The sequence below is a fragment of the Pseudomonas sp. UMAB-40 genome, assembly GCF_900095275.1.
Taxonomy (GTDB): domain Bacteria; phylum Pseudomonadota; class Gammaproteobacteria; order Pseudomonadales; family Pseudomonadaceae; genus Aquipseudomonas; species Aquipseudomonas mandelii_B.
Genome location: NZ_LT607554.1, coordinates 256,356 through 312,326, shown reverse-complemented (window position 1 = coordinate 312,326; position 55,971 = coordinate 256,356). Strand labels below are relative to the sequence as shown.

At 59.4% G+C, this 55,971-nt stretch carries 54 protein-coding genes and 1 pseudogene (2 of these 55 running past the window's edge); 25 read left to right on the top strand and 30 right to left on the bottom strand.

Annotated features, from left to right (window positions below; genetic code table 11):
• Positions 1–694 carry the 5' portion of a zinc ABC transporter ATP-binding protein ZnuC gene (gene znuC / locus K0F88_RS07875; protein ID WP_219094756.1) on the bottom strand. 92 nt of this gene lie to the left of the window's left edge, so the window shows 694 of its 786 coding nt (coding positions 1–694); it begins with the start codon at positions 692–694; its stop codon lies off the left edge, out of view.
• The gene (zur, locus tag K0F88_RS07870) at positions 694–1,176 is read right to left on the bottom strand and encodes a zinc uptake transcriptional repressor Zur (protein ID WP_010465632.1); all 483 of its coding nucleotides are present in this window, start codon (positions 1,174–1,176) and stop codon (positions 694–696) included. The genes znuC and zur overlap by 1 nt, the downstream gene beginning before the upstream one ends.
• A gap of 66 nt (positions 1,177–1,242) precedes the next feature.
• On the opposite strand from zur, the gene K0F88_RS07865 reads away from it, so the two are divergent.
• Complete coding sequence (locus K0F88_RS07865; RefSeq protein ID WP_219094755.1) at positions 1,243–2,163, top strand: zinc ABC transporter substrate-binding protein; 921 nt, start codon at positions 1,243–1,245, stop codon at positions 2,161–2,163.
• Between the two features lie 129 nt (positions 2,164–2,292).
• On the opposite strand, the gene K0F88_RS07860 is transcribed toward K0F88_RS07865, so the two are convergent.
• Positions 2,293–3,243 (bottom strand): homoserine kinase, encoded by a 951-nt coding sequence (locus K0F88_RS07860; protein ID WP_219094754.1) that lies wholly within the window; start codon positions 3,241–3,243, stop codon positions 2,293–2,295.
• A 58-nt stretch (positions 3,244–3,301) separates the two neighbouring features.
• The gene (locus K0F88_RS07855) at positions 3,302–3,592 is read right to left on the bottom strand and encodes a DUF2782 domain-containing protein (protein WP_074872303.1); all 291 of its coding nucleotides are present in this window, start codon (positions 3,590–3,592) and stop codon (positions 3,302–3,304) included.
• 74 nt (positions 3,593–3,666) lie between these two features.
• On the opposite strand from K0F88_RS07855, the gene polA reads away from it, so the two are divergent.
• On the top strand, positions 3,667–6,438 hold the full coding sequence (polA, locus tag K0F88_RS07850; RefSeq protein ID WP_219094753.1) for a DNA polymerase I: 2,772 nt from the start codon (positions 3,667–3,669) through the stop codon (positions 6,436–6,438).
• Positions 6,439–6,722: 284 nt separating this feature from the next.
• Here the strand turns inward: polA and yihA are convergent, their stop codons facing one another.
• Positions 6,723–7,367, bottom strand: a complete 645-nt coding sequence (gene yihA / locus K0F88_RS07845; protein WP_219094752.1) for a ribosome biogenesis GTP-binding protein YihA/YsxC — start codon at positions 7,365–7,367, stop codon at positions 6,723–6,725.
• Positions 7,368–7,558: 191 nt separating this feature from the next.
• Between yihA and K0F88_RS07840 the strand changes: the two genes are divergently transcribed.
• The 7 genes from K0F88_RS07840 (at position 7,559) to K0F88_RS07810 (ending at position 14,830) form a co-directional block, all read left to right on the top strand.
• Positions 7,559–7,849, top strand: coding sequence for a cytochrome c5 family protein (locus K0F88_RS07840; RefSeq protein WP_008156007.1), 291 nt, complete (start codon positions 7,559–7,561; stop codon positions 7,847–7,849).
• Positions 7,850–7,895: 46 nt separating this feature from the next.
• Positions 7,896–8,507, top strand: coding sequence for a cytochrome c4 (locus K0F88_RS07835; protein WP_219094751.1), 612 nt, complete (start codon positions 7,896–7,898; stop codon positions 8,505–8,507).
• Positions 8,508–8,707: 200 nt separating this feature from the next.
• Positions 8,708–9,349 carry a thiol:disulfide interchange protein DsbA/DsbL gene (locus K0F88_RS07830; RefSeq protein WP_219094750.1) on the top strand — a complete coding sequence of 214 codons (642 nt, stop codon included), beginning with the start codon at positions 8,708–8,710 and terminating at the stop codon, positions 9,347–9,349.
• A 14-nt stretch (positions 9,350–9,363) separates the two neighbouring features.
• Complete coding sequence (locus tag K0F88_RS07825; RefSeq protein ID WP_219094749.1) at positions 9,364–10,239, top strand: endonuclease/exonuclease/phosphatase family protein; 876 nt, start codon at positions 9,364–9,366, stop codon at positions 10,237–10,239.
• Positions 10,240–12,258, top strand: coding sequence for a GGDEF domain-containing protein (locus tag K0F88_RS07820; protein ID WP_219094748.1), 2,019 nt, complete (start codon positions 10,240–10,242; stop codon positions 12,256–12,258).
• A 103-nt stretch (positions 12,259–12,361) separates the two neighbouring features.
• A complete protein-coding gene (locus K0F88_RS07815; protein ID WP_094469813.1) occupies positions 12,362–13,141 on the top strand; it encodes an N-acetylmuramoyl-L-alanine amidase in 780 nt (259 codons plus the stop codon).
• A 75-nt stretch (positions 13,142–13,216) separates the two neighbouring features.
• A complete protein-coding gene (locus K0F88_RS07810; RefSeq protein WP_094469814.1) occupies positions 13,217–14,830 on the top strand; it encodes an EAL domain-containing protein in 1,614 nt (537 codons plus the stop codon).
• An 11-nt stretch (positions 14,831–14,841) separates the two neighbouring features.
• On the opposite strand, the gene K0F88_RS07805 is transcribed toward K0F88_RS07810, so the two are convergent.
• Complete coding sequence (locus tag K0F88_RS07805; RefSeq protein WP_219094747.1) at positions 14,842–16,629, bottom strand: KinB sensor domain-containing domain; 1,788 nt, start codon at positions 16,627–16,629, stop codon at positions 14,842–14,844.
• A 7-nt stretch (positions 16,630–16,636) separates the two neighbouring features.
• Complete coding sequence (gene algB / locus K0F88_RS07800; protein ID WP_010465602.1) at positions 16,637–17,983, bottom strand: sigma-54-dependent response regulator transcription factor AlgB; 1,347 nt, start codon at positions 17,981–17,983, stop codon at positions 16,637–16,639.
• Positions 17,984–18,423: 440 nt separating this feature from the next.
• On the opposite strand from algB, the gene K0F88_RS07795 reads away from it, so the two are divergent.
• The 5 genes from K0F88_RS07795 (at position 18,424) to K0F88_RS07775 (ending at position 22,854) form a co-directional block, all read left to right on the top strand.
• Positions 18,424–18,711, top strand: coding sequence for a hypothetical protein (locus K0F88_RS07795; RefSeq protein ID WP_094469816.1), 288 nt, complete (start codon positions 18,424–18,426; stop codon positions 18,709–18,711).
• Positions 18,712–18,793: 82 nt separating this feature from the next.
• On the top strand, positions 18,794–18,958 hold the full coding sequence (locus tag K0F88_RS07790; protein WP_003177151.1) for a DUF1328 domain-containing protein: 165 nt from the start codon (positions 18,794–18,796) through the stop codon (positions 18,956–18,958).
• A 2-nt stretch (positions 18,959–18,960) separates the two neighbouring features.
• Positions 18,961–19,425 (top strand): inhibitor of vertebrate lysozyme family protein, encoded by a 465-nt coding sequence (locus K0F88_RS07785; protein ID WP_219094746.1) that lies wholly within the window; start codon positions 18,961–18,963, stop codon positions 19,423–19,425.
• A gap of 699 nt (positions 19,426–20,124) precedes the next feature.
• Positions 20,125–21,456, top strand: coding sequence for a glutamate/aspartate:proton symporter GltP (gene gltP / locus K0F88_RS07780; protein ID WP_219094745.1), 1,332 nt, complete (start codon positions 20,125–20,127; stop codon positions 21,454–21,456).
• Positions 21,457–21,624: 168 nt separating this feature from the next.
• Positions 21,625–22,854, top strand: coding sequence for a nucleoside recognition domain-containing protein (locus K0F88_RS07775; protein ID WP_219094744.1), 1,230 nt, complete (start codon positions 21,625–21,627; stop codon positions 22,852–22,854).
• 119 nt (positions 22,855–22,973) lie between these two features.
• On the opposite strand, the gene K0F88_RS07770 is transcribed toward K0F88_RS07775, so the two are convergent.
• The 14 genes and pseudogenes from K0F88_RS07770 to K0F88_RS07705 all read right to left on the bottom strand — a co-directional run bounded on the left by K0F88_RS07770 (position 22,974) and on the right by K0F88_RS07705 (position 37,271).
• A complete protein-coding gene (locus tag K0F88_RS07770) occupies positions 22,974–23,600 on the bottom strand; it encodes an ABC-type transport auxiliary lipoprotein family protein (protein ID WP_094469820.1) in 627 nt (208 codons plus the stop codon).
• The gene (locus tag K0F88_RS07765) at positions 23,597–24,535 is read right to left on the bottom strand and encodes an MlaD family protein (RefSeq protein WP_219094743.1); all 939 of its coding nucleotides are present in this window, start codon (positions 24,533–24,535) and stop codon (positions 23,597–23,599) included. The genes K0F88_RS07770 and K0F88_RS07765 overlap by 4 nt, the downstream gene beginning before the upstream one ends.
• 1 nt (position 24,536) lies before the next feature.
• Positions 24,537–25,340, bottom strand: a complete 804-nt coding sequence (locus K0F88_RS07760; RefSeq protein ID WP_219094742.1) for an ABC transporter ATP-binding protein — start codon at positions 25,338–25,340, stop codon at positions 24,537–24,539.
• A complete protein-coding gene (locus K0F88_RS07755) occupies positions 25,337–26,485 on the bottom strand; it encodes an ABC transporter permease (RefSeq protein ID WP_219094741.1) in 1,149 nt (382 codons plus the stop codon). Before K0F88_RS07755 ends, K0F88_RS07760 begins: the two co-directional genes overlap by 4 nt.
• A gap of 55 nt (positions 26,486–26,540) precedes the next feature.
• On the bottom strand, positions 26,541–27,569 hold the full coding sequence (locus tag K0F88_RS07750) for a DUF5924 family protein (protein WP_219094740.1): 1,029 nt from the start codon (positions 27,567–27,569) through the stop codon (positions 26,541–26,543).
• Between the two features lie 164 nt (positions 27,570–27,733).
• The gene (locus K0F88_RS07745) at positions 27,734–29,110 is read right to left on the bottom strand and encodes a pitrilysin family protein (RefSeq protein ID WP_219094739.1); all 1,377 of its coding nucleotides are present in this window, start codon (positions 29,108–29,110) and stop codon (positions 27,734–27,736) included.
• A 194-nt stretch (positions 29,111–29,304) separates the two neighbouring features.
• Complete coding sequence (locus K0F88_RS07740) at positions 29,305–30,963, bottom strand: Na/Pi cotransporter family protein (protein WP_219094738.1); 1,659 nt, start codon at positions 30,961–30,963, stop codon at positions 29,305–29,307.
• A 284-nt stretch (positions 30,964–31,247) separates the two neighbouring features.
• Complete coding sequence (locus K0F88_RS07735; RefSeq protein WP_257605203.1) at positions 31,248–31,907, bottom strand: hypothetical protein; 660 nt, start codon at positions 31,905–31,907, stop codon at positions 31,248–31,250.
• Positions 31,904–32,545 carry a hypothetical protein gene (locus K0F88_RS07730; protein ID WP_257605202.1) on the bottom strand — a complete coding sequence of 214 codons (642 nt, stop codon included), beginning with the start codon at positions 32,543–32,545 and terminating at the stop codon, positions 31,904–31,906. The genes K0F88_RS07735 and K0F88_RS07730 overlap by 4 nt, the downstream gene beginning before the upstream one ends.
• On the bottom strand, positions 32,542–33,180 hold the full coding sequence (locus K0F88_RS07725) for a hypothetical protein (RefSeq protein ID WP_219094737.1): 639 nt from the start codon (positions 33,178–33,180) through the stop codon (positions 32,542–32,544). Before K0F88_RS07725 ends, K0F88_RS07730 begins: the two co-directional genes overlap by 4 nt.
• A pseudogene (locus tag K0F88_RS32950) lies at positions 33,177–34,333 on the bottom strand (DUF2515 family protein). Before K0F88_RS32950 ends, K0F88_RS07725 begins: the two are co-directional and overlap by 4 nt.
• 19 nt (positions 34,334–34,352) lie before the next feature.
• A complete protein-coding gene (locus K0F88_RS07715) occupies positions 34,353–34,850 on the bottom strand; it encodes a PAAR domain-containing protein (RefSeq protein ID WP_094469827.1) in 498 nt (165 codons plus the stop codon).
• Between the two features lie 260 nt (positions 34,851–35,110).
• Positions 35,111–35,878: a TerC family protein gene (locus tag K0F88_RS07710; protein ID WP_219094736.1), complete on the bottom strand. Its 768-nt coding sequence runs from the start codon at positions 35,876–35,878 to the stop codon at positions 35,111–35,113.
• 85 nt (positions 35,879–35,963) lie between these two features.
• Positions 35,964–37,271 (bottom strand): CitMHS family transporter, encoded by a 1,308-nt coding sequence (locus K0F88_RS07705; protein ID WP_219094735.1) that lies wholly within the window; start codon positions 37,269–37,271, stop codon positions 35,964–35,966.
• 347 nt (positions 37,272–37,618) lie between these two features.
• Between K0F88_RS07705 and K0F88_RS07700 the strand changes: the two genes are divergently transcribed.
• Positions 37,619–38,020 carry a GFA family protein gene (locus K0F88_RS07700; protein WP_094469830.1) on the top strand — a complete coding sequence of 134 codons (402 nt, stop codon included), beginning with the start codon at positions 37,619–37,621 and terminating at the stop codon, positions 38,018–38,020.
• On the opposite strand, the gene K0F88_RS07695 is transcribed toward K0F88_RS07700, so the two are convergent.
• The gene (locus tag K0F88_RS07695; RefSeq protein ID WP_219094734.1) at positions 38,021–38,347 is read right to left on the bottom strand and encodes a DOPA 4,5-dioxygenase family protein; all 327 of its coding nucleotides are present in this window, start codon (positions 38,345–38,347) and stop codon (positions 38,021–38,023) included.
• 78 nt (positions 38,348–38,425) lie between these two features.
• Here K0F88_RS07695 and K0F88_RS07690 point away from each other — a divergent pair, with 78 nt between their 5' ends.
• Entirely contained in the window at positions 38,426–39,103 is a 678-nt protein-coding gene (locus tag K0F88_RS07690; protein ID WP_094469832.1) for an NAD(P)-dependent oxidoreductase, read from the top strand.
• Here the strand turns inward: K0F88_RS07690 and K0F88_RS07685 are convergent.
• A complete protein-coding gene (locus K0F88_RS07685; protein WP_219094733.1) occupies positions 39,090–40,040 on the bottom strand; it encodes a choline sulfate utilization transcriptional regulator in 951 nt (316 codons plus the stop codon). The two genes, K0F88_RS07690 and K0F88_RS07685, sit on opposite strands and share 14 nt — an antisense overlap.
• A gap of 114 nt (positions 40,041–40,154) precedes the next feature.
• Between K0F88_RS07685 and betC the strand changes: the two genes are divergently transcribed.
• The 3 genes from betC (at position 40,155) to K0F88_RS07670 (ending at position 44,437) form a co-directional block, all read left to right on the top strand.
• A complete protein-coding gene (gene betC, locus K0F88_RS07680) occupies positions 40,155–41,669 on the top strand; it encodes a choline-sulfatase (RefSeq protein WP_219094732.1) in 1,515 nt (504 codons plus the stop codon).
• A gap of 16 nt (positions 41,670–41,685) precedes the next feature.
• A complete protein-coding gene (gene choX / locus K0F88_RS07675) occupies positions 41,686–42,606 on the top strand; it encodes a choline ABC transporter substrate-binding protein (RefSeq protein ID WP_219094731.1) in 921 nt (306 codons plus the stop codon).
• 262 nt (positions 42,607–42,868) lie between these two features.
• Complete coding sequence (locus tag K0F88_RS07670) at positions 42,869–44,437, top strand: SulP family inorganic anion transporter (RefSeq protein ID WP_219094730.1); 1,569 nt, start codon at positions 42,869–42,871, stop codon at positions 44,435–44,437.
• Positions 44,438–44,552: 115 nt separating this feature from the next.
• Here K0F88_RS07670 and aroE read toward each other — a convergent pair whose 3' ends face one another.
• Together aroE and hemF are read right to left on the bottom strand one after the other, a co-directional pair.
• Complete coding sequence (aroE, locus tag K0F88_RS07665) at positions 44,553–45,374, bottom strand: shikimate dehydrogenase (protein WP_219094729.1); 822 nt, start codon at positions 45,372–45,374, stop codon at positions 44,553–44,555.
• 13 nt (positions 45,375–45,387) lie between these two features.
• Positions 45,388–46,302, bottom strand: coding sequence for an oxygen-dependent coproporphyrinogen oxidase (gene hemF, locus K0F88_RS07660; protein ID WP_219094728.1), 915 nt, complete (start codon positions 46,300–46,302; stop codon positions 45,388–45,390).
• Between the two features lie 163 nt (positions 46,303–46,465).
• Between hemF and K0F88_RS07655 the strand changes: the two genes are divergently transcribed.
• On the top strand, positions 46,466–47,443 hold the full coding sequence (locus K0F88_RS07655; RefSeq protein ID WP_219094727.1) for an NADPH:quinone reductase: 978 nt from the start codon (positions 46,466–46,468) through the stop codon (positions 47,441–47,443).
• A gap of 110 nt (positions 47,444–47,553) precedes the next feature.
• Here K0F88_RS07655 and K0F88_RS07650 read toward each other — a convergent pair whose 3' ends face one another.
• The 3 genes from K0F88_RS07650 to K0F88_RS07640 form a co-directional block, all read right to left on the bottom strand.
• Positions 47,554–48,111 (bottom strand): L-threonylcarbamoyladenylate synthase, encoded by a 558-nt coding sequence (locus K0F88_RS07650; RefSeq protein WP_219094726.1) that lies wholly within the window; start codon positions 48,109–48,111, stop codon positions 47,554–47,556.
• A 54-nt stretch (positions 48,112–48,165) separates the two neighbouring features.
• Positions 48,166–49,269 carry a DNA-processing protein DprA gene (dprA, locus tag K0F88_RS07645; protein WP_094469840.1) on the bottom strand — a complete coding sequence of 368 codons (1,104 nt, stop codon included), beginning with the start codon at positions 49,267–49,269 and terminating at the stop codon, positions 48,166–48,168.
• Between the two features lie 80 nt (positions 49,270–49,349).
• On the bottom strand, positions 49,350–50,375 hold the full coding sequence (locus K0F88_RS07640; RefSeq protein ID WP_094469841.1) for a LysM peptidoglycan-binding domain-containing protein: 1,026 nt from the start codon (positions 50,373–50,375) through the stop codon (positions 49,350–49,352).
• 170 nt (positions 50,376–50,545) lie between these two features.
• Between K0F88_RS07640 and def the strand changes: the two genes are divergently transcribed.
• The 5 genes from def to K0F88_RS07615 all read left to right on the top strand — a co-directional run bounded on the left by def (position 50,546) and on the right by K0F88_RS07615 (position 55,260).
• Positions 50,546–51,052: a peptide deformylase gene (gene def, locus K0F88_RS07635; protein WP_109627010.1), complete on the top strand. Its 507-nt coding sequence runs from the start codon at positions 50,546–50,548 to the stop codon at positions 51,050–51,052.
• A gap of 57 nt (positions 51,053–51,109) precedes the next feature.
• Entirely contained in the window at positions 51,110–52,069 is a 960-nt protein-coding gene (gene fmt, locus K0F88_RS07630; RefSeq protein ID WP_219094725.1) for a methionyl-tRNA formyltransferase, read from the top strand.
• Positions 52,066–53,376: a 16S rRNA (cytosine(967)-C(5))-methyltransferase RsmB gene (gene rsmB / locus K0F88_RS07625; RefSeq protein ID WP_219094724.1), complete on the top strand. Its 1,311-nt coding sequence runs from the start codon at positions 52,066–52,068 to the stop codon at positions 53,374–53,376. The genes fmt and rsmB overlap by 4 nt, the downstream gene beginning before the upstream one ends.
• A gap of 22 nt (positions 53,377–53,398) precedes the next feature.
• A complete protein-coding gene (trkA, locus tag K0F88_RS07620) occupies positions 53,399–54,772 on the top strand; it encodes a Trk system potassium transporter TrkA (protein ID WP_150582220.1) in 1,374 nt (457 codons plus the stop codon).
• 173 nt (positions 54,773–54,945) lie between these two features.
• The gene (locus K0F88_RS07615) at positions 54,946–55,260 is read left to right on the top strand and encodes a tetratricopeptide repeat protein (RefSeq protein ID WP_219094723.1); all 315 of its coding nucleotides are present in this window, start codon (positions 54,946–54,948) and stop codon (positions 55,258–55,260) included.
• Here K0F88_RS07615 and K0F88_RS07610 read toward each other — a convergent pair whose 3' ends face one another.
• Positions 55,261–55,500 carry a PilZ domain-containing protein gene (locus tag K0F88_RS07610; RefSeq protein ID WP_094469847.1) on the bottom strand — a complete coding sequence of 80 codons (240 nt, stop codon included), beginning with the start codon at positions 55,498–55,500 and terminating at the stop codon, positions 55,261–55,263. It lies immediately after the preceding gene.
• A gap of 86 nt (positions 55,501–55,586) precedes the next feature.
• A protein-coding gene (locus K0F88_RS07605) for a lysophospholipid acyltransferase (protein ID WP_219094722.1) crosses the window boundary here: on the bottom strand, positions 55,587–55,971 show its final stretch. 503 nt of this gene lie beyond the right edge of the window; only the last 385 of its 888 coding nucleotides appear in the window; the start codon falls outside the window, past its right edge; its stop codon occupies positions 55,587–55,589.

The window sequence follows — 55,971 nt, the reverse complement described above, 5'->3', positions numbered from 1 at the left end:
GGTGGTGGTGATAAATCGCCAGGCTTTGTGCGTTCTTGCCGAACAGCTCGACGAAAGCCGGATCGCCGCTGACTTGTTCCGGGTGCCCGGAGCAGCAGACATGACGATTCAGGCAAACGACCTGGTCGGTGGTGCTCATGACCAGGTGCAAATCGTGGGAGACCATCAACACGCCGCAGCCGTGACGATCCCTCAGCCGAGTGATCAGGCTGTAGAGCTCGGCCTGACCGGCCACATCGACGCCTTGCACCGGTTCGTCGAGCACCAGCAGTTCCGGCTCACGTAGCAGGGCTCGAGCCAGCAGCACGCGCTGCATTTCGCCGCCGGATACACTTTGCACCGGGCTGTCGATCACCTGCTCGGCGCCGACTTCCTTGAGTGCCGCCAAGGCCCTGGCGCGGTCCACGCCCGGCACCAGACGCAAGAAGCGCAGCACCGACAGCGGCAGCGTCGGATCGACGTGAAGTTTTTGCGGCATGTAACCGACCCGCAGTTTCGGCTTGCGCCAGACGCTGCCGCTGTCCGGCTTCAACAGGCCGAGCACGGCGCGCACCAGCGTGGTTTTGCCCGCGCCGTTCGGGCCGATCAGGGTGACAATCTGCCCCGGCTCGACGCTCAGCTCGATGTTATCCAGCACGTTTTGCCCGGCAAAGGTGACGGCAACATTCTCGAGGCGGATCAGCGCATTGCTCATCAAGCCCCCTGGCAACCCGAGCAGAGACCGACCACTTCAACGGTCTGGCCTTCGACGACGAAACCGACGTCCTTGGCGCTGCTGATGATCGCGTCGCTGATGGATTTCTGTTCGAGCTCAATGGCGGCGTGGCATTCGCGGCAGATCAGGAACTGCCCCTGGTGGGCATGCTCCGGGTGATTGCAGCCGACGAAGGCGTTGAGCGAGGAGATGCGGTGGACGAGGCCGTTTTCCAACAGGAAATCCAGCGCACGGTACACGGTTGGCGGCGCGGCGCGGCGGCCGTCCTGCTCGCTGAGTACCGCGAGAATGTCGTAGGCGCCCAACGGCTTGTGACTTTGCCACACCAGCTCCAGCACCCGCCGACGCAAGGCGGTCAGGCGCAGGCCTTGACGTGCGCACAAGGCATCGGCCTCAGTCAGTGCGCTATGCACACAATGAGAGTGGTCGTGGGGACGGCTGGCGATCGGTGTTTTAGGCATGAGCGGCGACGAGTTTTGTGAGAGACGTTATTATGTTACCCGTTCTCGCCTCTTCGAGTGGTCATCGTGTCCCGACTTTTTTCTATCTTTGTCACATTTGCCGCAAGTTTTCTGTTCATTGGCTCAGTTCAAGCCGACGTCAAAGTCCTCACCAGCATCAAGCCGCTACAGCTGATTGCCGCTGCGGTGCAGGACGGCGTGGCGATCCCGGAAGTGCTGCTGCCACCGGGCGCTTCACCGCATAACTATGCCTTGCGCCCTTCCGACGTACGGAAGGTGCAATCGGTGGATCTGGTTTACTGGATCGGTCCGGACATGGAAGGTTTCCTGCCTCGCGTGCTGAACGGTCGAACGCTGCCGAGCGTCGCCGTGCAGGATTTGCCGGGGCTGAAACTGCGCCACTTTGGCGAAGACAACCACTCCCACGCGGAAGAAGCCGACGAGCATGACCACGATCATCGTCCGGGCAGCCTGGACGCGCATTTGTGGTTGTCTCCGGTAAATGCGCGTGTCATCGCCACAAAAATGGCTGCTGACTTGAGTGCAGCCGATCCGGCCAACGCCACGCGTTATCAGAGCAACCTCAAGGCGTTCGATGAGCGTCTGGATGCAATGGATCTTCGCTTGAAAGCGCGCCTGGCCGGCATCGCAGGCAAACCGTACTTCGTATTCCACGAGGCCTTCGACTACTTTGAAGACGCCTACGGCCTCAAGCACACCGGCGTATTCAGCGTCGCCGCCGAAGTCCAGCCGGGCGCCCAACACGTCGCGGCGATGCGCACGCGGTTGCAGGAAGTCGGCAAGACCTGTGTGTTCAGTGAGCCGCCCCTGCGTCCGCGCCTGGCGGAAACCCTGGTGGCTGGCCTGCCGGTGAAACTGGCGGAGCTGGATGCGCTGGGTGGGTACACGCCGGCGACTGCGCAGGGGTATGAGCAGGTGCTGGAGAAGTTGGGAAATGATTTGGCGGGGTGTCTGGAGTCGTTGTAACCGACACAGAACCCTGTGGTGAGGGGGCTTGCCCCCGTTGGGCTGCGAAGCAGCCCCCAAATTGATAGGTCAGATAGATCGCATAGGAGCGCTTCGCACTCCAACGGGGGCAAGCCCCCTCGCCACAATTTAGAGGGCGAACGGTAGCGGCGTACTGACCTTCTGCCGCTGCGCCAACCGCTGCTGAAACTCCATCGGATCGTGAATCAACACGTCCTGCCCGGCAAACGACTCCGCGGCAATCAACCGTGACAACCAGAACCGCACACACGCCACGCGCAGCATGGTCGGCCACAACTCGGCTTCGGCTGCCGTGAATGGCCGCAACGCCGCATAAGCGCCCAACAACGCCCTTGCTCGCGGCCCGTCGATCAGCCCGTTGTCATCCGAGCACCAGTCATTCAAGGCAATGGCCACGTCGTACAGCATCGGCCCCGAGCAGGCGTTGTAGAAGTCGATCAATCCGGTCAGGTGCGTGCCTTCGAACATCGCGTTATCACGGAACAGATCCGCGTGGATGTTGGCCCGTGGCAACGCCAGAATTTTCGTCTTCTGCTGAGTGATTTCGTCCAGTGCCCGTTGCAGCAAATCACTCTGCTCGGCATTCAGGTGGGACAGCAACTGCGTGCCCTCCTCCAGCATCCAGTCCAGGCCACGATCGGTTTTGCGCTTGATCATGTTGGCCTGGGTCGCCAGGTGCAGATGGCCCAGCAACTCGCCGACTTGAGCACAATGCTGCGCGTTGGCTTCCTTGATGTGCTTGCCGGCCAGGCGTGGTTGCAACAGCGCAGGCTTGCCGGCCAGTTCGCGCAAGGCCACGCCGTCGGTGGTGCGCAGCGCGTAAGGCACCGGCAGATCAGCCTCGTGCAGCACATCGAGCAGTTCGATGAAGAACGGCATCTCCTGGACCGGACCGCGCTCGACCAGGGTCAGGACAAATTCGCCCTGCTCCAGGCTGATGAAGAAATTGGTGTTTTCACTACCGGCGGCAATTCCCTGGAAATCAAGCAGGCGGCCGAGCCCGTATGGGGCGAGAAAGGTTTCCAGCTCGGGCCGAGCCAGCGGGGTGAACACAGACATGTTTAAACTGCCAGTACGGGCGCCGCTGCTTGAGCCAGCGCCGATTGAAATTAAGAAACTACTTCCACTCAAAAATTTTCCACGACGGAATCAGCATATCCGGCTGATCCGAGCGGATGAAGTTTGCATCTGTCCCATCCGCACGCACCAGGAAATACGGCGGTGCGCCCTTCGGAGTGACCTTGATCGCATACAGGAAACCGTTTTGACGGTACTCCTGGATGGTTTTATCCCCTTCCGTGCGGATCGTGACTTCCGGCTCCGGTGTCGGCGCATCATCCGCCGCCATGACGGCCAGGGGAACGGTTACAAACAAGCCAGCCAGCAACAGGCGATTTAGTGTGCGCATGATAACCTTGTCCCTTTGTCGTCAACGGTCCCGCTATTCTAGCGCCGGACCCGCCGAAAAGGTTGATCCTGCTCATGAGCCAAGCCCCCCTCGTCCTGGTGGACGGTTCTTCTTACCTGTACCGCGCCTTTCACGCCCTGCCGCCGCTGACCACTTCCAAGGGTCTGCCGACCGGTGCGGTCAAAGGCGTGTTGAACATGCTCAAGAGTCTGCGCAAGCAGTACCCGGACAGTCCGTTCGCCGTGGTGTTCGACGCCAAGGGTGGGACTTTTCGCGATGACATGTACGCCGAATACAAGGCCAACCGTCCGAGCATGCCGGATGACATGCGCGTGCAGATCGAGCCACTGCACCAGAGCGTGATCGCGCTGGGCTTCCCGCTGCTGTGCGTTGAAGGCGTCGAGGCTGACGACGTGATCGGCACCTTGGCCCGAAGTAGCGCCGCGGCTGACCGACCGGTGGTGATTTCCACCGGCGACAAGGACATGGCGCAACTGGTCGACGGCCACATTACCTTGGTCAACACAATGACCGGTAGCGCGCTGGACGTGGAGGGCGTGAAGGAGAAATTCGGCGTCGCTCCCGAGCAGATCATCGATTACCTGGCACTGATGGGCGATTCTTCCGACAACATTCCGGGCGTTCCGGGCATTGGTCCGAAGACCGCTTCCGGCCTGTTGGTGGGCGTGAACGGCGGCCTGACCGAGCTGTACGCACAGCTCGACATCGTCCCGACCCTGCCGATTCGTGGCGCCAAGACCCTGCCGGCCAAGCTCGAAGAGCACAAGGAGATGGCATTCCTCTCCTATCAACTGGCAACCATCAAGATCGACGTGCCGCTGGACATCGGGCTCGACGACCTGCAAATGGGCCGGCCGAATCACGATAAACTCGCTGAGCTCTACACCCTGCTCGAATTCAAGAGCTGGTTTGAAGATAACCAGCGTGATGCCAAGCGTTCCGGCCAGGAAGTCAGCGCCCCGGTGGTTGAAGAAGCCGCTGTCGAGACCGAGCTCAAGTACACCACGATCCTCACCCAGGCCGATTTCGACCTGTGGCTGAAGAAACTCAACAACGCCAAGCTGATCGCCTTTGATACTGAAACCACCGGCATCGATGCGCAGCAGGCGCAATTGGTCGGCCTGTCGTTTGCTGTACAGGCCAACGAAGCGGCCTACATTCCGCTGACCCATTCCTACATGGGTGTGCCAGATCAGCTCGATCGCGACACCGTGTTGCGCGCGCTGAAACCGATCCTGGAAGACCCGAACAAACTCAAGGTCGGCCAGCACGCCAAGTTCGACATGAACATCCTGGCCAACTGTGCCATCGGTGGCGACCAGAGCTGCGGCATCACCGTGCAAGGCATCGCGTTCGACACCATGCTCGAATCCTACGTGCTGGATTCCACCGCGACCCGCCACGACATGGACAGCCTGGCGCTCAAGTACCTGAACCACACCACCACCAGTTTTCAGGACATCGCCGGCAAGGGTGCCAAGCAGCTGACGTTTGACCAGATCTCGCTGGAACTGGCCGGGCCTTACGCCGCCGAAGACGCCGACGTGACGCTGCGCCTGCACCAGACCTTGCAGGAAAAGCTCAATGCCATTCCGAGCCTGAGCAAAGTCCTGAGCGAAATCGAAATGCCGTTGGTGCCGGTACTCGCCCGCATCGAACGCCAGGGCGCGCTGGTCGACGCCAATCTGCTGGGCATCCAAAGCGTTGAACTGGGCGACAAAATGGTCGCGCTGGAGCGTGAGGCATTCGCCATCGCCGGTGAAGAATTCAACCTCGGCTCGCCGAAGCAATTGGGCGTGATCCTGTACGAAAAACTCGGGTTGCCGATCCTCAGCAAAACCGCCAAGGGCCAGGCGTCCACCGCCGAAGCCGTCCTGGCGGAACTGGCCGAGCAGGATTACCCGTTGCCCAAAGTGCTGATGCAGTACCGCTCGATGAGCAAACTGAAAAGCACCTACACCGATCGCCTGCCGGAACAGATCAACCCGCGCACCGGGCGGATTCACACGTCCTATCATCAGGCTGTCGCGGCGACCGGGCGCTTGTCGTCCAGCGATCCGAACTTGCAGAACATTCCAATCCGCACGGCCGAAGGGCGGCGGATTCGTCAGGCGTTCGTCGCGCCAAAAGGCTACAAGTTGCTGGCGGCGGACTATTCGCAAATCGAACTGCGGATCATGGCGCACCTGGCCAAGGACGAAGGCTTATTGCACGCGTTCCGCAATGACCTGGACGTGCACAAGGCCACCGCCGCCGAAGTATTCGGCGTTGAGCTGGCCGACGTCACCACCGATCAGCGCCGCAGCGCCAAGGCGATCAACTTTGGTTTGATCTACGGCATGAGCGCGTTTGGCCTGGCCAAGCAGATCGGCGTTGATCGCAAGCAATCCCAGGCGTACATCGACCGTTATTTCGCCCGCTACCCGGGTGTTCTGGCGTACATGGAACGCACCCGCACCCAGGCGGCCGAGCAAGGTTTTGTCGAGACCATCTTCGGCCGTCGCCTGTACCTGCCGGAAATCAACGCGAAAAACCCGGCGTTGCGCAAAGGTGCCGAGCGCACGGCGATCAACGCGCCGATGCAAGGCACTGCGGCAGACATCATCAAGAAAGCCATGGTAGCTGTGGATAACTGGCTGACCTCCTCGGGCCTCGACGCCAAAGTCATCCTGCAGGTGCACGATGAATTGGTGCTTGAGGTGCGTGAAGATCTGGTCGACCAGGTTCGGGAAGAAATTCGCGTGCACATGAGCGACGCCGTGAAGCTGGATGTGCCGCTTCTGGTCGAGGTTGGCGTAGGCAATAACTGGGATGAGGCTCACTGAGCCGTCTGAAAAGGCGTTTTCTGCTGCGGCATAGTGCCGCGGCAGAAGGGTGAAGGGCCCTTATTTCGGAAAGAAATCACACTTATTACAAATGGTTTCTGAAGCTCCGGAACTAAACCTGTGAACTGCCACTCAGAGTTACTGAATGGCTGGTGAAGCCCTTCGATGCTCCTATGTTGTGTTAAGTGTTGGCAGATATCTGGACCCCGCCCTAGCGGTCCGGAACTTGAACCCCGGAACTTCCCCCTCCCCATAAGAAGTCCGGGGTTTTTTTTGCCTGCGATTTATTGCTCCGCAACCTCGGAGCCTTTGTCCGCCAGCTCCATCCAGCCTGCCAATACAGTGTAGGCGTCTTCCAGGCCCATGCGCTTTGGCGCCGAGAACAGCTGGATGCTGATCGCATCGCCCCATCCTTTGCGGATGTCTGTCTGAACCTTGAGCAGGACGTTTTTCGCCGCGCCATAGGTCAGCTTGTCGGCTTTGGTCAGCAAAATATGCATCGGCATGCCGCTGGCGACGGCCCAGTCGAGCATCAACAGGTCGAAATCGGTCATTGGATGACGGATGTCCATCATCAGAATCAGGCCTTTCAAACTCTCGCGACCACCCAGATAAGCTTCCAGGTGACGCTGCCAGTGCAGCTTCAACGGGATAGGCACTTTCGCGTAACCGTAACCCGGGAGGTCGACCAGACGACGATCATCGTCTAGCTTGAAGAAGTTCAAGAGCTGCGTGCGACCCGGAGTTTTCGAGGTCCGCGCCAGGCTGGCGTGCGTCAGGGTGTTCAGCGCACTGGACTTGCCGGCGTTGGAACGCCCGGCGAAGGCCACTTCAAAGCCTTCGTCGTCGGGACATTGGTCGACTTTGGCAGCGCTGAGCATGAAGGTGGACTGTTGGCACAGGCCGAGGATGGGGTTCTTGAGTTGCATGGGATTTCCGATGTGGGCGGCGCCGGGAATGGACGCGGCAAGCGGTGTCGTTTCCGTTTCAGTGACGCCAGTATATAATGCCGCAGATTTTGTGTGCGCTTTGTCCCAGCGTAGGATGAAGTTCACGAGAGCGAATGACCTTGATTGCGCATTAGAACGCAGAACGCTCTCAACCCTGAAAAGGTCGTTTTATGACGAAATGGCTGCTAGCTGCCGGTGTCTTGATGCCGCTTTACAGCGCTCAGGCTACACAGGATCCGGAAGCGGTGTACAACCGTGTTTGTGGTGCCTGTCATTCCGGCCAACTCCCCATGGCGCCCAAAAAGGGCGATCAGGAAGCTTGGACGCCGAGGTTGGCGAAAGGTATGGAGACGCTGGTGCAACACGTGACCCAGGGTTTCAAGGCGATGCCGCCGCGTGGTTTGTGCATGGACTGCAGTGCCGAGGATTACCAGGCCATCATCCAGTGGATGAGCGAGTGATCCCGGTCCATAACTCTTTAACCCTTAGCCGTAGTTGGATTAGCTGATGAACAAATTGATCGTGAGTCTGCTGTTGACCGTGGGGATCTCCGGCGTAGCCCATGCTGCAGGTGATGCAACTGCTGGTCAGGCGAAAGCCGCAGTATGTGGCGCCTGTCATGGCCCGGATGGCAACAGCATGGCGCCTAACTTTCCGAAACTGGCAGGCCAGGGCGAGCGTTATCTGAACAAACAGTTGCACGATATCAAGTCCGGCAAACGCACCGTTCTGGAAATGACCGGCCTGCTGACCAACCTGAGCGATCAGGACCTGGTTGATATCTCCGCCTACTTCGCCAGCCAGAAAGGCAGCGTTGGCGCCGCCGACCCGAAAGTCGTGGCTCGCGGTGAAGCCTTGTTCCGCGGCGGTGACCTGGCCAAGGGCCTGCCAGCCTGCACCGGCTGCCACTCGCCGAATGGCACAGGCAACGCAGCGGCCGGCTTCCCGCATCTGGGTGGCCAGCACGCTCAATACGTTGCCAAGCAATTGACCGACTTCCGCAAGGAAGAAGGCGGTCGTGCCAACGATGGCGATACCAAACCGATGCAAAGCATTGCCAAAAAGCTCAGCGACGAAGATATCGCTGCGGTGTCCAGCTACATTCAAGGCCTGCACTAAGACCGGCGAATCGGGCGTCGCGCGGGAAGTACATCTCCTGCAACGTTAACGCTCTATTAATCCGTCGCAGCAAGTATAAAAAGGGTGGCTCAGGCCGCCCTTTTTTGTGGCCGCTGCCGTTACACTACAGAACTCAAGCCCGCCAGGACCTGTCTGAAAACAGGTCGCGCGAGGCGACCAAAATTGTCCAGGAGTAAAGCATGCGTAATCTGATCATCAGCGCCGCACTCGTCGCTGCCAGCCTGTTCGGCATGACTGCCCAAGCCGCCGAAGCACCCGCCGCCCCTTATGTCGAACTGACCAACCCGGTTCCGGTCGCCGTGCCTGGCAAGATCGAAGTCGTGGAGCTGTTCTGGTATGGCTGCCCGCATTGCTACGCATTTGAGCCGGTGATCAATCCTTGGGTCGAAAAACTACCTTCCGACGTGAACTTCGTCCGCATCCCTGCCATGTTCGGCGGCCCATGGGACGCACACGGCCAAATGTTCCTGACCCTTGAAGCGATGGGCGTCGAGAACAAGGTTCACGCTGCGGTGTTCAACGCGATTCAGAAAGAACACAAGAAGCTGGTCGACAAGAATGAAATGGCCGAATTCCTGGCCACTCAAGGCGTAGACAAGGACAAGTTCCTGGCCACCTTCGACTCCTTCGCCATCAAGGGCCAGATCAACAAAGCTAAAGAACTGGCGAAGAAATATGAAATCTCTGGCGTTCCGACCATGATCGTCAACGGCAAGTACCGCTTTGACGTGGGCTCTGCCGGCGGCGCCGAACAAGCACTGCAACTGGCCGACAAACTGGTCGACAAAGAGCGAGCGGCTAACAAGGCTGCTGCCAACTAAGCGCGGGGCCCGCCATGCGCCGCTGGGGTACGGAACGTGTCGTTGGCCTGCATGATCCGCGGGTCAACGAGCATCATCTGGAATCGACGGGCCTGCCCGCAGACAGCCGTCTGCGCTTGCTCAGCTTCAATATCCAGGTCGGTATCAGTACCGAGCGCTACCGGCATTACCTGACCCGAGGCTGGCAGCATCTGCTGCCGCACACCGGGCGTGCCGACAACCTGCAAAAGATCGGCAATTTGTTGGGCGACTTCGATCTGGTCGCCTTGCAGGAAGCCGATGGCGGCAGCCTGCGATCAGGCTACGTCAATCAGGTTGAACACTTGGCGCAGCTCGGCGCCTTCCCCTACTGGTATCAACAACTCAATCGCAATCTCGGTCGCCTCGGCCAGCACAGCAATGGCGTGCTCAGCCGCCTGCGCCCGTGGGCGATTGAAGATCATCCGCTGCCGGGGCCAAAGGGCCGCGGGGCGATTCTGGTGCGTTTCGGCGAAGGTCCGGAGGCGCTGGTGGTGGTGATGATGCACCTGGCGCTGGGCGCTCGGGCCCGCAGCCTGCAACTGGCTTACATCCGCGAGTTGATCGGCGGTTACAAACACCAGGTGCTGATGGGCGACATGAATACCCACGCCAGTGATTTGCTGCAGAACTCCCCGTTGCGTGACCTCGGCCTGCTCGCGCCGCAACTGGAAGCGACCTTCCCCAGCTGGCGCCCGCAGCGCTGCCTGGACCATATTCTGCTCAGCCCGACACTGACCCTTGAAAAGGTCGAGGTGCTGGCACAACCGATTTCAGATCACCTGCCCGTCGCGGTAGAGATTCGTCTGCCGGGTTCGCTCACGGCCGATGCATTCCCCGCGTTGAGTCCTGCCCCTTCGCGGATCCCATGAATGAGCGACGAAACACAGCGCTGGAAAGAGAAATACCTCAAAAGCATCGAACAACAGGAAAAGCTCGAACGCCGTTGGGATGCCCGGCTCGACTTGCTGCGCCGTGGGCTGGTGCGCAGCACCCTGGCCGCAGAAGGCACCGATCGCGCCGTTGATCAATGCATGAAGGAAATGCGCGAAGTCGTGCGTACCGATGACATGGACGCCGGCCTGGCCGCCCTGCTTCCGCGCCTGGAAAAAGCCGTACTCGATTCCGAGCAACGCCGGGAAACCCGGGTCAATCAGACCAGCGCCGCACTGACTGCGCTGGTGACCCAGCTGCAAACACTGCCGCTACCTCGCGAAGTCAGCCGGCCGCTGAAGAACTTTGCCAAACAACTGGATGGGCGAGTCAGTCAGGCCCGTGAGATTCCGTTGCTGCTCAGCGAACTGAGTGGCCTGCAAGGCAAAGCCTTGCGTCAACTGGATACCCCCGCAGAACCTGATCGCCCCGGGTTTCTGCAGCGCCTGTTTGGTAACCGGGAAGCGGATGAGGCCTCCCCGCAGATCGCCGCTCCTGCGGTACAAGCGTTGCCCCTGCAAACGGTTGAACCGATTGCCGAGGCCCCGCCGGAAACGGCTGATCTCGCACCCACAGTGGAGCAGCCGTCAGTCGTACAACCAGCCGTAATCGACGTCCAACCTGACGCTGCAACCCCTGAATCACTGGAAGTACAGGCAACGGAACCTGCTCCGGAAGTGGTGGCGTTTGTCCCGCCTGTGCTTCAGCCAGAGACTGCATCTGCGCAACCTGTAGAGCCACCGACTCAGCCGAATATCGAACAACTGGCAGAACCAGCGCTTCCAGACATTACGCCAGCCGAGCAAGTGCCACCGGCAGTCAACCCGGATGAACTGACCCCGGTGACCATTGAGGCGGAGCACCTTGTGCCAGAGGATGTTCTCTACGCCCTGCCCGACTCACCCGAGCCGTCCTACAGCTCTGTCGCCAAGCATATCGAAGACACGCTCCTTGGCCTGCTCGATGACCTGACGTTGCCCGAGCGCCATCGCCCGCAAGCGGAAGCGATGCGTGATCGCCTGCAAAACGGCTTGAACTGGTACGAATTGATCCCGATCCTCGATGATCTGGCAACGTTGATGCTGGCGATTACGGACAGCGGCCAGCACGAATTCGAAGCGTACCTGCAGCAACTCAACGAACGTCTGGAATCGTTCCAGAGCAACCTGCAAGCAGCCAGTGACGGCCATGCCGACAACCGCTCGGCTGCGCGCGAGATGGATACGCAGATCCGCGAGCAAGTCGATGGCCTGCAGAGCAGCATGCAGGAAGCGGCGGATCTGGACGACCTCAAGCACGTCCTGGAGAACCATCTCGAAGGCCTGCTCGGCACCATGGATCAACACCAGAAGCAGCGCGACGAACGTGAGCAGGAAGTCGCGGCTCGGTTGCAAAGCCTGGCCGAACGCGTGGCGCACATGGAACAGGAAGCGCTGGGCTACCGCGAACACCTTGAAGAACAACGCCAGAAAGCCCTGATCGACCCCCTCACCAGCCTGCCCAATCGAGCGGCCTGGAGTGAGCGGCTGGAGCACGAAGTCCGCCAATGGCAGCAACACGGCAACACCCTGTTGCTGGCGATGCTCGACCTCGACCACTTCAAACGCATCAACGATAACTACGGCCACCTGGCAGGTGACAAGGTGCTGAAGATCATCGCCAGCGTGCTGCGCAAACGCCTGCGCGGGACGGATTTCATTGCGCGGTTCGGCGGTGAGGAATTTGTCCTGTTGATGCCCTCCACACCCTTGGCAAACGGTGCCAAATTGCTGGAATCCTTGCGTGCCTCCATCGAAGCCTGCCCTTTTCACTTCAAGGGTGAGCGAGTGACCATTACCATTTCCATGGGTGTGACGGCATTCAAAGCCGGCGAACATAGCGATTTGGTGCTGAAAAGAGCCGATCAAGCGCTATACCGTGCGAAAAATGCCGGCCGCAACCGTGTTGAAGCAGGCTGACAGCCAATTGTTCCATTTTATTTAAAACAGCGCTTTTGCCCTCTGCGCGCAAGTCAGTACGTTACACTGTTGCATTACTGACTTGCGTGTATTGCCTCCTGCCATGAAATGTCTTGCTCTCATTGTGTCGCTACTTCTGTTGGCCGGTTGTGCCAGCGGCCCGCGGATCGACACCAGCCACCCTTCAGCCAATCACGACAGTCGTATTCAGTTCGTGGTGGTGCATTACACCTCTGCCTCCCTCGAGCACTCCCTGCAATTGCTGACCCACGGCGAGGTCAGCAGTCACTACCTGATCGGTGACGACAAAGGCGCCACCATCTATAAGCTGATGGATGAAAATCTTCGATCGTGGCACGCAGGTGAAAGCGAATGGCAAGGCCGGACCTGGCTGAACTCCAGCTCCATCGGCATCGAGATCGTCAATCCTGGCTTCAAAGACACGCCGACGGGCCGTCTCTGGTACCCCTACAGCGAAGATCAGGTTCAGTCGCTGATCTTTCTGCTCAAGGACATCAGCAAGCGTTACAACATCAATCCTCGTTCCATCATCGGCCACAGCGACATCGCGCCGCTGCGTAAGCTCGATCCCGGCCCGCTGTTCCCCTGGAAGCGTCTGGCCGCCGAAGGCATAGGCGTCTGGCCAAACGAGCAGGCCGTCGCACGCCAGCAAGCCCGGTTCGCAGCAGAACTGCCGAGCATCAGCTGGTATCAGGGACAGCTGGCCCGACTGGGTTACGCCACGCCACAAACGGGCGAGCTCGATGTCGCTACTCGCCATGTACTGGCGGCTTTTCAAATGCATTTCCGCCCCACCCGATTCGATGGCACACCTGACGCTCAGACGGCGGCGCTTCTACAAGTTTTGAATCAGACAAAATAATGACGCCCGCCCGACGGTAAGGGCTTTTTCTCAATCAGCAGCTATAACTCATTGGTAATTCTTCGGATATCCACAATGACTGTAGCTCGAGAGACGCTTCGTAGCTGGTTCTATCGCCCCTGGTTTTTGGCGATGCTGGCTGCTGCCTTGAGCGCAACGTTATTGATGGCCGCCAGCCTTTTTTTAGCGATGCATCAGGTCGAGCAGCGGGAAAGCCAGGAAATGAATGCCCAGGGCGAGCGTTTCCTCGCCCGACTGGAGCAATTATTCGGGCAGCTACGTGAAAGCCTCGACGATCTGGAAGCCCAACCCCTGCGTGGCTGCGATGATGAAATGATCGCGACCTTGCAACAGGTCAGCTTCAACTACCGCTTCGTTTACGAAGCCGCCTACATGGATGCCTCGCGGATCTGCTCGAATCGCCCTCGCCAGGAGGGGCTGTCGCTGAGTCGACCGCCAGACATCAAGGGGCCCACCTACAGCTACTGGCTGAACACGACCACCGAACCCGATGAAAACCGTGCTGCGTTGATGCTTGGACGCGGCAACTTTCGGGTCGCAACCTCTCGCGGGCATTTGACCGACATGGTTGATCTGTCCCCGGGAAGCAGCCTGCTGGTAGTGCTCTCCCATGGCACCCGTGCGATTCCTGTCCTCGGAGCCGCACAAGTTTGGCCACCCACAGAATTCTGGCCCCTGGAAAGCCGCGATGCGCTGCAAGTGACGCAAACCCGCTTGATTTACCGGATGCCCACCAACAATCCCGAATACCAATTAGTGTTGATCACGCCGCGCACGAACATGCATGTACCGGCAGTTTGGTGGTGGCTGCTGCCGGCCAGTCTGGCACTGGGCATCCTGGTCGGATTCATGGTGTTTCTGTTGGTGCGCCAGCGTCAGTCACTGGACGCTGAACTGAACGGCGCCATCCGACGAGGCGAATTGCAGGTGTTGTATCAGCCGATCTTCGACCTCGACAGCCGCAACTGTGTCGGGGCTGAAGCCTTGCTGCGCTGGCGAAGGCCGGACGGCACGCTGACAAGCCCCGACCTGTTTATCCCGATGGCGGAAAACACCGGCCAGATCCGCCAGATGACCGACTTCGTATTACAGCGACTCCTCGAACAACTAGGGCAATTGCTCCGCGCCAATCCGCAGTTGTATATTTCCGTCAACCTTGCTGCGTGCGATGTCATGGTGCCGCGTATCGGCCAGGTGATGGCACGCTTGCTGACCTTGCACCGGGTCGCGGCAAAGCAGATTGCCTTTGAGGTGACTGAGCGGGGCTTGATCGATGTGGTGGTGGCCAGGGAAAACCTGCAAGCCTTGCGCGATGTCGGGCATCAGGTGCTGATCGATGATTTCGGCACGGGCTATTGCAGCCTCGCCTACCTGCAAACCCTGCCGGTGGACTGCCTGAAAATCGACAAGGCGTTCATTGATGCGCTGGGCCATGATGCCGCCAGCAGCGGCGTGGCACCGCACATCATTCACATGGCCCAGGCCCTGCAACTCAGGGTGATTGCCGAGGGCATAGAACATGAAGCGCAAGCAGCCTTTCTGAGCAGTGAAGGGGTGAAGTACGGTCAGGGCTGGCTGTTCGCCCATGCCCTGAGCGCCGTGCAGTTCATCGAACTGATTACCCGTGGTCGCCGGCGGAACAATCGACGCCTGGATGATGAAGCCTGAACTGCAGCGGTTTACACCGCCAGTGCCATGTAGAACTGCGTGCCCTGCCCCGGCCGCGAATAAACGCCCATCCGCCCGCCATGCAACTGCACGATTTCCTTGCACAACGCCAAACCAAGCCCGGCACCGCCCTTCTTGCGGCCGACCTGGACGAAGGGCTCAAAGATCCGTCCCTGCTGACCGTAGGCAATGCCCTCACCGTTGTCTTCCACGCTGATAATCACTCGCTCACCATGGCGCCGCGCCTGCAAACGTATCAGTCCATCCCGAGGGGTATGACGCAAAGCGTTATCGATCAGGTTATCGAGCACACGGTCCAATTGCGCCTGGTCGGCCTGCAATCTGGGTAACGGCCCCTGAACTTCCACCAGCAACTCAATGCCCTTCTGCGCCGCAGACCCGGCAAAGCGTGCCTGAGCCTGTTCCAGTATCTCTTCAATGGAACAAGGCGCCAGCGTGAGTTTCTGCAACCCGTTTTGGTAGCGCGAGAAATTCAGCAGGTCGTTTATCAGCTGCATCAACCGCTGCATTTCTTCATTCACGGTGTCCAGCAAGTCGGCTTCGCGAGAGTCCTCAGGAAATTTCGCCCGTTCGCGGAACAGCCCGAAGGCCATGTGCATCCCGGTCACCGGGGTGCGCAACTCATGGGATGCGCGCAAGACGAACTCGCTGCGCACCCGTTCGAATGCACGCTGTTCTGTGACGTCATGCAGCACCATCACGGCGCCAAGAATGTGGCCCTGCGTATGGCTGACCGGGGTCAGGCTGTAGGTCAGCAACCTCGACTCACCGTCGACCTCAACGCTCAGGTCTTCCGGCGCTCGCTCCAGGGTCCCGCCGCGCAACACCAGTTGTAGCTGCTCATCCAGTTCGGGACGATCGAGCGCAGTGCCCAGCCCTTGACCGAGTCGATCGGTGTCCCACCCCAACTGACGCTGGGCCACGGGGTTGAGGTGTTCCAGATGGCCTTCGCGGTCGATCATCAACAACCCATCGTCGATGCTGTCGAGTACGGCTTGCAGACGCTGCTGACCGGCGAGCAGCTCGTCGATGTTCATCGCCTGATGCTCACGCAGCGCCTGCGCCATGATGCCGAAGCGCTTGGTCAACTGGTTCATTTCCTCGGCGGAGGAAACCGGCAGGGTCACTTCGAAATTACCTTGGCCGATGTTGTCAGCAGCCTGGACCAACGCTTCGATCGGAGCGCCAAACCGGCGGGCGATTCCATGGGCGGTCACGAACCCGATGATCAGTACCGCCAGCCCCACCAACCCGAGCAGCCCGGCAATCAGCAACGCGCGTTCCCGGGCCTGGCGCTCGGTACTGTTAATGTTATCCAGTGCGCGCTTTTGTTCAGTAAGCAGACCGCTTCGAAGAGTGTTGAATTTTTCCTTCAACGCCTCGTTACCGCCCAATACAGGCTTCGGCACTTTTGTCTGATCGTAGGCTTGAAGAAAGTCGAGGTAGTCAGCCTTGGCCTGTTTGAAACCATAGCCGCCGTTGCCGGACTTCTGAAGGGTGATGCCTTCTTCAAGCAACTCGAGGTAGTTTTTCCTGGCGGTCTCGAACGCTGTGGGATCGGGCTTTTCGTCGATCATGATCATGAGCTGATCGCCCAGGGTCTGACGCAATTTCAACCCCAGGTCCAGCGTGACAAAGTTGTTTCGAACCAGCACCTCCTGGGTGCCGGCCATCTGCATCACGCTGACCAGCCCGAGCAACAGCCCGAGCAGCGCCACGGTGATCAGCGCAGAAATACTCAGAAACAGCCGAGTACGCAGCTTCATCGCCAGTTTCATTGCAGGCTCACAGGTTGTACTGCTTGCGTTTGCGGTACAGGGTCGAGGCATCAATGCCGAGTGTCTTGGCCGCCTGATCCAGCGTATCAGCGGTGGCGAGGACGGCACCGATGTGGGCTTTCTCCAACTCATCCAGGCTCAACGCAGCGCCAATACGCGGCGCGTTGTTGGTCGGGGTCTCGGCCATTCCCAGGTGGCTGATCTCGACCCGTTCCTGAGGGCAGATAATGCTCGCCCGCTCCACCACGTTACGCAGTTCGCGGATGTTGCCGGGCCAGCGGTAACCCAGCAACGCTTCGCGAGCCTCGTCGCTGAAGCCCCGTGCCGGACGCGCGTACTCCTTGACGAAGCGAGCCAGGAAACGGTCGGCCAGGTTCAGAATGTCTTCCCGGCGCTCGCGCAGTGGCGGCAAGTGCAACGTGATGACGTTCAGGCGATAGAGCAGGTCTTCACGGAAACGACCGTCGCGCACCATGTCTTCGAGGTTCAGGTTGGTCGCGGCGAGGATGCGCACATCGGCGCGGCGGGTCACCGGATCACCCACGCGCTCGTATTCCTTATCCTGGATAAAACGCAGCAACTTGGGTTGCAACGTCAGGGGAAAATCGCCGATCTCGTCGAGAAACAAGGTGCCGCCGTCCGCCTGATTGACGCGCCCCAAGGTACTTTCGCTGGCACCGGTGAATGCGCCGCGGCTGTGACCGAAGAGCTCACTTTCCATCAATTCCGCCGTCAACGACGGGCAGTTGATGGTGACGCAGGATTTCTTCTGGCGTTTGCTCCAGCCGTGAATGGCTTGGGACAGTTCACCCTTACCGGTGCCGGATTCGCCGAGAATCAGGATGTTGGCGTCAGTGCTGGCGACCTGGCGTGCGGTTTCGAGCACCACTTTCATGGCCGGGCTATGGGAATCCAGACCGTCCTTGGGTTTACGCACTTCGCCTTCAAGGGCTTCCAGCCGTGCCGAGAGCTGCCGGACTTCCAGCTGCTTGGCGGTGGCCAGACGCAACTGGTCGGGGCTGCAAGGTTTGACGAGGTAGTCGGCGGCGCCGGCCTGGATCGCATCCACGGCGGTGTCGACGGCCGAGTGAGCGGTGACGATCACCACCCGCATCCAGGGTGCCTGAATACGCATCTGGGCCAGCACATCCAGGCCATTGTCTTCACCCAGGCGCAGATCGAGGAAGCACAGGTCGAACACCTGACGTTGCAGCAACGCATCAGCTTGCGCCGCACTGTTCGCGGTGGCGACGCTATAGCCTTCATCTTCGAGGCAATAGCGGAAGGTTCGCAGAATGGCGGATTCGTCATCCACCAGCAGAATGCGGCCTTGATGCTCAGTGGCTGATTCCATGTTCCTGCGCTCCTTTAATGAATGATCTTGGTTAGTCCCGGAAAAATCGGGCAAGTTGCATGGTTGATTCTGATCCATTCCAGCCATGGCAGGGTAGCTCTCTACTCATCCATTAGCTAATGGGCTGATTTCTCTGGTTTTTTACAAAAAAACCGCCGATGTGGCAATTACCCACGTCCCTTTCTGACATCCGCGCCCTCCTCTCAATTCAAAAATAATCAAAGTTGCCGGGAATCGATCGTGCAATACGCACGACCCTGCGCGGCTCATCGTGCAGGATGCGTCCACCCTGATTTTCACGACCAAGCTAACTGATTGATTTAAAACGATTTTTTTATATGAAAAAGCTGGCATGCAGGCTGCAATAGCCTGAGTAATCAGGGCCATTTCGTATCGACGCCCACTAACAAGATCACCACCAGAGTGGGAGGAGTTTCAGGATGAATCGCCTACGTGTCGCCCCAATGCGCATCTCGCCTTTGCATCTTCAACAAGGCCTGTTTGGCGTGCTGGCGCTGCTGATCACGCTGATCGCAGGTCAGCAGTTCCTGCTTTGGGAACAGAGCCAGCAGCCAGAGGCGCCGCACGTGTCGATTCACCGTGCAACCCAGACCCATTTCAGCGCCGTCAGCAGCAGCCAGGCTGACCTCGCCCCGATGCGAATGATGGACGTCGACCAGGCTCAGCCTGTGGATGAGATGCCTCGTCAGGAACGTTGGGTGTTCTGAGCAAACGAACTTGGCGCGCTCGTTGCGCCGGGAAAAGCACCATAAGCGACATCTCTAATATAGAAGCGTAAGGAGAATCACCATGTTGAGCTGGGCAATCACATTCTTGATCATTGCCATCATCGCTGCGGTACTGGGCTTCGGTGGTATCGCGGGCACCGCCACGGGTATCGCCAAGATTCTCTTTGTCGTGTTCCTGGTGATGTTCATTGCTTCCTTCTTCTTTGGCCGTCGTGGTCGAGGCTGAATATGAGCGTTTTGTTAAAAACACTGGCAGCCGCCCTGCTTCTGGGCGGTGGTGCCATGGCGATGGCGGCCAATGATGGCCAGACGCGGGCCAGCGAATTGTTGAATTCGGACCCGCAGTACCGTGAAACGTGGACTAAAGTCGTTAAAAAGGAAGAGCGACTGCCGGAATGGGTGATGAACCTGTCTGGCGCTGCCGAGCAAATGAATGCTCTTGAAGAAGATGGCGACAAGTACCTGGTCGGGCCGCTTTGCGAAACGCAACCGACGTGCCTGAACAAGCGCCTGATCGTGGCTTTCAGCTTCGACAAGAAGGACGCCTACGCCATGCTGGTCGAAGTGCCTGCAGGATTGCCGGCCGACAAGTCGCCAACGCGACATGCCGACTACCGCTTCCTCGGGAAACCGGACCCAGGCATGCAGGACCTGTTGATGGAACAGCTCAAGAAAGATCCGAACTGGTACTGAGTTTGAAACACGAAAGGAGCAGCATCGCTTCTTTCCAGTGCGCTACCCGAGGAAGGCAGGCGCATGACCAAGGGGTCGGGACGTTCTGACTGTTTCAGGGTCGGAGTGACCTACGGGCACATGGAGTGTCTGCGCAAGGGCCGGGTCAGGTAATAAAGCTGCGACGCAAGTTCGCCAGCCCAGAGTGGCTCGACGGACTTGCGAAGAGCTTCAACGTGCAATACGTTGATCTAGAGCACTTCGCTCATTCCCCTCTGCTGCATATTCCCCGCAAAACCATTTCGCGGTGTTTCTTCACGACCGTATATCGAGAAACCTTCGACTTTAGGCAGAAGAGTTTTCGCTGCCAAACGTAGGCTTTTTCCGAAATTTCGTCATGAATTCAACTGTTTAAAAAACAACCAACCTCCTCTGGAATGGCCGGTTCACGGCACTTTTGCCTGCCGAAATGGCGTATTCGAACCGGTTGGGACGCGAGTTTCAATTAAAAAAGCTCATGCCGATTCGGCATAGGGTAGGCGTTTACGGCATTAGACGTCGCTTCCTTGCATCGGAATAGTTGCGCCTTTTTTCGCCTGCCAGAGAGCCGAAACAAAGCGCTCCGGGGCACCTTATACGGGGGCAGATGCACAGACTTTTTCGCCACGAGCGTTCCAGTTCTTGCATTCGCCTGAGTCAAACGCAAGTAAGGGTAAAGATATGAAGAAGGCAAAGCTCAGCCTCGCCTGGCAGATCCTCATCGGTCTGGTTCTGGGGATAGCAATCGGTGCGCTGCTCAACCATTTCAGTGCCGAAAAAGCCTGGTGGATCAGCAACGTCCTGCAACCGGCAGGCGATATCTTTATCCGTCTGATCAAGATGATCGTGATCCCGATCGTCATCTCCTCGTTGATCGTCGGCATCGCTGGCGTAGGCGACGCGAAGAAACTCGGGCGTATCGGCCTCAAGACCATCATTTACTTCGAGATCGTCACCACCATCGCCATCGTGGTCGGTCTGGTGCTGGCCAACGTGTTCCATCCGGGCACCGGCATCGACATGAGCACCCTGGGTACGGTGGATATTTCCAAGTACCAGGCGACGGCGGCTGAGGTTCAGCATGAACATGCGTTCATCGAAACCATCCTCAACCTGATCCCGTCGAACATCTTCGCGGCCATGGCCCGCGGCGAAATGCTGCCGATCATCTTCTTCTCCGTATTGTTCGGCCTCGGCTTGTCGAGCCTGCAATCGGACCTGCGCGAGCCGCTGGTGAAGATGTTCCAGGGCGTGTCGGAAAGCATGTTCAAAGTCACCCACATGATCATGAACTACGCCCCGATCGGCGTGTTCGCACTGATCGCGGTGACCGTGGCCAACTTCGGTTTCGCTTCCCTGGTGCCACTGGCCAAACTGGTGATCCTGGTTTATGTCGCCATCGCCTTCTTCGCCTTTGTGGTGCTGGGCCTGATCGCTCGCCTGTTCGGCTTCTCGGTGATCAAGCTGATGCGCATCTTCAAGGATGAGCTGGTCCTGGCCTACTCCACCGCCAGTTCCGAAACCGTGCTGCCGCGCGTGATCGAGAAGATGGAAGCCTACGGCGCGCCGAAAGCCATTTGCAGCTTTGTGGTGCCGACCGGTTACTCGTTCAACCTCGACGGCTCGACCCTGTACCAGAGCATCGCGGCGATCTTTATTGCCCAGCTGTACGGCATCGACCTGTCGATCAGCCAGCAATTGCTGCTGGTGCTGACCCTGATGGTGACGTCCAAAGGCATCGCCGGCGTACCGGGCGTGTCCTTCGTGGTGTTGTTGGCCACACTGGGCAGCGTCGGTATTCCGCTCGAAGGCCTGGCGTTTATCGCCGGTGTCGACCGCATCATGGACATGGCGCGTACTGCCTTGAACGTGATCGGCAATGCCCTGGCCGTGCTGGTCATCTCCCGTTGGGAAGGCATGTACGACGACGCCAAGGGCCAACGCTACTGGAACTCGCTGCCGCACTGGCGCAGCAAGGAAAAGCTGCCGGCGGGCGAGATCTCCAGCAACTAATACAAAAACCTGTGGGAGCGGGCTTGCCCGCTCCCACAGTGGATTCGGGTCACCATCGATCCAGGTCCAACAAGCTGTACGTCATACAAACAAACCCCGGAGAAATCCGGGGTTTGTCGTTTCTGCACACCCCGCTATCATTCGCGGATTCTTCGGGGGATTTAACTGATGCTCAATGGCCTGTGGCTTGGCTTTTTCATCGTGGCTGCCGTTTCGGCGCTGGCGCAATGGCTGATCGGCGGTAACGCCGGGATCTTCGCGGCGATGGTGGAAAGCATTTTCGCCATGGCCAAGTTATCGGTCGAAGTCATGGTCCTGCTGTTCGGCACCCTGACCCTCTGGCTGGGCTTTCTGCGAATTGCCGAGAAGGCCGGGATCGTCGAATGGCTGGCCAAGGCGCTGGGCCCCTTGTTCTTGCGCCTGATGCCGGAAGTGCCAGCCGGTCACCCGGCCATCGGCCTGATCACGCTCAACTTCGCCGCCAACGGCCTGGGCCTGGACAACGCCGCCACGCCGATCGGCCTCAAAGCCATGAAGGCGCTGCAAGAGCTCAACCCCAGCGCCACCATCGCCAGCAACGCGCAGATTCTGTTCCTGGTACTCAATGCCTCCTCCCTGACCCTGCTGCCGGTGACGATCTTCATGTACCGCGCCCAGCAAGGTGCGCCCGATCCGACCCTGGTGTTCCTGCCGATCCTGCTGGCGACCAGCTGCTCGACACTGGTCGGCCTGCTGTCGGTGGCGTTCATGCAACGTCTGCGGCTGTGGGACCCTGTGGTGCTCGCGTATCTGATTCCCGGTGCCTTGGCCCTCGGTGGCTTCATGGCACTGCTGGCGACGCTCTCGGCGACCGCCCTGGCCGGCCTGTCCTCGATCCTCGGCAACCTGACGCTGTTCGGGCTGATCATGCTGTTTCTGGTGATCGGCGCATTACGCAAAGTGAAGGTCTACGAAGCGTTCGTCGAAGGCGCCAAAGAAGGCTTCGACGTGGCCAAGAACCTGCTGCCATATCTGGTGGCGATGCTTTGCGCCGTCGGCGTACTGCGGGCGTCCGGGGCACTGGATTTTGGTCTGGACGGGATTCGGCACCTGGTGGAGTGGGCCGGTTGGGACACGCGCTTCGTCGACGCACTGCCGACGGCAATGGTCAAACCATTCTCCGGCAGCGCCGCACGGGCGATGCTGATCGAAACCATGAAGACGTCGGGTGTGGACAGCTTCCCGGCACTGGTGGCGGCGACGATTCAGGGCAGTACGGAAACGACGTTCTATGTGCTGGCGGTGTACTTCGGCGCGGTGGGCATCCAGCGGGCGCGGCATGCGGTAGGGTGTGCGTTGCTGGCTGAACTGGCCGGTGTTCTCGGCGCGATTGGCGTTTGCTACTGGTTCTTCGGTTAACCACAAAACCCTGTGGGAGCGGGCTTGCTCGCGAAAGCGGTCTGACATTCAACATTGATGTCGACTGATGTACCGCTTTCGCGAGCAGGCCCGCTCCCACAAGGGGATTTGTGTTGGCTTTAGGGGCGGGGTGGCGGGGCCACTTTCTGCCCTTGCTCCACCGCCCAAGCCACCACCTGCGCCGTCAACTGATCGCTCGCCTGGCCAAACCCGGCCACCACCGCCGGCACTTTCACATCGCTCAATGGCTGACGCACTTCAAAGCGGCGACTGGCGAGGATGCGCTGGTCATACCCGCGCACCAGCAAGGCATCCAGCCGCACGACTACGCTGGCAGCGGTGCCTTGGTACTCAGTCTGAAATGCTTGCAGACTCCCGCCCAACTCCAGATCTGCCTGGAAGTTGCTGTCATCCGTGCTCAGCAACGGCACCCGGCCGTCCCGCTGGAAACCATCCAGCAACCGATTACGCAGCAACACCGGCGCCGGATCGCTCCAGCGCGAGGCGGTGTAGCTGCTGATCAGATCACCTTGCGGGATCACGGCGATTTTCGGGCTGTTCAACGCTTCGCTGGCCTGCGGCTTGGTCAGGCGCAGCGACCAGCGTTGCGGCGTGCCGTGGCTGGCCGAAACGCTGCTCTGGGCCGACGGCAAGCGATAGACATCGGACGGCTCGGACTTGGGCAGGATCGAGCAGGAGCTGACCAACGTGAAGCTGGCGAGGAGGGCGAAGGTCGCAAGCTTCATGGCGTGAACTCCTTGTTCTTGTCATTGCCGAGCAAATAACCGCTGGGGTTGGCTTCCAGGCGTTGGGAGATGGTCCGCAACGACGTCAGGGTGTCGCGTAATTCACGCACCGCAGGCGCCAGGCCGTTGAGGCCTTGCATGCCGCTGTTCAGAGAGTTCTGATTGGTCGTGAGCAATTTATTGATGGTGGCGCTGCTTTCTTCCAGCGATTTCATCGCCTGCTCGGCGCTGCCGAACATCTGCTTGCCCTGATCGTTGAGCAGGCCGTTGGCATTACGCATCAGCGCCGACGTCTGTTCCAGCATGGCGCCAGCCTGCTTGCCGACCGACGCCAGTTGTTGCATCGCCTGACGAATATCACCGCGCTGGTCGGCGATGGTGCCGGTGGTTTGTTCCAGATGTTCCAGCGTCTTGCTGATGCGCTCGACGTTCTCCGTGGAAAACATCTGGTTGGCGTTATGCATCAGTGTGTTCACACCGGCCATCAGGTCGCCGCTGTCATTGAGCAAGCGAGCGATAGGCGAGGGCGACGCGACAATCACCGGCAGATAGCCGTCCTTGCCCTTGAGCGTCGGACTTTGCGGCGTACCGCCGCTGAGTTGAATGATCGAAGTCCCGGTAATCCCGGTCAGCGCCAGGATGGCCCGGGTGTCTTCCTTGATCGGCGTATCGCCGCCCAGGCGAATCCGCGCCAGCACCCGACGCGGGTCTTTCGGGTCCAGGCGCAACGTCACCACGTCGCCGACCTTGATCCCGCTGTACTGCACGGCGCTGCCCTTGGACAAGCCACTGACCGCCTCGTTGAAGACGACTTCGTAATCCTTGAACTCGGTGTCGACGCTGGACTTTGCCAGCCACAGACCGAAGAGCAGGGCGCCTGCCACCACAATCACGGTGAACAGGCCGATCAATACATGATGGGCTCGGGTTTCCATGTCAGACCTCATTCAACTGTTGAGCGGCGGTCAGCGCCGCGCGGCCGCGAGGGCCATGGAAGTATTCGTGAATCCACGGGTCGTCGGTTTCCGAGACCTTGTCGATGGCGTCCGCCACCAGCACCTTTTTCTGCGCCAACACCGCCACCCGGTCGGTGATGGTGTAGAGCGTGTCGAGGTCATGGGTGACCAGAAACACACTCAGGCCCAAGGCATCGCGCAGGGTCAGGATCAATTGATCAAAGGCGGCGGCGCCAATCGGGTCGAGGCCGGCGGTGGGCTCGTCGAGGAACAGGATGTCCGGGTCCAGCGCCAACGCCCGGGCCAGCGCCGCGCGCTTGATCATGCCGCCAGACAGCGAGGCCGGGTATTTGTCCGCCGCCGACAGCGGCAACCCGGCCAACGCCAGTTTCACCGCTGCCAGATGCTCGGCGTCTTCACGGCTCAGGCCGGCGTGTTCGATCAGGGGCAAGGCCACGTTCTCGGTCACGGTCAGCGAAGAGAACAGGGCGCCTTTCTGGAACAGCACGCCGAAACGCCGTTCGACCATCGAACGCTCGTGTTCGGACAGGGTCGGCAGGTTCTTGCCAAAGACCTTCACCACCCCCTCGCTGGGCTGGCGCAAGCCGACGATGCTGCGCAGCAGCACCGATTTCCCGCTGCCGGAACCGCCGACCACGGCAAGGATTTCGCCCTTATACAAATCCAGGTCGAGGTTCTCGTGCACGCTTTGGCTGCCGAAGCGATTGCACAGCCCACGAACTTCGATCACCGCCTCGGAGGGCGCTCGGGGTAAACGACTCACCAGCCCATCTCCATGAAAAACAGCGCGGCCACGGCGTCGAGCACAATCACCACGAAAATCGACTGCACCACGCTCGACGTGGTGTGAGCGCCCACGGACTCGGCGCTGCCGCTGACCTTGAAGCCTTCGAGGCAACCGATCGCGGCGATCAGGAACGCGAAGATCGGCGCTTTGACGATCCCCACCAGAAAGTGCTGAACGCCGATATCGGTTTGCAGCAGCGACAGGAACATCGCCGGCGAGATCCCCAGCGACACGGCGCAGACCACGCCACCGCCGATGATTCCCGAGATCATCGCCAGGAAGGTCAGCATCGGCAGCGCCACCAGCAACGCCAATACCCGCGGCACCACCAGCAACTCCATCGGGTCGAGGCCCAAGGTGCGGATGGCGTCGATTTCTTCGTTGGCCTTCATCGAGCCGATCTGCGCGGTGAACGCACTGGCGGTACGACCGGCCATCAGGATCGCGGTCAGCAACACGCCAAATTCACGCAGGAAGGAGAACGCCACCAGGTCCACGGTGAAAATACTCGCGCCGAAACTCGCCAGCACCGTCGCCCCGAGAAACGCCACCACGGCACCGACCAGAAAGGTCAGCAGGGCCACAATGGGCGCGGCGTCGAGGCCAGTCTGTTCGATGTGCGCGACCATGGGCGTGATGCGCCAGCGCTTGGGGCGAAACAGCCCGCGCGCGATGGTTTCGAGGATCAAGCCGACGAAGCCCAGCAGTTGCAGGGTGTCCTGCCAGACGGCGTCGACTGCACGACCGATGCGGGTCAGCAGCTGAATGCCGACGCTGATCTCCGGTTCCTTGATCGGCACGCAGAAGTCGCTGAGCGAGCAATAAACCGTCTGCAACAAGGCGCGGTCGGCCGGGGACAACGTGCAATCGGGATGCTCCGCGGATCGGCCCAGACGCTCCGACCCGAGCAGTTCCACCAACAGCGACGCCCCGGCGGTATCGAGCGCACCGAGGCCATTGAGGTCGATGTGCGTGCTGTCGTCGTATTGGCCGCGGAGCTTTTCGCTCAGGTGCTTGAGATCGGCGTAGTGGGCGAGCGTCCAGTCACCCGTGACCCGCAATTGAGCAGGGGAGTGAGAGGCGTCTAGCTGGGCATTGCCGGCCATTGTGCTGCTGGTCATAAGCTCCGTGCTTGTTCGGCTATTTGCGCAGATCTACGTAATAGCACGAACCGGATTACTTTTCTTTGATCGGTGTGCTGTCCGTGACTTTGAAGCGCAGCACGCCGATGACTTGGCCGTCTTCGGTCAGCACCCGGACCTGCCATTTGCCGGCCGGATTGCCCGGGAAATTCTGCTTGTGGGTCCAGGCGCGGTAGCCTTCCTTACGCCCGCCGTGGATGTCCAGCGGGATGCGGTCGACCTCTTTGCCGTTGAACTGCCAGACGTGATAGATCCGCTCATCGAGGCCGCGCGGGGCATTGATCGCGGTGTAGGCATACAGCCCGTCACCCCGGATCTGCTCGGCGCTGACTTCGTCCAGACTCTTGCCAGGCGTGCGGTCCTGCATTTGCGTACTGATCGCCACGTCGGTCATCCACAAAGTGGCCGGCGGCACCCACGAACGCAGCACCCAGCCGAGGGCGCCGATGCCCAGCGTGATACTCAGGATCGCCAACGCGTTGCGCACCGTGCGGATCGGGAAGATCGACGCCAAGCTCGGGAACGACAACACCACAGCAGTACCCAGCGCCAGTTTGAAACTCTGTGAAGTGGTCAGGTGCAGGATGACGGGCAGGGCGGTCAACAGCGCGGCGAACAGCGTCAGCGTGTGCAACGCCAGGAACGCCCAGCGCCGGGGCGCCAGCCATTTGTAGTAGAGCGGGTCGATGATGGAAATCAGCGCCGCCATGCTCAGCAACCCGGTGAAGAACAACTGGCCGCTGTTCCAGGTCGTGGTGATGAAAAAGAACGGCAGGACGAAGAACAGGCTTTCCTGGTGAATCATCTGCGTGGCGTAACGCAGCAAAGGCTGGGGGATTTCGCGTTTGAAGAGTTTGGTGAACAACTTGGTCAGGCTGTTTTCCAGCATCAGCCAGATCCAGCTGAGCACCATGATGATGGTGATCCAGGTCGCCAGACCCTGTTGCCGATCCACCAGGATGAAGCTGCCGACCCCGGAGATAAAACCTCCGAGCGCAATGACCCCTGGATAGCGCTTCATCAATTCCAGGATGCGCTGGACGTACAGGGTCAGATTAGGCATTCGGCGGTTCGCAATAGTCGTGGGGAAAATCCTCGACAGAGTACCGCCCGGGCGCAGGCGTGGCGAGGGTGCCGATCATTTTGATCGAACACAAAACCTGGGGGTGATGATGTCCTTGTGGCGAGGGGGCTTGCCCCCGTTCGGCTGCGCAGCAGTCGTAAAAGTTATTTTTTGCGATGGACTCGCCAAGCTAAAACTGCGAAGACAATCAGGCCAAACAGCCCGGCCATCGCCCACATCAACTGGTCATAACTCATCAACGGCTTCTCGATCCGCACATACCCCGGTTGCATGAGCAACTCGCGCATGGCCTTGTTCGCTTCTTCCAGCGTCACGCCTTGCAGCTCCCTGGCCGGGTCGGCGAAACGCCCGTCCTGGTAGTCGCCCAGCGCGCTCCAGTAGTAATCGGCCAGCGCGCTGTTGCCTTGCACGGCCCAAGCCTGGCGGGCGATGGCGGCCTTTTTGAGGCGATTGAAGGTGTCTGCGTCGAGACCGTCCTTGAGCAAATCGGCCTTCAAATCCTCCAGCACCTGCTGGGCCTTAGGCACGTCATCGCGATCAAGGTCGGCGTTCAGGCTCATGAAGCCCACCCCGCCAAACACCTCGCGCTCGGCCGAGGGGCCGTAGGACAAACCGTGGGACAGGCGCAATTGGCGGTAGAGCGCCCAGTCCAGATAGTCCTTGAGCAGGTCGAAGGTTTCGTCGTGCTGATCCTGCAGCACCGGTTCCGGCACCAACCAGTGCAGCTTGGCACCACCGCCGACAAAGCCGTCGCCCAGCGTTCGCTCGTGAGCAGCACTGGCCTGGATTTCCGGCAAGGGCAGGTGATCGGTAGGGTCGACCGCTTCAAGTGCGCCATACGAGCGTTCCAGATACGCCGGCAACAACTTGTCGAGCTCGCCGACCACGATCAGCGTCATGTTGTTGGGCGCATACCAAGCCTTGCGCACCGTCTCCAGTTGCTCGCGGGTCAGGTGATCGACCTCGGCCCGCTCGGGGCATCTAAGGCCCAGCTCTATCGCCAGCTGATTGCTCGCGGTGTGACCCAGGTCCTGACGATCCAGCCAACGCTGCAAGTGTGAGTAATGGCCACCGTCCTCACGCTCGACCACTTGTTTGGCGGCGTTGATGGCGTTGTCGTCGATTCGGGTCTGCGTCAGCAGCGCCAACAGCAGGTCGAGCACCTTGCGCTGGTTTTTCGCCGGGGCTTCGATGACGAACGTGGTGTCGGCGTTGCTGGTGAAAGCGTTCCACTCACCGCCCAACGCCTGCATGCGCTCTTCCAGGCCGCCTTCGCCCGTGGCATCGATGCCGCTGAACAACAAGTGTTCGAGCAGATGCGGCAGCTCCTTGTCGGCGCAGCTGAAATCATCCAGGCCCACGCCGACCACCAGACGAATCGCCACATGCCCGCGCTCGGTGCCGGGCTTGAGCAGCAATTGCAGACCGTTGGGCAGCGTATAGCCCTCGACCTGGAAACGATCCAGGGCAAACGAAGGGAATGAGCCGAGCAACAGACAAGCGAACAACAGACAACGCATAGCAAGCTTCCAGGCAACCAATCGGAGATCCATGCCGTCCTTCTGGCCGCTATCGCGGGCAAGCCCGCTCCCACAGTGGATCTTTGGTGTACTCGGGACCTCTGTCCGACCAAATCACCTGTGGGAGCGGGCTTGCCCGCGATGGCGGTCTTGAGGCTGAACCAATGTAACTGACTGACCCTACCGCCAGACGTTCAAGGCGAATGCGTGATGTCAGCCATATCGTCGACCGCCAGTGCACCGGTGTCCGACGTTTCCAGCACCACATAAGCGCTGCTGCAGAACAGCGAATTCAAGCGCTTCATGTCGGCGATCAGCTCCAGGTGCAGTGAACTGGTTTCGATACTCTGCACAATCTTACGTTGCAAGCGGCTGACATGAGCATGGGCCAGGCGGCGTTCCTGCGCGCGAAAGCGACGTTTCTCACGCAGCAGCTGGCGGGCACTTTCCTTGTCGGCACTGAGGAATACCGACAAGCCCAGACGCAGGTTGGAGATCAATTGGCTGTGCAACCCGGCCAGCTCTTCCAGGCCAACCTCGGAAAAAGACCGACGCTGCGAGGTTTTCTGCTGCTGCACCTTGCGCAGCATGCGTTCGATCAAATCGCTGGCCAGCTTGAGGTTAATCGCCAGTTCGATGATTTCCGCCCAACGACGGCTGTCTTGGTCGCTCAAATCTTCGCGGGGCATTTGCGCCAGGTAGAGCTTGATCGCGCTGTAGAGCGCTTCGACATCATCCGTCAGTTTGCGCATTTCCTGGGTGATGGCGGATTGTTTGCCGCGCAGCACGTCGAGCATTGCTTCGAGCATGTTGTCGATCAGATCGCCCATGCGCAGGGTTTCTCGCGCGGCGTTGGCCAGCGCCAGGCTGGGTGTGACCAGCGCGGTCGGGTCGAGGTGTCGGGGTTTTGCCATGCCGTTGAGCTCTGGCCGCTCCGGCAGCAGCCACGCGCAAAGCCTGGCCATCGGGCCGACGCTGGGCAGCAGGATCAGGCAGCGCGCGGTGTTGTAGAGCAGGTGAAAGCCGATGACCATTTCCTGAGGGCTGAAGTCGAGGCTGTCGATCCAGTGCACCAACGGGTCCAGCACCGGAATGATCAGCAGCAGGCCGATCAGTTTGTACAACAGGCTACCGAGTGCCACCTGACGCCCGGCGGCGTTTTGCATGCTGGTGCTGAGGAACGCGAGGATGCCACTGCCGATGTTGGCACCAATCACCAGGCCGATCGCCACCGGCAGACTGATCACGCCGGCGCCAGCGAGGGTCGCCGTCAGCAGGACGGCGGCCAGGCTGGAGTAGGAAACCATCGCGAACAACGCGCCCACCAGGGCATCGAGCAGGATGTCACCGGTCAACGAGGCGAAAATCACCTTCACGCCCTGCGCCTGGGTAATCGGCGCGGCGGATTCAACGATCAGTTGCAGCGCCAGGATGATCAGCCCGAGACCAATGCTGACGCGGCCCATCTGGCCCAGTCGGGTCTGCTTGCGGGACAGGAAGAAAATCACCCCGAGGAAGATCAGCAGCGGCGACAGCCACGACAAGTCGAACGTCAGCACCCGCGCCATCAGCGCCGTACCAACGTCTGCCCCGAGCATGGTCGCCAGGGCGGGCGTCAGCGCCATCAGGCCCTGACCGACAAAAGAGGTGACGAGCATGGCGGTGGCGTTGCTGCTCTGCACCATCGCGGTGACGACGATCCCCGAGATGAACGCGAGCCAGCGCTTGGACATGTTCTGGCCGATCACGTGGCGCAGATTGGAACCGAAGACCCGCAGGATGCCGGTTCGGACGATGTGCGTGCCCCAGATCAACAAGGCCACGGCAGATAACAAATTGAGCAGGGTGAGCATAAGGGCCCCCTGTGGTGGTAGCGTCCCAAAGGGACAAGTTGACGGTGCCGCGCGACGTTCTACGTTCTGTACTTAAGCTGTAGTTGGCTAACGGTCTGGGCGCCAGCATCGCATAGCTAAAGAAGTGATTGAAACAAAACTGTCATGAAAACAGGTTCATGCAGAAATGAAGAAGGGACCCGAAGGTTTCGGCCAGACAGTTGAAAAGGTGCGCGAACACAACCCCTGTGGCGAGGGAGCTTGCTCCCGCTGGCCTGCGCAGCAGTCCTAAGATCATTGGTAGTTCAATCGCTAAAGAAATCGTCGCCTAACCCTACGTCGATCAAATATTTGGCTGTCTCGGGGTTTCGTTCAGCGCAGCGGGCATAACATTTGATGTGAAGGATCAAACTGTATTTGTGCGGAATCAACAAGATGACGCTGTCAACTTGATCAAAGAGTTTCGCCTGAAGCCGCGCCTTATCCTCCTTGGTTTCTATTTTTAGCCAGTCGTTACCCTCCACAGGCTCTGGAGTCCACCCGAGTTGATTGAACTTTTGTTGTAACTTCTCAAGGAGTGCTACCGCTTGCTCGAACGGCAAGGTTTCCAGCATCGGCGACGTAGTCAGGGTGATCGCTTTGAATTTGGACCAACTGATCGCACCGAACGTGGTAGCGGGCAGCGTAAAACCATAGTCGGGATCATCAAATCTGATGACGACTGGATGGCTGATCCAGGTAGAGCTCGGATGAGGTGGATCTTTAGCGTGGTTAGGATCCCCAGGATAAATTGCCGTATTGCCATAAACAGGGAATGTCGAGTCTTGTGCGACTTCTCTGTATGACTTCCCGATATGAATGTTCAAAAAATCAACTGGGTGGTGAAAAGAAGTGAGACACATGAACAGCGTAAAAAATGCGGCTCTTTGCAAACACCGACGCTGCCTTCTGGCGCTACTTTTCATTCGCTGTAGTAATCCGAACCGACACTGACATCAATCAAATACTTCGCCGTTTTCGGGTTGCGCTCGTCACAGCGTGCGTAGCATTTGACGTTGAGCGCAAGACTGTATTTGTGGGGTATCAACAGCACGGCCACCACCACGTGGTCAAACAGTTCAGCCTGAAGCGTTCTTTTATCATCCTCGGTAGCGGTTTCAACCCAAGGATTTCTTTCGGCATTCCACAGTACCCAACCAGCATTTTTGAGTTGGTTCTGTAACTGATCGAGTACCACAATCAATTGGTCGAACGGCACCGTTTCAAGCATCGGAGAAGTCGTCATGGTTGAGACTTTTCCTTCATCAAATCCAATTGCACCAAACTTGGTAGTGGGCAGTGTAAAGCCATGTTCAGGATCATCAAATTGGACTACAACTGGATTGCTGATCCAAGTTGAACTCGGATGAGGTGGTTCACTTGGATAAACGGCCGTGTTTCGTTTAACTGGGAATGTGGAGTCTTTAACGAGTTCTACGTACGGCTTACCGATATGAAGGATCAACCTTTCAATCGGGAAGTGAAAAGAGGTTAGGCATATGAACAGCATAAAAAACGCCGTCCATTGCCAGCACCTGCGACGAGCCTTGTAGCGGCTTTTCATTCGCTGTAGTAATCCGAACCAACGCTTACATCGATCAGATACTTTGCCGTTTTCGGGTTGCGCTCGTCACAGCGTGCGTAGCATTTGACGTTAAGCGCAAGGGTATATTTGTGGGGTATCAGCAGCAGCACGATAACAACCTGGTCGAACAACTTGCTCTGAAGCGCATTTCTGTCAGCTTCATTTGTCGTTTCCAGCCAAGCATGACTATTGGCGTCTCGTGGTGTCCAACCCGCGGCTTTCAACATGATCTGCATCTTGTCTAGAAGGGGCGAGAGATCCTCAAAAGCTAAAGTCTCGAGCATTGGAGAGGTGGTGATGGTTGCCACTTTGCTCTTGTTGTACGTCACTGCGCCAAATTTGGTTGGTGGCAAGGTGAAGCCATACTGAGGATCATCAAATCGGATGACAACAGGACTGCTGATCCAGGTTGAACTTGGATGGGGTGGTTCACTGGGGTAGACGGCTGTCTTGGCGTGTACGGAGAACGTTGAGTCTCGTACCACCTCTTCGTACGGTTTACCAACGTGAACGCTAAGCACATCTATGCTTTTATTTGAGTAGGCTACATAAGCAAAGAGAGCAGCAGCGGTGCCAACAACTAACAATCGAATACGCTTTGAGAGCATCCTCATTTGACGCCTCCGCCGTGTGATATCTCTGTTATCGATTGCTCCAACTGCGTATGGGTTATGGGGTTTTTAAGCAAACGATCAAATTGCGTTGCAGCTCGAAGAACAAAAGTCATACGTTGATCTTTGTCCGCCAAATCAGAGAATGGATTGCGACCAAATGTGACTTGACGATAGTCTGGGGCCTTACACTGACTGGCTAGGGTAAGTTGAATTTCTTCAGAAATTCCAGTGAATAAGCCAGTTACCACGGATACAACATCACCGGCTTGAGTGCCTTGCATAAGTCTTGCAAAGTGGGTCACGTCATACATGGCTGGCTGAAGAATGTTTAGCTGCTCATGAGCAGCCATAAGCTCAACGCTTGTAGCAATGTCTCCGGCCTCGATTGCCTTAAAGGTATCGGATACCTCCGTCCGGAACGCACCGAATTCAACTTTATCTGCAATAGGCCAAAGCACTTCATTTTTTAGGCTGCTGCGCTCAGGCAGACACTTCTCCATTTCCTTGAATCCTCGCACCATGAAAAACCGATGTAGTGGATACACATCTAGGAAAAGAGCCGTGTTTCCAAGTGCAAGCATTTCGTGAACGTATTGCACCTCTTCTTGCAGAAATGCAATCGCGTCACCTGACAGTGGATCACTCGTCAAGGGACCGGGTTCTGCTGCTTGGCCTGATCCCACTGGTTCCAAAGCTCAGGATCCGAACGCAATTTGTTGACCACTACGCGTTCGTACAAATCCTTAGACTGGCTGTCTTTTAACGCCCGGTATGCTTTTTTTTCCGCTTCGATTCTCTGGTCTAGCGTGGTGGCATGGATCAACCCACACCCCACCTGCTTCGAAGCAAACGCCGCCAACCCCGCCCATTGAAACCGGTTATCCGCCAGCCACAATTGTGCATAGGCCGCGTTGATCTTGCGGTTACGGGCTTGCGGGTCGGCAATCAACACACCGCCCGGAGCCACCCATTCTTCGGCTTCTTTCTGAAATCTGCGCCACAGGCAGTTACAGGTCAGCAATGGCACTTCGACGCGGGTTTTCGGGTTTGGGCCGCCCGAGGTGGTTTCGCGCTTGCAAACGGGGAGTTCGCAGGTGCTGTCCCAGAGTTTCTTCATGTCCAGGTCGTCTGGGGCCATGCATTGTCCGGTCATTTCATTCTTCCTTGAGGCGTCAGACAGTCCAGCGGACTACGGCGAGGTCAGGCTGCAGGGTAGCGACGCTTTGGGTCATGCCCTCAGCGTTGGTCTGGCCTTTGACGATGCGGCCTTCGGCGGTTTCAATTTCGTAGTCCTGTTGGGCAATCGGTTCGCCATTGCCGGCGCTGACGGCTTTGAACTCGACCAAGGGCTGACCAATGATCGGCATGGGCGGAATGAATGGCGTGGGGGTATGAGACCTGCCGATGATGACGTTGCCGGAGCCGCCAATTACCACACCGCCATGGCTGGTGGTGCTATCGAGCGTCATGGCGTTCAGGCCGTTGATGAACACGGTTGAAGAAAATCCGCCGTTCAGGACCTGGCCGCAGGTGCATTTGTCGCTGACCCGAGCGGCCGCAAGGCCGTTGAAGAACACATCGGGAGACCCGCTGGCAATCGGGTTGGTGCCGTGGCCGGGAAGGGGACAGGTGGTCGGGTCCGTGAGGCGTGCAGCCGGTTTTCCAGACATATGCATTCCTTGTCATTGTCGTTTGAAGCGAGCGGGGGACGCTAACCACCTGAGCTCGGTGCGTCAACTTTTGAACACGCCTTCGTGAAGAATGCGCAATCGAGTGCTGGATAACCTCGATCCGCCAGGCTAATCACAGGGCAAAAAAATGTGGGAGCGGGCTTGCTCGCGAAAGCGGTGTATCAGGCAACATTGATGTCGACTGACACTCCGTCTTCGCGAGCAAGCCCGCTCCCACAGGTGTTGTGCGCAGACTCGGGTTACTGCCCCGGAATGTCCTTGCGCAGCTTCACCGGATCTTGCTGTTTGCGTTTCTTCGCAATCGCGGTGCGCATCTTGATGTTGATCGCTTCCACCGCCAGCGAGAACGCCATGGCGAAGTAGACGTAGCCTTTTGGCACGTGAACGTCGAAGGATTCAGCAATCAGCACTGTACCGACGATCAGCAGGAACGACAGCGCCAGCATTTTCAAAGACGGGTGCTTGTCGATGAACGCGCTGATGGTGCCGGAAGCCAGCATCATCACCAGTACCGCAACGATGATCGCCGCGACCATGACCGGTACGTGGGAGACCATGCCGACGGCGGTAATCACCGAGTCCAGCGAGAACACGATGTCGATGATTGCGATCTGGATGATGGTGTAGAGGAAGTTGCCGCCCTTGCCGCCCGGTTCCTCGTTCGTTTCGTCTTCACCTTCCAGCGCGTGGTACATCTCTTGCGAGCTTTTCCACAGCAAGAACAGGCCACCGAAGAACAGGATCAGGTCTCGCCCGGAAATGCCTTGGCCGAACACTTCGAACAAGTCGGCGGTAAGGCGCATGACCCAGGTGATCGACAGCAGCAACAGGATCCGCGTGACCATGGCCAGCGCCAGGCCGAAAATCCGGGTGCGCTGCTGCATGTGCTTGGGCATGCGGCTGACCAGGATCGAAATCATGATGATGTTATCGATACCCAGGACGATTTCGAGGGCGGTCAGGGTAAAGAAGGCAACCCAGATTTCAGGGTTGGTCAGCCATTCCATGTGTATTCCTTTGAGCGAGTGTTAAACCACAAAAGGCCCGGGCTTCAAACAGCGAAGCCTGGACCCTTTGTGGTGAGTCTTGGGCTTATAGAGTGCTGAACAGCGGAAAAATCCCCATCAGCAATGCGGCTACCAGTATGCACATGCACACCAGCACTGCCCATTTCAGGGTAAAGCGCTGGTGATCACCAAAATCAATACCGGCCAGGGCCACCAACAAGTAGGTCGATGGTACCAGCGGGCTCAACAAGTGGACGGGCTGACCGACGATCGAGGCACGTGCCATTTCAACCGCGGTTATACCGTAATGACTGGCTGCTTCGGCAAGTACTGGTAACACGCCGTAATAAAATGCGTCGTTCGACATGAAGAACGTGAACGGCATGCTCACCAGCGCGGTGATGACGGCCAAGTACGGGCCGAGGAAATCAGGAATCACCGCCAGCAGGCTTTTCGACATGGCATCGACCATGCCGGTGCCCGACAGGATACCGGTGAAGATGCCCGCCGCGAAGATCAAACCGACCACCGCCAGCACGCTACCGGCGTGAGCGGCGACGCGATCCTTCTGCTGTTGCAGGCAAGGATAGTTGACGATCATGGCAATACTGAACGCCACCATGAACAACACGGGCAGCGGCAACAGGCCGGCAATAAGGGTGCACATCAGGACGAACGTCAGGGCTCCGTTGAACCAGATCAACTTCGGACGACGGGCATCCGGGAATTGCGAAACGCTGATTTCACTGTGGTCGATTTCATCGCCCACCAGATGCAGTTCACCCAGTCGCGCTCGCTCGCGTTTGCCGTAGAAGTAGGCAATCGCCAGGATTGCCACCACGCCGAACGCCATCGCCGGAATCATCGGTACGAAAATGTCGGACGGGTCCACGTGCAGCGCACTCGCCGCACGGGCAGTCGGGCCGCCCCACGGGGTCATGTTCATCACGCCACCGGCGAGGATGATCAGGCCGGCCATGATCCGCGGGCTCATGCCGATGCGGCTGTAGAGCGGCAGCATGGCGGCCACGCAGATCATATAAGTGGTCGCGCCGTCACCATCGAGGGAAACGACGAGCGCCAGTACGGCGGTGCCGACCGACACTTTCAGCGGGTCGCCCTTGACCAGTTTGAGGATCTTGCGCACGGCCGGGTCGAACAGGCCGGAGTCGATCATCAGGGCGAAATACAGAATGGCGAACATCAGCATCACGCCGGTCGGCGCAAGCTTGGTAATGCCTTCGAGCATCATCGGGCCTATTTTCGGCGCAAAACCACCGAACAGGGCGAAGACGATAGGAATGATGATCAGGGCGATCAGCGCGGACAGGCGCTTGGTCATGATCAGGAACATGAACGTGATGACCATGGCGAAGCCAAGGAAAGTCAGCATGGGAATACTCCAGGCGTAGCGCGGCTAGGGAATGGGCGAACCGGGTGGGGTCAGCGCAGAACGGGAAGCACGAGGCGTACGGGCGGAGTTGCAGCGAAGCGGCGGGTAGCAGAGGACATCAGAATCACCATTGTTGTTGTTAAATGGGCTGTGCGAGCGATAAAACACTGGCATTGGCCGACCGGTCTTTTGCCGGCAGTGGGGGCGATCCTAATCGGGGAAGCTTTCACCCAGCTTTCGCTGATGAAAGCATTGACCGGATGTGTGACCGGTCGTCGGACTGGGGCAGGGAGTTAAACCGAGTTAAGGCCATCGCGAGCAGTCCATACGCATCAGGAGGAAAGGTCATGAGCGACATTCACACCGGCGGCTGTCACTGCGGACACCTGCGCTATCAATTCAGCGGACCTTTGCACGACATCGCCCACTGCCACTGCTCAATCTGCCGACGGGTCAGCGGCGGGATCGTGACGACCTGGATCACCGTGCCCGCATCGGCCTTTAAATGGCGGAAAGGGACGCCGGCGCAGTACGAATCTTCAACCACCTGCGTGCGCTATTTCTGCCCGAACTGTGGGGCGCAACTGGCGCTGATGACGCACCTCAGCCCCGAGAGTATCGACGTGACCATCGCCACCCTCGATCACCCGGAGCAGGCCCCCGCCGAGCGACACATCTGGACGGACAGCCAATTGCCTTGGCTGCACCTGGACGAGCATTTACCGGGTGAAGCCGAAGAAAGCCTCTGATCAAAAAACAGACAGATCCAGCGGCCGGGTCGCGCCCATCCAGATCGCGTGCTCGGTGTGGTCCAGCAAATCGTCGCCGGTGTCCGGGTGCAGGAACACCACCAATCCCTTGCGGTTGAGCGCCAGCCACGGCAGCACTTCGCCGATCAGCTCCGGCCCGAACGCCAATTGGCAACTCCAGTCCGGGTGCGGACCCACGGGGCGTTCATGCACGCGCCCCATTTTCAGCGGGAACACCTGCGCGGCGTGCTCACACAGCGCTCGCGCCTGATCAATGCTCGTGGCGTCGAAATAGACATGGGCGTGGTAACCCTTGATCTGTTGCATCTGAAACCCTCAAAAACCCAGTCGAACCCTCACCGATTCCTACAGGTCACACGCCATATAGAACAAGGAATCCCATCCATGAAAAATGCCGAAACCCCGGTGGTGAAAGTGGTGCTCTATGGTGCCATGAGTAGCCTCGGCAGTGCGCTGATGGCTGAAATGCTGCGGCGCCAACATGAAGTGATCGCAATTCTGGATGACCTGACGGCGCTCCCACCGCGCCCGGGATTGCGCACCAAGACCGGCGATCTGTTCGAGTCTGACCGCGTCAAGCAAAGCGTGGCGGGCAGTTCGGTGGTCATTTGCCTGCTGGACGCACCGGGATTGCCATTCAACAGCGAATATGTGGAAAAAACCATCGTGCCCGGTCCGGTCGAGCAGGTATTGGCCGTGGATGCGCTGATCGCGGGCATGCAGGCAGCGGGCATTGCCCGGTTGTTCCTGGTGGGGGATTTCGCCGAACTCGACGAAACGGAGGCGGACGCGCTGGATCTCCTTCAGCGGCACGCCGCCGAGGAAATCCTTGATGCGCTGCAAAGCAGTGCCTTGCACTGGACCCTGGTGAATGCGCCTCGCGGCGTGCCGGGGCTGACGATCGAACATTTCAGCCATGTGAGCAGCAGCCTTGAACCGGGCCTGGCCGAACCGCTTGAACGGTTGAACCGCGTGGCGGTGGGGATTGCCGATGAGCTGCAGCTCAATCTTCACGTTCGCGAGCATGTGACCTTCGTTTCGACCGACCCTACACCGCGATAGACGGCAGCGGTAAACCATTCAGCGATTGGGCGCTGCTGGCCTGCTCAGCCATCAGCCAGTCCACAAACTGTTGAATCAATACCCCACGCCGTTTTCGCTGGGGCAGCACCACGTAATAGCCGAGCCTGGAAATCACCGTGTCGGCAATCGGTCGACACAACAAACCCTGCGCCAGCAAGTTATCCACAAGGTGTCGCCAACCAATTGCCACGCCCTGACCACCAATCGCCGCTTGAATCAGCAGCGTGTAATTGTCGAAGCGCAATTGCCCGGGGGCCGGGGGCGATGTGATCCCCAACTCGCGAAAGACGCCGCTCCAGTCGAACCAGTTGCTGCTGTTTTCGCCGCGCAGGTGCAGCAACGGGAATTCGAGCAATGACTGGGCCGGCAAGGGCAGGGGACGGTCCTTCAACAACAGCGGGCTGCACACCGGAAACACTTCTTCGCTGAACAGCCAATGGCTTTCGCCCTGCTTAAAGCGGCCATCCCCAAACAACACCGCCACATCAATATCGGCGCGCAACATGTTGTGATTGCGCTCGCTGGTGACCAGGCTGACGTCGACTTGGGGATTGGCTTTATGAAAGCGGTGCAATCGGGGCATCAGCCAATACGCGGCAAAGGCGAAATCCGTAGCAACCTGCAAGACCTCATGTTGATGCTGTGCACTGATCGCGCTCAATCCGGCATCGATATTCTGCAAACCGAGCTGAACCTGCTCGAAAAGAATGCTCCCCGCCTCAGTCAGCTCGATGCCACGATAAATGCGATCAAACAAGCGCGCCGTGAGTTGTTCTTCAAGCCGTTTGATCTGCTGGCTGACGGCGGGCTGCGTGGTGCCCAGCTCTACCGCCGCGGCGGTAAAACTGCGATGACGGGCCGCCGCTTCAAACGCCCGCAGCAGGTCCAGCGACAAATTTCCAAGGGCGTCATACATAAGCGCTACTTATCCTAGTCATTGCCGTGCATGGGCTTTACCACAAAGTTCATGGACTCCATGCTCGATCGCAGCACTCTCGCATAAATATTCACTATGGAATGCCGCGATCACATGAAGCGCAAGAATATTCTTTTCATCATGGCCGATCAGATGGCCGCGCCAATGTTGCCGTTCTACGGTCCCTCGCCCATCAAATTACCCAATCTCAGCCGCCTCGCCGCCGAAGGCGTGGTGTTCGACGCCGCTTATTGCAACAGCCCACTGTGCGCGCCGTCGCGTTTTACCCTGGTCAGCGGTCAGTTGCCGAGCAAGATCGGCGCCTACGACAATGCGGCCGATTTCCCCGCCGATGTACCGACTTATGCCCACTACCTGCGTCGCCTCGGCTACCGCACCGCGCTGTCGGGCAAGATGCATTTCTGCGGTCCGGATCAGCTACACGGCTATGAAGAACGCCTGACCAGTGACATCTACCCGGCCGATTACGGCTGGTCGGTGAACTGGGATGAGCCGGACGTGCGGCCGACCTGGTTCCACAACATGTCTTCGGTGCTGCAAGCCGGGCCGTGTGTGCGCACCAATCAGCTGGATTTCGACGAAGAGGTGGTGTTCAAGGCGCAGCAATACCTGTTCGATCACATCCGCGAGGAGGGTGATCAGCCGTTTTGCCTGACCGTGTCGATGACGCACCCACATGATCCGTACACCATTCCCAAGGCGTTCTGGGATATGTACGACGACGCCGACATCCCGCTCCCTGAAACGCCGGCACAGGCCGAACTCGATCCGCATTCCCAGCGTTTGCTCAAGGTGTATGACCTGTGGGACAAGCCGCTGCCTGTGGATAAGATCCGTGATGCACGTCGCGCGTATTTTGGAGCTTGCAGCTATATCGATAGTAACGTCGGCAAACTCCTGCAAACACTTGAGGAAACCGGGCTGATCGACGACACCATCATCGTCTTCTCCGGCGACCACGGCGACATGCTCGGCGAGCGTGGCCTCTGGTACAAAATGCACTGGTTCGAAATGGCCGCCCGCGTACCGCTGTTGATAAGTGCACCGGGACAATTTGGCGCAGTCAGGGTCAGTGCTGCCGTTTCCACCGCTGACCTGCTGCCCACCTTCGTCGAACTGGCCGGCGGATCACTGGAGCCGGGCTTGCCGCTGGACGGTCGTTCGCTGGTCTCGCATCTGCAAGGGCGGGGCGGCCACGACGAAGTCTTCGGCGAGTACATGGCCGAAGGCACTATCAGTCCTTTGATGATGATCCGCCGTGGCGCCTACAAATTCATCTACAGCGAAGACGACCCTTGCCTACTCTTCGACGTACACAACGACCCGCGCGAACAGGAAGAACTCAGCCAATCGCCGCAGCATCGGCCTCTGTTCGAGGAATTTCTGGCTGAAGCACGGGCCAAATGGGACATACCGGCGATCCACCGACAGGTGCTCGCAAGCCAGCGTCGTCGGCGGTTTGTCGCCGAGGCGCTGACCATCGGCAAGCTGAAGAGCTGGGATCACCAGCCCCTGGTAGACGCCAGTCAGCAGTACATGCGCAACCACATCGACCTCGACGATCTGGAACGTAAAGCACGTTATCCACAACCCTGCCAAAACCAATAATGTTAAGGGGAAGTCCATGCAAAAGTTATCCACAGTACTGACGGTCGGGCTACTGGCTCTGGGCAGTGCATCGGCCTTTGCCGATCAGAGCTGCGACACGGTAAAAATGGCCGATCCGGGCTGGAGCGACATCGCTGCGACCAACGCCATTACCGGGTTTCTGCTGGACGGCATGGGCTACAAGGCCAAGGTCGACACCCTCGCGGTGCCAATCACCTTTGGCGGGCTGAAGGACGGCCAGGTCGACGTGTTCCTGGGTAACTGGATGCCGGCGCAGCAGGGCTTCTACGATAAATTCGTCGCCACGGGTGATGTCACCCAACTGGCGAAGAACCTCGACGGCACCGAATTCACCCTGGCGGTCCCGGATTACGTGTGGGACGCGGGTGTGCATAACTTTGCCGACCTGAATAAATACGCCGACAAGTTCGACAAGAAGATCTACGGCATCGGTTCAGGCGCCCCAGCGAACATCTCGCTGCAAGAGATCATCAAGAAGAACGACTTCGACATGGGCCAGTGGAAACTGGTCGAATCCAGCGAGCAGGCCATGCTGGCCGAAGTGTCCCGCGCGGTGAAGAAACAGAAGTTCGTGACCTTCCTCGGCTGGACGCCGCACCCGATGAACGTGCAGTTGAAAATGCATTACCTGAAGGGCGGCGAGAAGTATTTCGGCGACACCGGCAGCGTTCATACACTCACCCGCAAAGGTTATGCACAGGCCTGTCCGAACGTCGGCAAACTGCTCACCAACCTGAGTTTCACCCAGGAGATGGAGAACAGCATCATGGCCGAGGTGGTGAACAAAAAAGTCAGCAATGCCGATGCGGCCAAGGCGTGGATCAAGGCCAATCCTGCCGTGCTGGATAAATGGCTGGATGGCGTGAAGACCGTGGACGGGAAGGATGCGTTGGGGGCAGTGAAAGCGAAGCTTTGATCGAGTAGTGCTGGATTCTGTGTCTGGCTTAGGATCGACCCCTCACCCCAGCCCTCTCCCCACGGGGGAGAGGGGAAAGGGGGCCGATCTCCACGCTTTTCAAATTCTGCGTTCACCTCGACATTTCAGGTCGATGTAGCTTGAGAAAACAACTCGATCAGTCCCCTCTACCCTCTGGGGAGAGGGTTAGGGTGAGGGGTGGATTCATCTGACACTCCTCACACCCTGATACCCTTGCGCAAAACCCAACCCGAGAGGACCCATGGCCTTCCCCAGCCGCCATTCACTCTTTCCCTTCCTTTCCTGGTTGCCCCGGCAAACCCGCGCCAGCGTCGGGCGTGACCTGATCGTTGGCCTCAGCGGCGCCATTCTTGCGCTGCCGCAATCCATTGCCTACGCACTGATCGCGGGTCTTCCGCCGGAATACGGCCTGTACGCCGCGATCATTCCGGTGCTGATCGCTTGCCTCTGGGGTTCGTCGTGGCATCTGATCTGTGGTCCTACGGCGGCGATTTCCATCGTCCTGTATGCCAGCGTCAGTCCTCTGGCCGTCCCCGCGTCAGAGGACTACGTCACCCTGATCCTGCTTCTGACACTGCTCGCCGGCATTTTCCAGTGGCTGCTTGGTTTGTTGCGCTTCGGCGCCCTGGTGAATTTCGTTTCTCACTCGGTGGTGCTGGGCTTCACCCTCGGCGCGGCGGTGGTGATTGCCATCGGCCAGTTGCCGAACCTTCTGGGGCTGGACCTGCCCAATCAGTCCACCGCGCTGGACAGCTTTTTGATGGTGTTCAAACACCTCGGTGAAGTGGATAAACCCTCGCTGGTGTTGGGGCTGACCACCGTCGCGGTGGGCGTGGTCCTGAAATTACTGCTGCCACGCTGGCCGACGCTCTTGATCACCTTGGCGCTGAGCGGACTGCTGGTGTGGTTCTGGCCGTCGATGTTTGGCCATGTGAAATTGGTCAGCGCATTCGTCGGACGGCTGCCGCCCTTTAGTCCGCTGCCGCTGGACCTGGATCTGATCCTGCGCCTGCTGCCCAGCGCCGTGGCGGTAGGAATGCTCGGGCTGGTGACGAGCCTGTCGATTGCCCGTTCCTTGTCGGCACGCTCCCAGCAATTGCTCGACGCCAATCAGGAAGTACGCGCCCAGGGTTTTTCGAACATGGTCGGTGCGTTTTTTTCCGGCTCGCTGTCAGCCGGTTCGTTTACCCGTTCGGGCCTGAGCTACGAGGCGGGTGCCTGCTCACCGTTGGCCGGGGTATTTTCAGCGCTGTGGGTGGCGCTGTTCGCCATCTTCGGCGCGGCGTTGATCGCGCACATTCCGATCCCGGCCATGGCGGGCAGCATTCTGTTGATCGCTTGGGGATTGGTGGACCATCGCGGCATTCGCGCGCTGTTGCGGGTCAGCCGCGCTGAGTTCCTGGTCATGGCGCTGACCTGTGTCGCAACGCTGCTGCTGGAGTTGCAGACCGCGATCTATGCCGGGGTGCTGGCTTCGCTGTTCTTTTACCTCAAGCGCACCTCGCAACCCCGCGTGCAGCATTGGCGCGAAGGCGATGAAGACATTCTGCGGGTCGGCGGGTCGATCTTTTTCGGCGCCAGCCATTATCTGCAAGTGCGCCTGCAACGGATGCACGGCGTGCGGGTGGTGATCGAGGCGCAGCAGATCAACTTCATCGACTATTCAGGGGTGGAAATGCTGCATCAGGAAGCGCGGCGGTTGCTTAAGCAGGATCGCAGCCTGACCCTGCGGCGTGCGCGGCCGCAGGTGGTGGAGGAGTTGCGCAAGCTTGAAGGCGCGGAGAAATGCCCGATCCGATTCGAAGATTGACACCACCCCCGTCTGATCACTGCGAACAGACTGTAGGAGCCAGCTTGCTGGCGATTCAACGATAACGCGGTGTACCTGATACACCGCGGCGCCCACATCGCCAGCAAGCCGGCTCCTACAGGGCTAGTTGGCGGCGGAGTTCGGCCAGCACCGGCACCGTATCCGGCCGCACACCGCGCCACAGGAAAAACGCTTCCGCCGCTTGTTCAGCGAGCATTCCCAAGCCGTCCATCGACACCGCCGCACCGTGCTCACTGGCCCAGCGGCAGAACGAGGTCGGCTCCTTGCCGTACATCATGTCGTAGCACACGGTCTTGCCCGGTTCGATCAGGCTGCTGGCAATCGGTGGTACATCGCCTGACAGACTCGCCGACGTCGCGTTGATGATCAGGTCCACCGACTCCTGCAGCCAGTCAAAACCACTGGCCGACACAGGCCCCAGGTCCGAGAACAATTCCGCCAGCAACTCGGCTTTCTCAACGGTGCGGTTGGCAATAATGACCGAAGCGGGTTGCTCGGCCAGCAACGGCTCCAGTGCACCGCGCACCGCGCCGCCGGCACCGAGCAGCAGGATGCGCTTGCCCTTGAGGCTGAAACCGGCGTTGACCGTCAGGTCCCGCACCAGCCCGGCACCGTCGGTGTTGTCGCCCAGCAGGCTGCCATCAGCGAGTTTGCTCAGGGTGTTCACCGCGCCGGCCCGCTGCGCCCGCGCCGTCAGACCGTCGGCCAGGCGATAAGCCTCTTCCTTGAACGGTACCGTCACATTCGCCCCGCGACCTTCGAGGAAAAACGCAAGGGCGAAGTCAGAAAAGTCGTCGAGTGGCGCCAGCGAGGTGCTGTAGTCCAGTTGCTGAGCGGTCTGCTCGGCAAACAAGCGGTGGATCAGCGGCGACTTGCTGTGGCCAATCGGGTTACCGAATACGACGTAACGGTCCATCAGAACTCCTCGTTCAGGCCTTGGCCAACCAGTCGCGGTCTTGCAGGAAGTATTCGGTCAGGCGGGCTTCTTCGCTGCCCGGCTCGGCTTTCCAGTCGTAGCCCCAGCGGACTTGCGGGGGCAGGGACATGAGGATCGACTCGGTGCGCCCGCCCGACTGCAGGCCGAACAGCGTGCCGCGGTCGTAGACCAGGTTGAATTCGACGTAGCGGCCACGGCGGAATTCCTGGAATTCACGCTGTTTGGCGGTGAACGCATCATGCTTGCGGCGCTGCACGATCGGTAGGTAGGCGTCGATGTAGGCGTCACCGATGGCGCGCATGAAGGCGAAGCTAGTGTCGAAGTCCCACTCGTTCAAGTCATCGAAAAACAGACCGCCGATTCCGCGCGGCTCGTGGCGATGCTTGATGTGAAAGTAGCTGTCGCACCAGGCCTTGTAACGCGAATAGACGTCCGGGCCGAACGGCGCACAGGCCTGCTCGGCAACGCAGTGCCAGTGCACGCAGTCTTCTTCGTTACCGTAATAAGGGGTCAGGTCGAAACCGCCGCCGAACCACCAGACCGGCTCTTCGCCTTCTTTTTCAGCGATGAAAAAGCGCACGTTGGCGTGGGAAGTTGGCACCTGCGGGTTGTGCGGGTGAATCACCAGCGACACGCCCAGAGCTTCGAAGCCACGGCCGGCCAGTTCCGGGCGATGAGCGCTGGCGGACGGTGGGAGCCCGCTGCCAAAGACGTGGGAAAAATTGACGCCGCCCTTTTCGATGACCGCGCCGTTTTCGATCACGCGCGTGCGACCGCCACCGCCGGCAGGCCGGGTCCAGGCGTCTTCGACGAATGCCGTGCCGCCGTCTTCGGCTTCAAGGGCTGCGCAAATCCGGTCTTGCAGGTCGAGCAGGTAGGCTTTTACGGCCTCGGTGCGGGTCGTCATGTCATCACCTTGAATCGGGCAAAACTACGCGGCGCTCCATCGGAGCAGGGGCCGGCGCAAATGGGCGCGTAGCATAACATCGCAGATGGGCCTGCCGCAGTTGACGAAGGTCAAGCTTAGGAGTCCGATAGGGAGCTTCGCAAATGACCTAAGGAGAGTTCTGATGGCAAAGCGTATCCAGTTCCGCGCCCATGGCGGCCCCGAAGTGCTCGAGTATGTCGATTATCAACCCGCCGAGCCCGGGCCCCAGCAGGTTCGCGTGACCAACAAAGCGATAGGCCTGAACTTCATCGACACTTATTACCGCAGTGGTCTCTATCCGCTGCCCGCCCTGCCATCGGGCCTGGGCTCGGAAGGTGCAGGCGTGGTCGAGGCAGTCGGCAACGAAGTGACCCGGTTCAAGGTCGGCGATCGTGTGGCTTACGGCAGCGGCCCGTTGGGCGCCTATAGCGAGGTTCACGTTTTGCCGGAGGCCAACCTGGTGCACTTGCCGGACGCCATCAGTTTCGAACAGGCCGCCGGTGTGATGCTCAAGGGCCTGACCGTGCAGTACCTGTTGCGTCAGACGTATGAACTCAAGGGTGGCGAAACCATCCTGTTCCATGCCGCTGCGGGCGGTGTCGGGTCCCTGGCCTGCCAATGGGCGAAGGCCTTGGGGGTGAAGTTGATCGGCACGGTCAGCTCGCCGGAGAAAGCCGCACTGGCCAAGGCCAATGGCGCGTGGGCGACCATCGATTACAGCCATGAAAACGTCGCACAACGGGTGCTGGAATTGACTGACGGCAAAAAAGTCCCGGTGGTGTACGACGGCGTCGGCAAGGACACCTGGCTGACGTCACTCGATAGCGTTGCGCCACGGGGTCTGGTGGTGAGTTTCGGCAATGCGTCTGGCGCAGTGGACGGGGTGAACCTGGGGATTTTGTCGGCAAAAGGCTCGTTGTACGTAACCCGGCCGACGCTGGCGACCTACGCCAATAACGCGCAAAACCTGCAACGCATGGCGGACGAGCTGTTTGAGATGATCGTCAGCGGCAAGCTCAAGGTGGACATCAGCCAGAAGTATCCGTTGGCTGAGGCAGCGAAAGCGCAGACCGAGTTGTCGGCGCGGCGTACCACTGGCTCGACTGTTTTGTTGCCTTGATGACGGCATCGCGGGCAAGCCCGCTCCCACAGGTCCGAGTCGTATACACATTATGTGAACGACCAATATCTTGTGGGAGCGGGCTTGCCCGCGATGGGCGCACCTCGGTCTCAATCCGGGCGAATGACGTTCCCGGTCGCCAGATCGCGAATCACGCTCGGATTCTTGCGCCCCCCCAGATTCCCGCCCAACACGTATTCCACTTGCCCACGGAAATACTGCTCGACGCGAAGACGCGTCCGCGCCGCCGGCCGACCCTGAGGATTAGCCGAGGTCGACACCAGCGGCCCGACCACCGCGCACAAATCCCGCACCAACGGGTGGTCGCTAACGCGCAGCGCCACGGTTTCATGCACGCCGGTAATCCACTGCGGCAACAGATTCTGATGCGGCACCAGCCAGGTATTTGGCCCCGGCCACGTGCTGGCCATACGATCCATCCACAGTTCCGGGAAGTCTTCGAACAGGAAGTCGAACTGACGAATATTGTCGGCCACCAGGATCAGGCCCTTTTCCACAGACCGGCCCTTGATCATCAACAGACGATAGACCGCTTCTTCGTCCCACGGATCGCAACCCAGGCCCCAGACCGCTTCGGTTGGATAGGCAATCACTGCCCCTGCGCGAACGGCTTGTGCGGCTTGTTGCACGCGCCAATTGTTGACCATGAAAAACTCTCCGGAATAAGGCTCTGCGCAGTTTACCGATCTTCCTTATAAAACCTAGCTCACCCGCGCAAACCAGCGCCCGCTTTCGCACACCGCCCGGCCGTCCATTTCCAGCTCCGTCAGCGCTGCCAGCACTTTGGACAAGGCCCAGCCACTGCTGACCGACAACGCTTCGCTGGTGTGGGGCGCGGCGTGAAGCAAAAGGAGCAGTGGATGAGTAGGTGTTTGCAGCGTCTCTGTGGATAGCGCCAGCCGTTGCCAGCCGCGCAAGGCTTCGAGGATATGCTCGGTAGTTTCCACCAGCACCGCACCGTCGCGGATCAATTGATGACAACCCTTGGCGCCAGGGTGGTGGATCGACCCTGGAATCGCGTACACCTCGCGTCCTTGTTCCGCCGCCAGCCTCGCCGTGATCAATGAACCGCTGGCGACACTCGCTTCAACCACCAGCACGCCGAGGGATAAACCGCTGATGATCCGGTTACGCCGAGGGAAGTTTCCGGCACTGGGGCCGGCGTCCAGCGGAAACTCGGAAAGCACTGCGCTGCCCGACGCAATCATGGCGTCGGCCAGCCGCCGATTGCGCTGTGGATAAAACTTTTCAAGTCCCGTGCCAAGTACCCCGACCGTTCGCCCGCCCACGTCCAGCGCGGCTTGATGCGCGGCGGCATCGATGCCAAGCGCCAGGCCGCTGGTGATGATGAAACCGGCGCCGGCCAGGCTGCGCGAAAACGCCGCTGCGGTGTCCATACCCGGTCGCGAAGCCCGACGACTGCCGACCATCGCCAGTTGCGGTTTTTCCAGAATGTCGGGATCGCCTGCCACGAACAACAGTGGCGGCGCATCGCTGATTTCCGCCAGCAGCGCGGGGTACTCCGGCTGGTCCCACATCAGCAAATGCTGGCCCGGACGCTCTAGCCAGGCCAATGCGTGGGCCGCGCCATCGCGCACTTCATTGGCGCGCCGTGCTTCACCGCACGCCACCGGCAAGCCCAGCGAACGCCAGGCGCTGGCAGGCGCGCTGATGGCTTTGGACGCCGAGCCGAAGGCTTCAAGCAATTTCTTGAAACGCGCCGGGCCAAGTTCCGGCAAACGATGCAGACGTAAACGAGCTTCCAGTTCCGCAGGGGAAACCGGTGTAACGGTAGACAGCGACATGGATCATCCTTGATCGTTATGAGCCCCGTTCAAACGGGAATAAGCTGTGGATAACTCTGTTGGTAACTTGTGGAGCCTGCTTACGGATTTCGCACCTTATCCATCACCGCCAGCGAGCGCGATGCGTTGAGTACCAGCCCGTAACTGAGTTTGTCGTAAGTGCGGAACACCATCAGCAAACCGGCACGCTCATCGGGGATTTTCAGCGGCTGGCCAGTGATCCGGTCGCGCACGGTTTCACCGGTTTTCATCACCACCAGCACATTGCCTTCGGCCAGGCCATCGCGCTGACCTTTGTTCAGGGTCACGACATCCAGCGCGCCAATCTGGGTAACCCCGCGCGGCACATCGATGATCAAGCCATTAATTTCGGTTTTTGGCGCGCTGGGCATGAAGGTCGAGTTGATCGAGCGTTCCTCGCCACTGAACAGCCGGTCGCCAAGACGCACTTCCTGAGTCGTGCGTTGCAGTGCCAGGGTGGCGACGTCGCCTTTGGTGGCCACAATCTCGCCACCGCCGATGTCATCAGCATTGATGCCCAAAAATTCTTTGCTATCGGGATCGGTGTAGACCTTGCCCTGGCGGAAGATGCCGTAGACCGGCTGGTTCGGGTCGAAATGGCCACGGGCGAAAATGCGGTCACCGGTACCGCTGAGCACGCGTTCGGCATCGCCAGCGACGATGTAGGGCGCCTTGTCGAAGTCCTCGACCTTGTCGACGATGCGGTTGCTCAACAGAAAGCTGTTGATCGATTGCAGCGGAATGCTCGGGATCGCATCGGCCACCGGCGAGCTGCGCACCCGAGGCGAGAGCTTTATGGTGCCGCGCGAAGCTCCGCGATTGAGGGTCAGGCGCGGCTGGCCGTTGACATAGACCAGCGACAGCGAGTCGCCGGGATAGATGAGATTGGGGTTTTCGATCTGTGGATTGGCCTGCCACAGCTCTGGCCACTTCCACGGCTCCCGGAGGAATTTTCCGGAAATGTCCCAGAGTGTGTCACCCCTCACCACGGTGTATTGCTGTGGAAAACCTTCCTTGAGTTGCACTTGCCCGTGCGCCAAACCGGCCGAGGCCAGAAGGAGCAAGGCGAGTAGTGATTTCCTCATGCGGTGAATCCCTTTATTATGTGCGTTCGCGTGAAACGCCAGAGCCCTCGTGGCTCGCTCCTGACGCTTTGATAAAAGAAAAGGAGCTACGCTTCACAACGGTAGCCTGCATCTTCGGACCTGCCAGGCCATCGACCCGACTTTACCTCACACGTGCAGCAATTAAGCTTATGGCCATTTTAGACATCCTCGAATTCCCCGACTCGCGCCTGCGCACTATCGCCAAACCTGTGGCCGTAGTGGACGACGAAGTGCGTCAGTTGGTCGATGACATGTTTGAAACAATGTATGAAGCGCCAGGCATCGGCCTCGCCGCGACCCAGGTCAACGTGCACAAACGTATCGTCGTGATGGACCTCTCCGAAGACCGTAGCGAACCACGGGTGTTCATCAACCCCGAGTTCGAGTCGTTGACCGACGAGATGGAGCAATACCAGGAAGGCTGCCTCTCGGTGCCGGGCTTCTACGAAAACGTCGATCGCCCGCAGAAGGTCAAGGTCAAGGCCCTGGACCGTGACGGCAAGCCTTACGAACTGATTGCCGAAGGCCTGCTCGCCGTGTGCATCCAGCATGAATGCGACCACCTCAACGGCAAATTGTTCGTCGACTACCTGTCGAACCTCAAACGCGACCGAATCAAGAAGAAACTGGAAAAGCTCCATCGCCAGAACGCTTGATGCCCTTCTTTCAAAGGCTTGCTGCGGCAAGCCTTTTTCTTTTCAGAGATTGCTCCCATGACTGAGCCACTGCGCATCGTCTTTGCCGGCACCCCGGAATTCGCCGCCGAACACCTCAAGGCCCTGCTCGCCAGCCCTTACGAAGTCGTCGCGGTTTACACCCAGCCGGATCGTCCGGCGGGCCGTGGGCAAAAGCTGATGCCAAGCCCGGTCAAGCAACTCGCGCTGGAAAACAACATTCAGGTGTTGCAGCCGCCGACGCTGCGCAACGAAGACGCCCAGGCTGAACTGGCCGCACTCAAGCCGGACTTGCTGGTGGTGGTCGCCTATGGCTTGATCCTGCCGCAAGCGGTGCTGGATATTCCGCGCCTGGGTTGCATCAACAGCCACGCTTCGTTGCTGCCGCGCTGGCGCGGGGCGGCGCCGATCCAGCGTGCGGTCGAAGCGGGCGACAGCGAAAGCGGCGTGACCGTGATGCGCATGGAACTTGGCCTCGACACCGGGCCGATGCTGCTAAAAGTCACCACGCCGATCACCGCCGAAGACACCGGTGGCAGCCTCCACGACCGTCTCGCCGAAATGGGTCCACCGGCCGTGATCCAGGCGATTGCCGGCCTCGCCGCCGGAACGCTGGAAGGCGAAGTGCAGGATGACAGTCTTGCCACCTACGCTCACAAATTGAACAAAGACGAAGCACGCATCGACTGGAGCCGTCCGGCGGTTGAGCTGGAACGCCTGGTCCGCGCCTTCAACCCGTGGCCGATCACCTATAGCACGCTGAACAGCGAAGCGCTGAAAGTGCTGGCCGCGAGCCTCGCCGAAGGGCAGGGCGCACCGGGGCAAATCCTCAGCGCCAGCAAGGACGGCTTGATCGTCGCCTGCGGTGAGCAAGCACTTTGTCTGACTCGTCTGCAATTGCCCGGCGGCAAGGCGCTGAACTTCAGCGACTTGTTCAACAGCCGTCGTGAGAAATTCGCCGTCGGCACCTTGCTCGGTCAAGCGGCGGACGCTCAATGAATCCACGTCTGGCCGCCGCCAAGGCACTCGCCGCTGTTCTTAACGGAAAAGCCTCACTCAACAGTTCGTTGCCGCCACAAATGGACAAGGTTGAAGACCGTGATCGCGGCTTCACTCAGGATCTGGCGTTTGGCACCGCGCGCTGGCAGCCACGTTTGTCGGCGCTGGCGGCCAAGTTGCTGCAGAAGCCGTTCAAGGCTGCGGACGCCGATGTCGAGGCGCTGCTGCTGGTCGGCCTCTATCAACTGCTCTACACCCGCGTCCCGGCCCACGCCGCCATTGGCGAAACCGTCGGTTGCGCCGACAAGCTGAAAAAGCCTTGGGCCAAGGCTTTGCTCAATGCCGTGTTGCGCCGCGCCCAGCGGGAAAGCGAAGCGCTGCTAGCCGAGCTGGAACACGACCCGGTGGTTCGCACCGCGCACCCGCGTTGGCTGCAAAAATCCCTCAAGGCATTCTGGCCTGAGCAGTGGGAATCCATTTGCACAGCGAACAACGCGCATCCGCCGATGATTCTGCGAGTCAACCGCCGCCACCACACTCGCGACGCTTACCTTGGGCTGCTGACTGAGGCCGGCATCGCCGCTACGCCATGCGTTTACAGTCAGGACGGCATCATCCTCGAAGCCGCCGCCGACGTGCGCAGCCTGCCAGGCTTCGCCGAAGGCTGGATCAGCGTGCAGGACGAAGCGGCGCAACTGGCCGCCGATCTGCTCGACCTCGCACCAGGACAACGGGTACTGGATGCCTGCTGCGCACCGGGCGGCAAGACCTGCCACATCCTCGAAGCCGAGCCAAAACTGGCGGGTGTCGTGGCGGTGGATCTGGAAGCCAAGCGTCTGGTGCGCGTGCGCGAGAACCTCGCACGCCTGGGCCTGAGCGCCGAACTGATCGCCGCCGACGGCCGCGACACCGCGACCTGGTGGGACGGCAAACCCTTTCAGCGCATTTTGCTGGACGCGCCATGTTCGGCCACCGGCGTGATCCGACGTCACCCCGACATCAAGCTGACTCGCCAACCGGATGACATCGCTGCACTGGCGGTGCTTCAGGGCGAGCTGCTGGATGCCCTGTGGATAACTTTGGAGGTTGGCGGGATTTTGCTTTACGCCACCTGCTCCACGCTGCCGACCGAGAACACCGAAGTCATCGAAGCTTTCCTAGCCCGCACGCCGGGTGCCCGTGAATTGGACCTCGCCACGGCGGCCGGCATCAAGCAACCTCACGGTCGCCAGTTGCTGGCCCAGGAAGGTGGCCACGACGGGTTCTACTACGCCAAGCTGATCAAGATCGCCGCCCCGCGCGGTTAATGGGTTTAAAGGGAGTGACTGGATGAAAATCATCATCCTCGGCGCAGGGCAGGTCGGCGGTTCGCTGGCAGAACATCTGGCCAGCGAGGCCAATGACATTACCGTGGTCGACACTGACGGCGAACGCCTGCGTGACCTCGGCGATCGGCTGGACATCCGCACCGTTCAGGGCCGCGGCTCGTTGCCGACGGTGCTGCGTCAGGCCGGCGCGGACGACGCCGACATGCTGGTGGCCGTGACCAACAGCGACGAAACCAACATGGTCGCCTGTCAGGTCGCCCACACCCTGTTCCATACTCCGACCAAGATCGCCCGGGTCCGCGAAGCCGCGTACCTGACGCGCTCCGAGCTGTTCGATAACGAAGCGATTCCGGTGGACGTGCTGATCAGCCCGGAACAAGTGGTCACCAATTACATCAAGCGCCTGATCCAGCATCCGGGCGCATTGCAGGTGATCGATTTCGCCGAAGGCAAAGCACAACTGGTGGCGGTGAAGGCCTACTACGGCGGACCGTTGGTGGGCCAGCAACTGCGTCAGTTGCGTGAACACATGCCGAACGTTGAAACCCGCGTCGCCGCAATTTTCCGCCGTGATCGGCCGATCCTGCCCCAGGGCGATACGGTGATCGAGGCGGATGACGAAGTGTTCTTCATCGCCGCCAAGGCGAATATTCGCGCGGTGATGAGCGAGATGCGCCGTCTGGATGAAACCTACAAACGCATCGTCATCGCCGGTGGCGGGCAGATCGGTGAGCGTCTGGCCGAGGCGATCGAAAGCCGTTATCAAGTGAAGATCATCGAGATGAACCCGGCCCGCTGCCGCCATCTCTCGGACACCCTCGACAGCACCGTGGTGTTGCAGGGCAGTGCCTCCGACCGCGACTTGCTGATGGAAGAGAACATTGCCGACGCGGATATTTTCCTGGCCCTGACCAACGATGACGAAGCCAACATCATGTCCTCGCTGCTGGCCAAGCGCTTGGGCGCGAAGAAGGTGATGACGATCATCAACAACCCGGCTTACGTGGATTTGATCCAGGGCGGCGATATCGACATCGCCATCAGCCCGCAACTGGCAACGATCGGCACGCTGCTGGCCCACGTGCGGCGCGGCGACATCGTCAGCGTGCACTCATTGCGCCGCGGCGCGGCGGAGGCCATCGAGGCGATTGCCCATGGTGATGAGAAGTCGAGCAAGGTCATCGGCAAGGCGATTGAGAACATCGGTTTGCCGCCGGGGACGACCATTGGCGCAATCATTCGTGATGAAGAAGTGATCATTGCGCATGACGACACGGTGATCGCGGCGGGCGACCATGTGATTTTGTTCCTTGTGGATAAGAAGCATATTCGGGATGTGGAAAAGCTGTTTCATGTTGGGCTCAGCTTCTTCTGATCCGTGATTGGGGGCGACGGGAGTGGCCTCTTCGCGGGCAAGCCCGCTCCCACAGGTTCTCGGTCGTGTACGAATTTTATGTTCACTGAAGATCACTGTGGGAGTGGGCTCACCCGCGAAAGCGATCTCTATGATACGTAGCCCTCCCTGACACACCTCACAAGGAATCCACCATGCTCGAATCCCTGGAAAAAATGCTCGCCAAGGGTGTGGATAACTCATTGCTACGCTTCGGCTTGGGCAAGGGTTATCTGGATCTTGGGGAAAACGCCAAGGCCGCCGAGCATTTCCAGCGCTGCGTCGAGTTCGATCCAAAGTATTCGGCCGCCTGGAAGCTCTTAGGCAAAGCCCATCTGGCGCTGGCCGACTTTCCATCTGCGCGTCAGGCGTGGGAGCAAGGCCTGGAAGCCGCCCGCGCCCATGGCGACAAGCAGGCAGAGAAAGAGATGACGGTGTTTCTGAAGAAGCTTGAGCGCCAGGCACACTGATCAGAGGTAGCGCAGGCCGATACCATCGGCGTCGACCAGCACCACTTCCATGCGCACTCGCGGCGCACCTGTGGGTAAGTCTTGCACCTGTCCGTACACGACCGCGCCTTTAGGCAACGACGACAAGCCTGGATGCTTGACGTAGACGCCCGTCGTCGAGAGGTTGCGGGTCTGGCCCAGGCATTCGCCGAAGCTTTCGTGAGTGATCTTGATGCGAAACGATTTGCGGTGTTCGGACATCTTTTGCGCCCTTGCTGAACGTGGGTTGTGGATAACGCGAACCTGTAGGAGCGAGGTCAGGTTATCCACAGATCATGCCAATCAACTCAATACCAACGCTCTTCACCCGGTGGCCGCTTCTTGAAGCGCTTCATGCTCCACATGTACTGGCTCGGATACGCCCGCACATAGCGCTCGACTACCTTACTCATGGCCGCGCAGGACGTCTCGGTATCGGTGCTGTACATGGCCTCTGGCGCGGCTTCCAGGATCACTTTGTAACCTGAACCGTCCGGCAGCCGCAGGGCATGCAGGAACACGCCGACCGCTTTACCGCCGGCGAGCATGTTCGGTACGAACTTGCTGGTCAGCGCCTGGGTGGCGAAAAAAGGTACGAAAATCCCGGCGGATTCGGCCGGTTCCGGGTCAGCGGGAATGCCCACTGCACCACCTTTGCGCACTTCCTTGATGACGCTGAGGATGCCTTCCTTG

Bases quoted from the DNA above. Each gene is read 5' to 3' on its own strand.
- trkA (WP_150582220.1), top strand. From the start codon at position 53,399: ATGAAAATCATCATCCTCGGCGCAGGGCAGGTCGGCGGTTCGCTGGCA.
- K0F88_RS07810 (WP_094469814.1), top strand. From the start codon at position 13,217: ATGACTGTAGCTCGAGAGACGCTTCGTAGCTGGTTCTATCGCCCCTGG.
- hemF (WP_219094728.1), bottom strand. From the start codon at position 46,302: ATGACGACCCGCACCGAGGCCGTAAAAGCCTACCTGCTCGACCTGCAA.
- K0F88_RS07650 (WP_219094726.1), bottom strand. From the start codon at position 48,111: ATGGTCAACAATTGGCGCGTGCAACAAGCCGCACAAGCCGTTCGCGCA.
- K0F88_RS07835 (WP_219094751.1), top strand. From the start codon at position 7,896: ATGAACAAATTGATCGTGAGTCTGCTGTTGACCGTGGGGATCTCCGGC.
- gltP (WP_219094745.1), top strand. From the start codon at position 20,125: ATGAAGAAGGCAAAGCTCAGCCTCGCCTGGCAGATCCTCATCGGTCTG.
- K0F88_RS07770 (WP_094469820.1), bottom strand. From the start codon at position 23,600: ATGAAGCTTGCGACCTTCGCCCTCCTCGCCAGCTTCACGTTGGTCAGC.
- K0F88_RS07765 (WP_219094743.1), bottom strand. From the start codon at position 24,535: ATGGAAACCCGAGCCCATCATGTATTGATCGGCCTGTTCACCGTGATT.
- K0F88_RS07745 (WP_219094739.1), bottom strand. From the start codon at position 29,110: ATGCGTTGTCTGTTGTTCGCTTGTCTGTTGCTCGGCTCATTCCCTTCG.
- K0F88_RS07860 (WP_219094754.1), bottom strand. From the start codon at position 3,243: ATGTCTGTGTTCACCCCGCTGGCTCGGCCCGAGCTGGAAACCTTTCTC.
- K0F88_RS07670 (WP_219094730.1), top strand. From the start codon at position 42,869: ATGGCCTTCCCCAGCCGCCATTCACTCTTTCCCTTCCTTTCCTGGTTG.
- K0F88_RS07690 (WP_094469832.1), top strand. From the start codon at position 38,426: ATGAAAAATGCCGAAACCCCGGTGGTGAAAGTGGTGCTCTATGGTGCC.
- K0F88_RS07840 (WP_008156007.1), top strand. From the start codon at position 7,559: ATGACGAAATGGCTGCTAGCTGCCGGTGTCTTGATGCCGCTTTACAGC.
- K0F88_RS07695 (WP_219094734.1), bottom strand. From the start codon at position 38,347: ATGCAACAGATCAAGGGTTACCACGCCCATGTCTATTTCGACGCCACG.
- K0F88_RS07750 (WP_219094740.1), bottom strand. From the start codon at position 27,569: ATGCCTAATCTGACCCTGTACGTCCAGCGCATCCTGGAATTGATGAAG.
- K0F88_RS07725 (WP_219094737.1), bottom strand. From the start codon at position 33,180: ATGAGGATGCTCTCAAAGCGTATTCGATTGTTAGTTGTTGGCACCGCT.
- algB (WP_010465602.1), bottom strand. From the start codon at position 17,983: ATGGAATCAGCCACTGAGCATCAAGGCCGCATTCTGCTGGTGGATGAC.
- K0F88_RS07700 (WP_094469830.1), top strand. From the start codon at position 37,619: ATGAGCGACATTCACACCGGCGGCTGTCACTGCGGACACCTGCGCTAT.
- rsmB (WP_219094724.1), top strand. From the start codon at position 52,066: ATGAATCCACGTCTGGCCGCCGCCAAGGCACTCGCCGCTGTTCTTAAC.
- K0F88_RS07615 (WP_219094723.1), top strand. From the start codon at position 54,946: ATGCTCGAATCCCTGGAAAAAATGCTCGCCAAGGGTGTGGATAACTCA.
- K0F88_RS07655 (WP_219094727.1), top strand. From the start codon at position 46,466: ATGGCAAAGCGTATCCAGTTCCGCGCCCATGGCGGCCCCGAAGTGCTC.
- K0F88_RS07825 (WP_219094749.1), top strand. From the start codon at position 9,364: ATGCGCCGCTGGGGTACGGAACGTGTCGTTGGCCTGCATGATCCGCGG.
- K0F88_RS07795 (WP_094469816.1), top strand. From the start codon at position 18,424: ATGAATCGCCTACGTGTCGCCCCAATGCGCATCTCGCCTTTGCATCTT.
- aroE (WP_219094729.1), bottom strand. From the start codon at position 45,374: ATGGACCGTTACGTCGTATTCGGTAACCCGATTGGCCACAGCAAGTCG.
- K0F88_RS07815 (WP_094469813.1), top strand. From the start codon at position 12,362: ATGAAATGTCTTGCTCTCATTGTGTCGCTACTTCTGTTGGCCGGTTGT.
- def (WP_109627010.1), top strand. From the start codon at position 50,546: ATGGCCATTTTAGACATCCTCGAATTCCCCGACTCGCGCCTGCGCACT.
- K0F88_RS07735 (WP_257605203.1), bottom strand. From the start codon at position 31,907: ATGAAAAGTAGCGCCAGAAGGCAGCGTCGGTGTTTGCAAAGAGCCGCA.
- K0F88_RS07830 (WP_219094750.1), top strand. From the start codon at position 8,708: ATGCGTAATCTGATCATCAGCGCCGCACTCGTCGCTGCCAGCCTGTTC.
- K0F88_RS07715 (WP_094469827.1), bottom strand. From the start codon at position 34,850: ATGTCTGGAAAACCGGCTGCACGCCTCACGGACCCGACCACCTGTCCC.
- K0F88_RS07785 (WP_219094746.1), top strand. From the start codon at position 18,961: ATGAGCGTTTTGTTAAAAACACTGGCAGCCGCCCTGCTTCTGGGCGGT.
- K0F88_RS07755 (WP_219094741.1), bottom strand. From the start codon at position 26,485: ATGACCAGCAGCACAATGGCCGGCAATGCCCAGCTAGACGCCTCTCAC.
- choX (WP_219094731.1), top strand. From the start codon at position 41,686: ATGCAAAAGTTATCCACAGTACTGACGGTCGGGCTACTGGCTCTGGGC.
- fmt (WP_219094725.1), top strand. From the start codon at position 51,110: ATGACTGAGCCACTGCGCATCGTCTTTGCCGGCACCCCGGAATTCGCC.
- K0F88_RS07775 (WP_219094744.1), top strand. From the start codon at position 21,625: ATGCTCAATGGCCTGTGGCTTGGCTTTTTCATCGTGGCTGCCGTTTCG.
- K0F88_RS07710 (WP_219094736.1), bottom strand. From the start codon at position 35,878: ATGGAATGGCTGACCAACCCTGAAATCTGGGTTGCCTTCTTTACCCTG.
- polA (WP_219094753.1), top strand. From the start codon at position 3,667: ATGAGCCAAGCCCCCCTCGTCCTGGTGGACGGTTCTTCTTACCTGTAC.
- K0F88_RS07740 (WP_219094738.1), bottom strand. From the start codon at position 30,963: ATGCTCACCCTGCTCAATTTGTTATCTGCCGTGGCCTTGTTGATCTGG.
- K0F88_RS07610 (WP_094469847.1), bottom strand. From the start codon at position 55,500: ATGTCCGAACACCGCAAATCGTTTCGCATCAAGATCACTCACGAAAGC.
- K0F88_RS07805 (WP_219094747.1), bottom strand. From the start codon at position 16,629: ATGAAACTGGCGATGAAGCTGCGTACTCGGCTGTTTCTGAGTATTTCT.
- K0F88_RS07790 (WP_003177151.1), top strand. From the start codon at position 18,794: ATGTTGAGCTGGGCAATCACATTCTTGATCATTGCCATCATCGCTGCG.
- K0F88_RS07820 (WP_219094748.1), top strand. From the start codon at position 10,240: ATGAGCGACGAAACACAGCGCTGGAAAGAGAAATACCTCAAAAGCATC.
- zur (WP_010465632.1), bottom strand. From the start codon at position 1,176: ATGCCTAAAACACCGATCGCCAGCCGTCCCCACGACCACTCTCATTGT.
- K0F88_RS07705 (WP_219094735.1), bottom strand. From the start codon at position 37,271: ATGCTGACTTTCCTTGGCTTCGCCATGGTCATCACGTTCATGTTCCTG.
- K0F88_RS07685 (WP_219094733.1), bottom strand. From the start codon at position 40,040: ATGTATGACGCCCTTGGAAATTTGTCGCTGGACCTGCTGCGGGCGTTT.
- K0F88_RS07730 (WP_257605202.1), bottom strand. From the start codon at position 32,545: ATGAAAAGCCGCTACAAGGCTCGTCGCAGGTGCTGGCAATGGACGGCG.
- yihA (WP_219094752.1), bottom strand. From the start codon at position 7,367: ATGCAACTCAAGAACCCCATCCTCGGCCTGTGCCAACAGTCCACCTTC.
- K0F88_RS07855 (WP_074872303.1), bottom strand. From the start codon at position 3,592: ATGCGCACACTAAATCGCCTGTTGCTGGCTGGCTTGTTTGTAACCGTT.
- betC (WP_219094732.1), top strand. From the start codon at position 40,155: ATGAAGCGCAAGAATATTCTTTTCATCATGGCCGATCAGATGGCCGCG.
- K0F88_RS07640 (WP_094469841.1), bottom strand. From the start codon at position 50,375: ATGAGGAAATCACTACTCGCCTTGCTCCTTCTGGCCTCGGCCGGTTTG.
- dprA (WP_094469840.1), bottom strand. From the start codon at position 49,269: ATGTCGCTGTCTACCGTTACACCGGTTTCCCCTGCGGAACTGGAAGCT.